A 57671-nucleotide genomic window follows, 5' to 3' on the forward strand; every position below is an offset into this window, starting at 1 on the left:
GTCGACCTCCTGGAACTGGAAGGACACGTCGAAGCCGGCGGCGACCGATGGCGGCGGCAGTTCCTCGACGTGCAGGCCGGGAAGGTTCAGGCCGTCGTCGGGGGTGTTCTGGAGGACGACCATCGCCTGGAACAGCGGTGTGCGACTGGGATCGCGCTCGGGGTGCGCCGCGTCCACGACCCGTTCGAACGGCACGTCCTGGTGGGCGAACGCGTCCAGCACCGTCTCCCGCACCTGGTCCAGCAGATCGCCGAAGCCGTGGTGCGGATCGACGTCCGAACGCAACACCACCGTGTTGACGAAGAACCCGACCAGACCTTCCAGTTCCGGCCGGTCGCGCCCCGAGACGGCCGTGCCGACGGCGACGTCGCGCTGCCCGGACCACCGGGCGAACAGCACCTGGCACGCCGCCACCAGAGCCATGAACAAGGTGCCGTCGTGCGAGCGGGTCAGCGCCTTCAACCGGCGAGTGACCTCGGCGGGCACCTGGAAGTGCACGAGCGCGCCCTGCTTCGCCCTGACTGCCGGGCGGGGACGATCGGTCGGCAGTTCCAGCGGCCGCAGGCCGTCGAGCGCGTGCCGCCAGTGCGCCAGATGCGGCTCCAGCGCCTCCTCGGTCGAGGTCTCTCGTTGCCACAACGCGAAGTCCGCGTACTGCACGGGCAGTGCGGGTAGCGAGGCGCTGGTGCCGGACCTGGCGGCCTCGTAGCAGGCTCCCAGCTCGGCGAGCAGCAGACCGTTGGACCACCCGTCGGTGACGATGTGGTGCAGGACGAGGGAAAGCACGTGGTCGTCCTCGCCGAGCCTGGCGAGCAGCACCCGCAGCAGCGGGCCTCGGCCCAGGTCGAACGGCGTGGAGGTCTCGCGGGTCAGGACCTTTCGGAGCTGCTCGTCGGTCACGTCGAGCACCGGCAGATCGACCTCGTAAGGCGGGTGCACGACCTGCACACCTCGCCCGTCGACGGTGTCGAACGTGGTGCGCAACGACTCGTGCCGGGCCACCAGGGCGGTCAGGGCGCTCCTCAGGGCGTTGACGTCGAGGGGCCCGCGCAACCGCAGGATCGACGGGGTCAGGTACTCGACTCCGCCCGGTTCGAGCTCGTCCAGGAACCACAGGCGTTGCTGCGCGAAGGACAACGGCAGCGCGCCGTCACGGGCCACCACGGGAATGCCGGTCGGCGCTGTGCCAACGGATTCCGCGACCAGCGACGCGATCCCCTCGACGGTGGGATGGGCGAAGAGTGCGCGCGGCGACATCTCGACGTCGAAGGCGGCGCGCAACCGGGAGATCACGCGGATGCTCAGGATCGAGTCGCCACCGAGGTCGAAGAAGTCATCCAGCACCCCGATGTCCGCGACGCCCAGGACCTCCGACCAGATGCCGGCCACGGTCCGCTCCGCGTCGGTGCGCGGCGCGACGTGATCGGCGCGGTCGCCTCCGAAGTCGGGTGCAGGCAGCGCGCGGCGGTCGACCTTTCCGTTGGTGTTCAGGGGAATCGCGTCCAGCGTGACGAACGCGGACGGCACGAGGTAGTCGGGCAGGCGTTCGGCGAGCCACGCCCGCAGGTCCGGTACCCCGCCGGTCGTGACGTAGGCGACGAGTCGTGGGTGACCGCCGTCCCGGCGGGCGACCACCACGGCCTCGCGGACCTCGGGATGGCGAATCAAGGTCGCCTCGATCTCACCCGGCTCGACGCGGAAACCGCGGATCTTGACCTGGTCGTCGGTGCGGCCGAGGTAGTCCAGCGTGCCGTCGGCCGTCCAGCGGGCACGGTCCCCCGTGCGGTACATCCGCTCGCCCGGCGCACCGAACGGGTCGGCCAGGAACCGGTCCGCGGTCAGACCTGGACGCCCGAGGTAGCCACGCGCCACCTGGGCACCGGCCAGGTACAGCTCTCCCGGCACCCCGGCGGGAACCGGGCGCAGGCGTTCGTCCAGCACGTAGGCCCGCACGTTGCGCAACGGCCGCCCCACGACCGGTCGTCCCTCGCCGGAGACCCGGCAGGACAGCGCGTCCACAGTGGACTCGGTCGGTCCGTAGAAGTTGTAGCTCCTGGTGCCGGACGTACAGGCCAGCCGTCGCCACAGGTCCGCACCGATCGCTTCTCCGCCCAGCATCAGCACCTTCGGCCGGTGCTCACCGTCGAGCAACCCGGCTTCCAGGAGCTGTCGCGCGTAGGACGGGGTCAGGTCGAGGAAGTCGATCCGGTGGTCGGCCACGTACCGCACGAGCGCGGGCGGATCGAGTCGCACCTCGTCGTCGAGGACGTGCAGCTCGTGCCCGTCGGCCATCAGCACGATGCCTTCGAGCGAGGTGTCGAACGAGAACACCGCGGACAGGGCGGCCCTGAGCCGGTCGCCGGCGACGAAGTCCTCGCGGTGGTTCACCAGCAGGTTGAGCAGGCTGCGTTGTTCGACCACCACGCCTTTGGGCTTGCCGGTGGAACCGGACGTGTAGATCACGTACGCGGCGTGGCCGGGGTGGACCGGTGCCAGGTCACCCGCCGGGAAGTCCCCGGCGTCCGGCAGCTCGTCGCGGACCACCAGCACCGGGTTCGCGTCCTCCAGCAGGAACTCCACGCGATCGGCCGGCAGGGCGGGATCGACCGGCAGGTACACCCCACCCGCCTTCCAGATCGCGAGCAGGGCCACCACGAACTCCACCGAGCGCGGCAACGACAGCGCCACCAGCCGTTCCGGACCGACGCCCGACGCGGCGAACGCTCGCGCCAGCCTGTTCGACCACGCGTCCAACTCCGCGAACGACAGCGACCGGTCGTTCACGACGATCGCGGTGGCCTCCGGAGTCGAACGCGCACGTTCCTGGAACAGGTCGACGACCGTCGCGTGCGGCACCTCGGCGGCCGTGTCGTTCCACTCCACGAGCACCTGGCGGCGCTCGTCGTCCGTCAGCAGCGACGGTTCGGTCTCCTCGGCGATCGCGTTGATCACCAGCACGAGACGATCGGCGAGGCGGCGGGCCGTCGCACCGTCGAAGAGGTGCGGGTCGTAGGCGAGGTCCAGGCGCAGCCGGTCGTCGAGCACGGCGCTGAGGGTGAGCGCGAACGTGGTCGTGTCGCGTGCCCGCACCTCGGTCGCCCGGATGCCGCCGACCTCGGTGACGTCGTTGAGCGGGTAGTTCTCGAACACCACCGCGCTGTCGAACAGCGGCGACCCGGCGGGCACGTCGCTGAACGACCGGAGCTCGGCGAGCGAGACGAAGTCGAACCGCCGCGCCTCCAGCTGGGCCGCCTGGACTTCCCGCAGCCAGGCCACGACGTCGAGGTTCCCGGGCACGGTGACCCTGGTCGGCACGGTGTTGATGAACAGGCCGACCATCTGCTCCACGCCGGGAAGTTCGGCGGGACGTCCGGAGACCGTCGTGCCGAACACGAGGTCGGACTCGCCGCTGTGGCGGGCGAGCAGCAACGCCCACGCCCCCTGCACCACGGTGTTGACCGTCAGACCGTGGCGGCGGGCGGTGCCGCGGAGCCGTTCGGTCTGCCCGGCCGTGAGCGCCACGGGTGCCACCGCGGAGGACTCCGTCGCGTGACCTTCCGCGGGTGAACGGTCGTAGGGCAACGTCGTGGGAGCCGAAAAACCGGCGAGCACCCCTCGCCAGTGCCGCTCGGCCTCGGACCGGTCCTGCGTTCCCAGCCAGCGCAGGTAGTCGCGGAACGGCCGCCGGGTGACGACCGCCGCCGGGCGTCCGTCCGCGATCGCCCGGTACTGCTCGCACACCTCGGTGAAGACCTGCGCGAGACTCCACCCGTCCAGCAGTACGTGGTGGAACGTCCAGACGAGCAGCACCTCGTCCTCGTCCATCCTCGCCAGGTCGATCCGCATCAGCGGCGCCTGGCGCAGGTCGAGGGTCATCGCGCCCAGTTCGCGATCAAGGTCCTCTTCGGACAGTCCACTCCAGTCGTGGTGCTCGACGGGCACCCGCACGTGGGTGCGGACGACCTGCACCGGTCGCTCGACGCCTTCCCACACGAGCGCGCCGCGCAGTGCCGGCGTGCGGTCGACGACGCGCTGCCAGGCGGTGGCAAGCGCCTGCTCGTCCTCCACTCCCGTCAGGCGAAGCCGGACCTGGTCGAAGTAGGCCGTGGACGACAGGTCGGCCAGGCCGTGGAACAGCATCCCCTCCTGCAGAGGGGTCAACGGGTAGACGTCCTCGACCTCTCGGCCGTCGCTGGCCAGGAGGTCCACCGAGGCCTGGCTCAGCGCGGCCAGCGGGAAGTCCGAAGGCGTGCGTCCGCCCGCTCCCGGCGCGGCGCAGTGCGCCACGATCCCGGCCAGGTGGCCCAGCACCGCGTCGGCCACGGTCCGCACGGTCGACTCGTCGTGCACGCGCCCGGAGTACAGCCAGGTGAGCTCGAGCTGTCCGTCCTGCACCAGACCCACCACGTCGATCAGGTACGGGCGGGTGTTGCCGGGAGCCGTGTCCCGGCCGAGGGGCGCACACCGCGCCCGGTAGAGCCCGCCGTCCTCCGGCGCCACGTCCCACTGGCCGTGGTAGTTGAAGCTGATCGCCGGGTGCGGGTCGTCGCGCAGGGCTGCCGAGGAGCCCAGGTAGCGCAACGCCGCATAGCTCTGGCCCCGGCGCGGCAACGCCCGCAGCTGCTCCTTCACCGACTTGAGCACGTCGCCCCAGCCCCCGGCCGGTACGTGCAGGGCGAGCGGGAACTGACTGGTGAACCAGCCGACGGTGCGTGAGATGTCGAGGTCGTCGGGCACGTCCTCGCGCCCGTGGCCCTCCAGGCCGACGAGCACGCGGTCACGTCCCGTCCAGGCTGCCAACGCCCGGCCGAGCGCGCTGAGCAGGACGTCGTTGACCTGCGTCCGGTAGACGCCCGGAACGTGGTGCAGCAGCGCGTCGGTGTCGGCGCGCCCGAGCCGGACGGTGACCGATCGGACGTCCTCGCCCGGGTCACCGTCACCGTGGTCGACGGGGATGTCCGCGGAGGCAGACCCGGCGAACCCGGTCCAGTGCGCGAGGTCGGCGTCCAGCTCGCCCGCGCGCACCCGGTCGGTGAGGCGGTGCGCCCAGGTGGCGAACGCGGTGGCCACGGGTTCCAGCTCGACCGGCTCGCCTCGCGTCAGCTTCTGGTAGGCCGTGCCGAGGTCGCCGAGCAGCACGCGCCAGGACACCCCGTCCACGACGAGGTGGTGCACGGCCAGGAACAGCCGCGAGCGTCCCTCACCGAGACGGAACAACACCGCTCGCACGAGCCGGCCGGCGCCGAGGTCGAGACTCGACTGGGCGGCGAGAGCCTCGGCGTGTGCGGATTCTTCGCGTTCCCGTTCCTCGAGCCCGGACAGGTCGCACACCCGCAGGATGCCACTCGGTGGAGCGGCCGCCGGTTCCTGCCTCCACCGCTCACCGTCCTGCGTGAAACGGGAGCGCAGCGCGTCGTGGTGCGCGACGACGGCGTCAACTGCCTTGGCCAGCGCCTGCTCGTCCAGGTCCGGCGCCAGCTCCACGTGCGTGGACATCGTGAAGTGGTGCGGACTCGCGAGCGCGGTGTCGAAGAACCACTCCTGGATCGGAGTCAGCGGGGCGGGGCCCGCCGCGGGCGCCGCCGGTGCCTCGCTGCCGGTGACCTCCGTGACGGCCCTGGCCAACTCGGCGACGGTGGGGTGCAGGAACACGTCCTTCGACGACAGCCTCAGCCCGGCGCGCCGGGCCCTGGCGACGAGCTGGATGCTGAGGATCGAGTCGCCGCCGAGTTCGAAGAAGTTGTCCTCGATCCCCACTCGGTCGACGCGCAGCACCTCGGCCCAGACGCGGGCCAGTTCCCGTTCGACGGCCGTGGTGGGCTCGACGTGACGACTCGTGCTCACCTGAGGTGCGGGCAGCGCGCGCCGGTCGACCTTTCCGTTGCCGCTCAACGGAAGCGTCTCCAACCGCACGAACGCCGACGGCACCATGTAGTCGGGGAGTTCGCGCTTGAGCCACGTCCGCAAGTCGGCGTGGGACAGCTCCGCGGTCGACACCAGGTAGGCCACCAGCTGTTTGCGGCCGTTCTCGGCACGGGCCACGGTGATCGACTCGGCGACCGCGGGGTGACGCACGAGCAGAGCGTCGATCTCGCCGGTCTCGACGCGGAAACCGCGGATCTTGACCTGGTCGTCCGTGCGGCCGACGAACTCCACGGTCCCGTCCGCGCGCCAGCGGGCGACGTCACCGGTGCGGTACATCCGCGAACCGGGCGTACCGAAGGGGCTGGGGAGGAACCGCTCGGCGGTCAGGCCTGGCGCACCGAGGTAGCCGCGCGCGACTCCGGCACCCGCGAGGAACAGCTCGCCCGGCACGCCCACGGGCACCGGCCGCAACCCCGCGTCGAGCACGTACGCCGCCATCCCGTCCAGCGGACGTCCGATGGGGATCACGTCGGGCACCGAGCCCGTCATCGGGAACGAGGTGGCGAACGTCGTCGTCTCGGTCGGACCGTAGCCGTCGACCACCGTCAGACCGGGGCACGCCTCCAACGCCCGGCGTACCGCGGCGGCGGGCACGACGTCACCACCGGTCCACACCTGCCACAGACCGGCGAAGGCCTCCGGCGCCTCCTGCGCGATCAGCCGGAAGAGCCCGGCGGTCAACCAGATCGCAGTCACCCCGTGCGCGGTGACGGCGTGACGAACCGCTTCGGCATCGACGTCACCCGGCGGTGCGATGACGACCTGGCGGCCGCGCAGCAGTGGCACCCACATCTCGTAGGTGGAGGCGTCGAACGCGGACGGGGAGTGCAGCAGCACCCGTTCGTGTGCTCCTCCGTCGAAGCGGGAGTCCAGTGCCAACGCCACCACGTCGCCGTGCTGCACGGCGACGCCTTTGGGCTCGCCCGTGGAGCCCGAGGTGTACATGACGTAGGCCAACTGGCCGGGGCGCACGACCACATCGGGATTCGCGGCGTCCGGCACGGAGCCGTCGAGCACCACCGTTCGTCCGTTGTGGACGGATCGTGCGAGGGTCTCGTTGACGAGGTCGGTGATCACGACTGCCACCCCGGACCTGCCGAGCACACGCCGGAGACGTTCCACCGGTGCTCGACCGTCCAGGGGCAGGTACGCCGCCCCTGCCTTGACCACGGCCAGTTCGGCCACGACGAGATCGGCGGAGCGCTCCACCAGCAGACCGACCGGGTCCTCCGGCCGGACACCGAGCTCGATCAGCCGGTGCGCGAGACCGTTGGCGCGCGCGTCGAGTTCGGCGTAGGTGAGCACCGCGCTGTCGGTGATGACCGCCGGCTCGTCCGGTGTCAGGCTCGCCTGGGCCGCGAACAGACCCGTGATCGTTCCCTCGACCAGTGCGCCACCGGAGTCGTTCCAGGTGTTCAGCACGTCGTCTCGTTCGGCGTCCGACATCCACGGCAGCTCGCCCACCGGTCGCTGCGGGTCGGTCGCCACACCTCCGAGCAACCGCACGAGGTGATCGGTGAACCGGGCGACCGTGGTGGCGTCGAAGAGGCCGGTGTTGTACTCCACCAGCCCTTCCAGGAGGTCGCCGCGCTCCTGGAACTCGATGGTCAGGTCGAAGATCGCGTCCCGCCGGGACAGGCCGACCCGCTCGACCTCCAGCCCCGGCAGGCTCGGCGGCGTGCGTTCCGCGTTCTGCAGCAGCACCATGACGTCGAACAACGGGTTGCGGCTGACGTCGCGGTTCTCGCTGACGGCGTCCACCAGGTGTTCCAGGGGAACCTCGTCGTGGGCGAACGCCTCCTTGACGTTCTCCTTGACCTGGTCCAGGAACGCGGTGAAGCCGGTGGCGCTGTCCACAGTGGAGCGCACCACGACGGTGTTGACGAAGAACCCGACCAGTCGCTCCAGACCGGGCTGGTTGCGCCCGGTCGTGACGGTGCCCACGGCCACGTCCTCCTGGCCGGCGTACCGGGCGAGCAACGCCTGGCACCCCGCCATCAGCACCGAGAACAGGATCGTGCCGCGGTCGCGTGCCAGCTCGCGCAGGGCGGCGGTGACCGGGGCGGGCACGGTGAAGGCGTGCACGGCACCGCCGGTGGTGCGCACCGGCGGCCGAGGCCGGTCGGTGGGCAGCTCCAGCGGGGCGATGCCGGTGAGTCGCCGGGTCCAGTGGTCGAGCTGGCCGCGCAACGCGTCACCGGACAGCCGCTTCCGCTGCCAGCTCGCGAAGTCGGCGTACTGGAACGGCAGTGCGGGCAGCGACGCCTCGCGCCCCTGCACCGCCGCGCCGTACAACTCCCCCAGCTCCTCGGTGAGCACGCCCATGGACCAGCCGTCGGTGACGACGTGGTGCGCGGTGACGAGCAGCACGTGCTCTTCCTCGGTCAGCCGCACGAGGAGCGCCCGCACCAGCGGCCCGCGCCGCAGGTCGAAGGGGCGGCAGTACTCCTCAGCCAGCAGGTCGTCCAGCCTGTGGCGCTCCCTCGCTTCGGCCACGGGCAAAGCGAGTTCGAACGGCGGGTGCACGATCTGCACACCCACGCCGTCGACCTCGTCGAGCGTGGTGCGCAACGACTCGTGCCGGGCCACCAGCCCGGTGAGCGCGGTGCCCAGCGCGGTGACGTCCAGCTTCCCGTTGAGACGCAACGGGATCGCGCTGTTGTAGCCCGAGCCGCCGGGCTGGAACCGGTCGAGGAACCACAGGCGCTGCTGCGGGAACGACAACGGCAACGACCCGTTCCGGTCCACCGGCGCAATCGCGTCGGTCCGCGTGGACCGGCCCGACAGGCGGCGGCGCATCTGCTCCCGGAGGTGCGGGGGCAGTGCGGCGATCCGGTCCTCCATCGACGACGACATGGTGTGGTGTCTCCTCACAGGTCGGGGTGGGCGCCGTCGAGGGCGACTCGTTCGAGTTCGAGCAGGACCTTCTCCTCGACCAGCCCCGCCAGTGCGGCGACCGTGCGGGCGGTGAGGACGTCGTGCGGGGTCAGCGAGACGTCGAAGGCGGACCGGCAGCGGGACGCGACCAGCAGGCTGCGCATCGAGTCACCGCCGAGTGCGGCGAAGTCGTCCTCGACGCCGACGCGGTCCAGCCCCAGGACGTCCGCCCAGATCCCGGCCATGACCTCTTCTGTGTCAGTCGCGGGCGGCACGTACCGGGCGGCGGGCACGGGAGCGGACGGGACCGGCAGCGCGGCCCGATCGACCTTTCCGTTGGTGCTCAAGGGCAACGCGTCGAGCACGACGACCACCGCGGGCACCATGTAGTCGGGCAGGCTCCGCGCGGCGAACGCGGAAACCTCGACGGGATCCGGGGCGCGACCGGTCTCGGCGGGAACCAGGTAGGCGACGAGTTGTTTGCCGCCCAGCTGGTCTTCCCGGACCACCACGACGACACCGCCCACGTCGGGGTGACGGCCGAAGACCGCCTCCACCTCGCCGAGCTCGATCCGGAACCCGCGCAGCTTCACCTGGTCGTCGGCTCGCCCGGCGAACTCCAGCACGCCCGTCGGCAGCCACCGCACGACGTCGCCGGTGCGGTACATCCGCTCCCCCGGTGTCCCGAAAGGACAGGCGGTGAACCGGGACGCGGTCAGACCGGGACGGTCGAGGTAGCCGCGGGCCAGGCCGGCGCCCGCGAGGTACAGCTCGCCGGGCACGCCGACCGGGACCGGCCGCAACCTGGTGTCCAGCACGTAGGCCGACATCCCGTCCAGCGGTGTGCCGATCGGCACGGTGTCGGGTACGTGCTCCAGTCCGGTCATCCGATAGGTGCTCGCGAACGTCGTGGTCTCGGTCGGTCCATACCCGTCGACCACGACCAGTCCTGGACACGCCTCCAGCACGCGCCGGACCGCAGCGGCGGGCACGACGTCACCGCCGGTCCACACCTCCGCCACGCCCGCGAAGCACTCCGGGGAGTCCTGGGCCAGCACGCGGAACAGCCCCGCGGTGAGCCACAGCGCGCTCACGCCGTGGTCCGCGACGAGCTCCTGGAGCTTGGCGGCGTCGAGGTCCTCGGGAGGGGCGACGACCACTCGGCCACCGCGCAGCAACGGCACCCACAGCTCGTAGGTGGAGGCGTCGAACGCCAGCGGGGAGTGCACGAGCACGGCGTGGTGAGCCGGGCCGTCGAACCGCGAGTCCAACGCCAGTGCCGCCACGTCGCGATGCCGGACGGCCACCCCCTTGGGCGTGCCGGTGGACCCGGAGGTGAACTCGACGTAGGCGAGCCCGTCCGCGTGCGTGGTCACAGCAGGCCGGTCCGCCCGGCCGTCACCGGGATCGCACCCGAGCACGACGATCTGATCGCCCGCGGCGACATCGCGATCCGTGATCAGGATCCGGCATCCGGCCTGGTCCAGGACCTGACGGCGGCGCTCCTCGGGAGCCCGCTCGTCCAGGGGCAGGTAGGCACCGCCCGCCTTGAGCACCGCGAGCACCGCCACCACCACGTCGGCGGACCGGCGCACCAGCAGCCCCACCCGGTCTTCCGGGCGCACGCCGAGCGCGATCAGCCGGTGAGCCAGGCGGTTCGCGCGAGCATCCAGCTCCGCGTAGGTGAGCGAGACGCCGGCAGCGACGACGGCCGTCGCGTCAGGCACCCGGTCGGCCTGTGCCGCGAACAGCTCGGTGATCGTGGCCTCGCGAACGCCGGAGCTGAAGCGTTCGGGGAGGACGAGCCGGCGTTCGGCGTCGGTCAGGACGTCGATCTCCCCCACCGCACGGCCGGGGTCGGCGGCCAGACCGGCCAGCGCGGCGGTCAGGTGTCCGGCGATGCGCTCGACCGTGGAGAGGTCGAACAGCGCCGGGTCGTAGCTCACCCGGATCTCCAGCTCGTCGCCGGGACGGACGCCGACGCTGAGCGGGTAGTTCGTCGTCTCCACGGCGTCGAGGTCGCGCACGGTGACGCCGTGCGCCGCGGCCTCGTCGACCGGGTAGTTCTCGAACACCAGGATGCTGGTGAACAGTTCTGTCCCGCTCCACGCGTGCAGATCAGCGAGTGAGACGTGTTCGAACCGCCGGGCGTCGGCCTGGTCCGCCTGCAGCCGCCGCAGCCACACCGCGACGGGCTCGTCCTCCGCGACCTCGGTGCGCACGGGCACCGTGTTGATGAACATGCCCGTGATGGCGTCCGCGCCGGGCAGGTCGGCGGGGCGGCCGGACACCGTGGAACCGAAGCACACGTCGGTCTGCCCGCTGTAGCGCGACAACAGCAGCGCCCACGCGCCCTGGACCAGGGCGTTGAGCGTCAAGCCGTTGCGCTGGGCGAAGTCGCGCAGTGCAGCGCCGGGCAGTGTCACGGTCGTCCACGCCGCGGAACGGGTGGCGTGGCCGGGTTCGGTGGGACGGTCCACCGGCAACGGCGTAGGTGCCTCGAACCCGCGGAGCACCTGTCGCCAATGGGCTTCCGCCTCGCCGGGGTCCTGAGTGGACAGCCAGCGCAGGTGGTCGCCGAAGGGGCGCCGGACGGGCAGTGCGGGTTCGTGGCCGGCGCGGAAAGCGGCGTAGCAGGTGAGGACGTCGGTCAGCACCTGGAACGTGCTCCACCCGTCGAGCAGCACGTGGTGGAACGTCCAGCCGACCCGGACCGCCGTGCCCGACTCGGCGGTCAGCACCAGCCGCATCAACGGCGCGGTCCCGAGATCCAGGTCGGCGGAGTCGGGCGGCTCGGCCTCGGCGATCGGCAGGTCGACCTCGCGGCGCACCACCTGCACCGGCCGGTCGACGCCGTCCCACACGACGTGGCTGCGCAGGACCGGCGTCCGGGCGACCACCTCCCGCCACGCGCGGGCCAGCAGACCGACGTCGGTGACGCCGTCGAGGACGAACGAGATCCGTTCGGTGTAGAGGCCTTCGTGGCCGTGGGAGAGGCTGTGGAAGAGCATGCCCGCCTGCATCGGCGTCAACGGGTAGACGTCCTCGACGTCCCGGCCGTCGCCGACGAGGCGGTCCACCGTCGCCTGGTCCAGGCCCGCAGACGGGAAGTCGGACGGCGTGCGACCACCGGCGTCCGGCAGCGCGCAGTGCTCGACGATCTCCCTCAGCGCCGTCGTCATGGCGTCGGCCAGGAGCCGCACCGTCGACTCGTCGTGCGTGTCCTCGCTGAAGTACCACGTCAGCCGGAGCCGCTTGTCCTCCACCGCGCCGACGACGTCGAGGAGGTGCGGCCGGGGCGTGCCGGGGTCGGCGTCGGCGGTCAGCCCACCGACGGTCCGGAACACGGACCCGCTCGTCATCCCGTCGAACTGCCCGAGGTAGTTGAACGCCACCGCCGGGCCGGGGGTGCGGTGGGCCGCGCCGTGACCGATGCCGCGCCGGGGCACCGCGCGCAGCCGTTCCTTGGTCGTCTTCAACGCCGTGCCCCAGTCGACAGCCGGTACCTCCAGCGCCACCGGGAACACCGAGGTGAACCAGCCGACCGTGCGGGAGAGGTCGACGCCGTCGAGGAAGTCGCCGTCACGGCCGTGCCCCTCCAGGTCGACCAGGACGCGACTCCTGCCCGTCCAGACGGCCAGGACGCGGCCGAGTGCGCTCAGCAGGACGTCGTTGATCTGCGTGCGGTACACGGCGGGCACGTCCTGGAGCAACGCGCGGGTCTCGTCCACGTCCAGCTCGGCCACGACGCCGCGCACGGAACCGGTCGTGCCGGTCCCGTGGCGGTCGGCGGGCACACCGGGATCACCGGTGACGCCCGCCCAGTGGTCGGCCTCGTCGTCGAAGCCGCCGCCGGCGACGTGGCCGGCCAGCCGCGACGACCACTCCCGGAACGACGTGGTCTTCGCCCCGAGAACGACTTCCTCGCCGCGCACGGCTTGCAGGTAGGCGGTTTCCAGGTCCTCCAGCAACACCCGCCACGACACACCGTCCACCACGAGGTGGTGCGCGGTGATCCGCACTTGGCGAGACCCGGTCACCGCGGCGCGCAGGAGCACTCCCCCGGCGAAGTCGAACACTCCGTCCACTTCGGACAGGACGTCCGCCGGGCCGACGGGCGCGTTGTGCTGCCGCCAGCCGGATTCCGTGCGCTCGAACCGCATGCGCAACGCGTCGTGGTGCTCCACCAGAGCCCTCAACGCCCCCCGCAGCGCCTCCTCGTCGATCTCGTCGGCGAACTCGACCTGGACCGACTGGTCGAAGTGCTCCGGGCGTGGCGGTTCCGTGTCCAGGAACCAGCGCTGGATCGGCGTCAGCGGGACCTCCCCGACCACCGGCCCCTGCGGCACGCTCTCACCGGGTGCGTCGGTGGACGCGGCCGCGGCGAGCGCCGCCACCGTCCTGCAGGAGAACAGATCACGGGGCACCAGGCGGTAGCCGGCCTGCCGCGCGCGGGACACGACCTGGATGCTGATGATCGAGTCGCCGCCGAGCTCGAAGAAGTCGTCCTCGACGCCGACCCGGTCGAGCCCCAGCACCTGCGCCCAGACGTCCGCGAGCACGCGCTCGGCTTCCGTACGCGGCTCCACGTGCCGAGCGCCGGTGCTCTCCCACTCGGGTGCGGGCAGTGCCTTCCGGTCGAGCTTGCCGTTGCCGGTCAGGGGAAGCCGGTCCAGGCGCACGAACGCCGAGGGCACCATGTGGTCGGGTAGCGTCCGGGCCAGGTGGTCCCGCAGATCGGTGGCCGGACCGCCGACGACGTAGCCGACGATGACCTTGCGCCCGGCGTGTTCCCGGACGTCCGCCGCGGCCGCCCGCACGTCGGCGTGTGCTTCGAGCGCCGCCTCGATCTCGCCGAGCTCGATCCGGAAGCCGCGGATCTTGACCTGGTGGTCGGCCCGGCCGAGGTAGTCGAGCCTGCCGTTCTTCCAGCGGGCGAGGTCGCCGGTGCGGTACATGCGGGTGCCGGGCTCGCCGAACGGGTCGGCGACGAACCGGGACGCGGTGAGCCCCGGCCGGTTGAGGTATCCACGCGCCAGGCTCGCTCCGGCCACGTGCATCTCGCCGACGACACCGGGCGGCACGGGCCGCAGGTCGTCGTCGAGGACGTACACGCGCAGGTCCGGGATGGGTTCGCCGACCGTGCCGTCGGCCGGCGTCCACGTGACGTGCACGGTGGTCTCGGTGATGCCGTACATGTTGACCAGCTCGCCGGGACCGTCCCAGGAGGCGAGCTTGCGCACGTCCAGCGCCTCTCCCCCGAACACGACGTACCGCAGGCACAGCCCGCTCGGCTGCTCGGCGATGAGCTGGTAGAACGCCGACGGCGTCTGGTTGAGCACGGTCACCCGTTCCCGCGCCAGCAGCGCCGCGAACTCTGCGGGAGATCGGGAGACGTCGTGCGGCACGACCACGAGCCTGCCGCCGTGCAGCAACGGTCCCCACAGCTCCCACACCGAGAAGTCGAAGGCGTAGCTGTGGAACAGCGTCCACACGTCGTCGGAGCCGAACCCGAACCACGCGTCGGTGGCGGTGAACAACCGGGCGACGTTGGCGTGCGGCACGACCACGCCCTTGGGCCTGCCCGTGGAGCCGGAGGTGTAGATGACGTAGGCCGGGTTCTCCGGGCACAGCGAGGTTTCCGGTGCCGTGGCGGGCCACCCGGACAGGTCCGGCAGCTCCGTCAGCACGACGACCGGCCCGGTGTCCTCGACCATGCCCGCGATCCGCTCCGCCGGGTACGACGGATCGATCGGCAGGTAGGCCGCGCCGGACTTCAGCACGCCCAGCACCGCCACCACCAGGTCGGCGGATCGCGGCAACCGCAGTGCCACGTACTTCTCGGGACCCGCTCCTCGCGCGACCAGCAGGTGCGCCAACCGGTTGGCGCGAGCGTCGAGTTCGGCGTAGGTCAGGTGCTCGCCCTCGCAGGTGACCGCGACGGCGTCGGGCGTGCGGGCGGCCTGCGCGGCGAACAACCGGGGCAGCGTGTCCACCGGGAAGTCCCGTCCGGTGGGGTTCCACTCGACCAGGACCTGCTCGCGTTCGGTCTCGTCGAGCGTGCGCAGCTCGTTCAGGGGCAGCTCCGGGTCGGCCAGCACGTCGTCCAGCAGCATCACCAGATGGCGTCCCAGCCGTGCCACGGTCGGCTCGTCGAACAAGCTCGGGTCGTGATCGAGCTCGACGACGAGCTGAGAGCCGGGTGACACGACGACCGTGAGCGCGTAGTTCGTCGGCTCGTCCGCTCGCAGGTCGTGCAGCCTCAGGCCGTGGACGGCCAGGGCGTCCTCGTCGAACGGGTAGTTCTCGAACACCACGATGCTGTCGAACAGGCCGGCACCACCGGGCAGAGCGCTCCAGGCGCGCAGCTGGGCAAGCGGGACGTGGTCGAAGCGACGTGCCTCGGCCTGGTCGGCCTGCAGGTCGCGCAGCCACGACAACTGGTCACGACCGCGGTCGACAGCGACCCTCGTGGGCACGGTGTTGATGAACATCCCCACCGTCGACTCGACACCGGCGAGGTCGGCGGGCCTGCCCGAGACGGTCGTGCCGAAGACGACGTCGGAAGTGCCGCTGCAGCGGGAAAGCAACAGCGCCCAGGCTCCCTGCACGACGGTGTTCATCGTCAGGCCGTGCCGCTGGGCCGCCGCCCGCAGCCGTGCGGTGCTCTCAACCGTCAGCTCGAACCGGGCCGTGGCACCGGACTCGGCGCGGTGAGCCTCGACGGGCTGATTGTCGTAGGGCAGCGGGGTCGTCTCGCCGAACCCGTCGAGCACACCCCGCCAGTACCGTTCGGCCGCACCGCGATCCTGCCTGTCGAGCCAGTGCAGGTACTGGTGGAACGGCGTCCGGTCATTCCGCGGACCGGTCGCACCGCGCGTGATCTCCGCATGGTGCTCGCACACCTCGGTGAACAGCTGCGCCGCGCTCCACCCGTCCAGCAGCACGTGGTGGAACGTCCACAGCACCAGCACCTCGTCGTCCGCCAACCGGGCGATGGTCACGCGCATCAACGGCGCGGTGGCGAGGTCCACACCGACGGCGCGGTCGCGGGCCAGCAGGTCCGGCAGTTCCTCCTCGGCGTCGAGGCCTCGCCAGTCGAGGTGGGTGACGGGCAGCGAGACCCGCTGACGCACGAGCAGCAACGGCTCGGGCAGCCCCTCCCACACCACCTCGCCGCGCAGCACGGCGTTGCGGTCCACCACCCGTTGCCAGGCCTCACCGAGCGCCCTCGCGTCGGTGACGCCGCTGAGCCGGAACCGCACCTGGTTGAAGTACGCACCGGAGGTCGCGCCGTCGACCAGGCTGTGGAAGACCATGCCCGCCTGCATCGGCGTCAGGGGGTGGAGGTCCTCGACGTCGTCGCCGGCCAGCCGGTCGACCGCGTCCTGGTCCAGTCGTGCCAGGGGGAAGTCCGACGGGGTGCGGCCACCGGCTCCCGGCCGCGCGCAGTGCGCCACGATCTCGCGCAACGCCTCCCCCGCCGCCTCGGCCAGCCCCCGGACGGTCGACTCGTCGTGGACCTGGTCGCTGAAGTACCAGGTGAGGTCGAGGCAGCCGTGCTCGACCGCGCCGACGACGTCCAGCAGATGGGGCCGCGGGGCCTCCGGCGCGCTGTCCAGTTCCAGACCACCGCGCACACCGCGCAGCAGGCCGCCTTCCCCCGCCTGCCAGTCCATCCGGCCGAGGTAGTTGACGCTGACAGACGGACCGCCGGGGCCGGGCTCGTGCAGGGCGCCATGCCCGATTCCCTTGCGCGGCACCGCACGCAGCTGCTCCTTGACCGACTTGAGGACCACGTCCCAGTCGCCCTCGGGGACGTCCAGCGCGACGGGGAAGATCGTCGTGAACCACCCGACCGTGCGCGAGAGGTCGACGCCGTCGAGCAGGTCCTCGCGGCCGTGCCCCTCCAGGTCCACCGCTACCCGGCGCCGTCCGGTCCACCCGGCGAGCACGCGGCCGATCGCGCTCAGCAGCACGTCGTTGATCTGCGTGCGGTACACGCCGGGCACGTCCTGCAGCAACGCCCTGGTGGTCTGCTCGTCGAGCCGGACCGACACGGAGCGGGTCGACCCGGCGGTGTTGGGACCGTCGTGATCGACCGGCAGCGCGGAATCCGCTTCCGCGACGGAGTCCCAGTGCTCGCGCTCGTCCTCGAACCCGCCCTCGGCCGTGTACCGGGACAACCGGTGCGACCAGTCCTTGAACGAGGTGGTCTTCGGCCCCAGCCGGACGGGTTCGCCTCGTGCCGCCTGGTCGTAGGCGGTGACGAGGTCCTCCATCAGAACGCGCCACGAGACGCCGTCCACGACGAGGTGGTGCACGGACAGGCGCAGCAGATGCCCGTCGAGCACCGCTTCGAGCAGCGGCCCGGCGGCGAGGTCGAAGGCCTTCGCGGAACGTGCGACCAGAACGTCGGCGTGTTCCACCGCCGCGTTGTGCTGCCGCCACCCGGAATCCGTGCGCTCGAACCGCATTCTCAACGCGTCGTGGTGTTCCACCAGCGCGGCCAGCGCAGACCGCAACGCGTCGACGTCCACGTCGTCGGCCAACTCGACGAGCAGCGACTGGGCGAAGTGCTCGGGGTGGTCCGGGTTGGTGGCGAACAGCCACCGCTGCACCGGGGTGAGCGGCACGTCGCCGGACACCCTGCCCTGGTCCGCCTCCTCGGTGGTGACGACGTCGGCCACCGCCGCGAGGGCGGCCACGGTGGGGTGCCGGAACACGTCGCCCGCGGCGAGCGCGAGTCCTGCCCGGCGAGCCCGGGACACCACCTGGATGCTGAGGATGGAGTCGCCGCCCAGCTCGAAGAAGTCGTCCCGCGCTCCGACGCGGTCCACGCCGAGCAGCTCGGACCAGATCCCGGCCAGCACCGTCTCCGGTCCATCTGCGGGCACGACGTGGCCGGAGGACTCGACGGACCACGGCAGGTCCGCGAGGGCGGCGCGGTCGACCTTGCCGCTGGCGTTGAGCGGCAGCGCGTCCACGACGACGAGCGCGTGCGGCACGAGGTAGTCCGGCAGCCGGCGCCCGAGGAACTCCTTCAGCGCGGCCACCTCGACCGGTTCGTCCACGAAGGACAGATAGGTCACCAGGTGTTTGCGGCCGTGGTCGTCGACGCGCACGGCCGTGACCGACTGGCCGACGCCGTCGTGCGCGGACAACGCCGTGTCGACCTCGCCGGGTTCGACGCGGAACCCGCGGATCTTGACCTGGTCGTCGGTCCGGCCGACGAACTCCAGCGAGCCGTCACCCCGCCAGCGGACCAGGTCACCCGTCCGGTACATCCGCTCCCCCGGCTCCCCGAAGGGATCGGGGACGAACCGCGACGCGGTCAGTCCAGGCCGGCGGGCGTAGCCACGCGCCAGACCGTCACCCGCGATGAACAGCTCGCCGGGAACTCCGATCGGCACAGGAGAAACGGACTCGTCGAGCACGCGGACGCGCATGCCGTCCAACGGCCGGCCGATCGGCACCACGTCCCCGACGGCATCGGCGTCGGGCATGCGGTGGGAGGTGGCGAACGTGGTGGTCTCGGTGGGGCCGTACCCGTCGACCACGACGATCCCGGGGCACGCGGCCAGCACGCGGCGCACCGCCGACGCGGGCACGACGTCGCCGCCGGTCCACACCTCGCGCAGGCCGGACAGGCAGCCCGGATCGTCCTGCGCGATCACGCGGAACAGCCCCGCGGTCAGCCACAAGGCCGTGAGACGGTGCCGCACGACCAGATCACGCAGCCGGTCAGGGCCGAGTTCGCCCGCGGGAGCGACCACCACCGTGCCGCCACGCAGCAGTGGCACCCACAGCTCGTACGTGGTGGCGTCGAACGCCGGGGCAGAGTGCAACAGGACCCGGTCGTGCGCCCCGCCGGAAAACCTCGGATCCCGGACGAGATCGGTCACGTCGCGGTGCCGCACGGCCACGCCCTTAGGCACACCGGTGGATCCCGACGTGTACATAACGTACGCGAGGTGATCCGGACTCAACGCGACGCCTGGTTCGGTGCTCGACCTCGCGGCCGAACTCGCGTCGACCACCTCCACCAGGCCCTCGTGGACCTGCTCCGCGGTGCCTCGCCAGGTGTGATCGGTGAGGACGACCCTGGCGCCGTTCTCCTGGAGCAGCAACGCGAGCCGCTCGGCAGGTGCCCTGGTGTCCAGGGGCACGTACACCCCGCCCGCCTTGAGCACGGCCAGTTCGGCGAGCACGATCTCGGTCGACCGGCTCAGCAGCAGGGCCACCGGCTCCTCCACGCCCACCCCGAACTCCAGCAGGCGGTGGGCGAGCTGGTTCGCCCGTGCGTCGAGTTCCGCGTAGGTGATCGCGGTGTCGTCGGCGATCACGGCGGCGGCGTCCGGCGTGCGGCGGACCTGCTCGGTGAAGAGGTCGGTGATCGCGACCGGTGGCCTGTCGTGTGCGGTGCCGTTGAAGGTGTCGAGGACCTGGTGCCGTTCCTCCGGCCCGAGCAGCGCGAGCGTGCCGATCGGTGCACACGGGTCAGCCGCGACGGCCGCGAGCAGCACCTGGAGATGACCGGCCATCCGCCGGATCGTGGCGGCGTCCCAGAGGTCGGTGTTGTACTCGAGGGTGAGGTCCAGCGAGCCGTCCCGCGGCCAGAACTCCACCAGCAGTTCGAACCGCGCCCGCGGTCGCGGCAAGTGGTGTTCGCCGATCTGCAGGTCGTCGATCGAGGCCGATCGCACCATCTCCTGTTGCAGCACCACGAGTGCCTGGACGAGCGGGGTGCTGCTGGGGTCACGGCCGGGTCGGACCGCGTCCACGACCCGGTCGAAGGGCAGTTCGTCGTGGGCGAACGCGTCGAGCACGGTCTCCCGGACCTCGGCGAGGAACCGGTCGAACGTCAGGTCCGGATCCACTGTGGACCGGATCACCAGGGTGTTGACGAAGAAGCCCACCAGGTCGTCCAGTTCCGGCCTGCCCCGGCCGGAGGAGGCGGTGCCCACCGCCACGTCGCGCCGGCCGGTGTAGCGCGCGAGCAGCACCTGCACGGCGGCCGCCAGCGTGGTGAACAGGGTGGTGCCGCCGTCGCGTCCGATCTCGGTCAGGCGGTGCACCAGGTCGCCGGGGAGCGGTTCGCGGTGCACCGCGCCCGCGGTCGTGCGCCGGGAGGGCCGCGGTCGATCGGTGGGCAGGTCGAGCGGTTCCAGGCCGGCGAGCGCTCGTCGCCAGTGGTCCAGGTCGTCGCTCGGGCCGGAGTCGAGGCGGCGGTGCTGCCACACGGCGAAGTCCGCGTACCGGGTGGAGGTCGGCGTGAGGTCGGCTGGGGTTCTTCGGACAGCGGACCGGTACAACTCGACCAGGTCGTCGACCTGGATGCGCACGGACCAGCCGTCGGTGACGATGTGGTGCTGGTTGAGCAGGAGAACGTGGTCGTCGACGGCCACCTCGGCGAGCACGGCGCGCACGAGAGGTCCGACCCGGAGGTCGAACGGCGTGGTCAACTCTTCGGTGAACAACCGGTCGAGCGCGTCGCTCGGGGCTCCGGACAGGTCCTCCACGCGGAGCGGAACCGTCCCGTGTGGAGGGACGACCTGCACGCCCTGCCCGTCGACCTCGTCGAACGTGGTCCGCATGGTCTCGTGCCGCTGGGCCAGACCGTCCAGCGCGGTGCGCAGAGCGGCGAGGTCGAGCGGGCCCCGCAGTCGCAGGCCGACACCCGTGTTGTAGTCGGTGGCCTCGGGATCGAGGCGGTGCAGGAGCCACAACCGTTGCTGGGCGGGCGACAACGGAACGGGCTCGCCGTCCGCGGCCGGGACGATCCGCTCGTCGTCGGCGATCGGAGACCTTCCGTCGATCAGCTCCGCGAGCGCGGTCACCGTTCGCGTGTCCAGCAGGTCCTTCGTGGACAGTGGCACGTCCAGAGCCGTGCGCAGCCGGGAGACCACCCTGAGCGCCTGGATGGAGTCCCCGCCCAGCAACAGGAAGTCGTCCAGCGCACCGATCTGACCGGGGTCCGCACCGAGCACCTCGGCCCACACCGCCGCGACCGTGTGCTCGACAGGTGTCGCCAGGGCGATCCTCTCGCTCCGCCGGGTGGCCTCCCACTCGGGCTCGGGCAGAGCCTTGCGGTCGACCTTCCCGTTGGCGTTCAACGGAAGGCGGTCCAGCATCACGAACGTCGACGGGACCATGTAGTCGGGCAGCGAACGCAGAACGACGGCGCGGAGGTCGTCGTCCGACGGCGTGCCCGTACCGACGATGTAGGCGACCAACCGCTTGTTCCCGGTGTTGTCCTCCCGCGCCAGGACCGCGGCCTGCCCGACCTGCGGGTGCCGGCCCAGCACGGCCTCGATCTCGGCGGTCTCGATCCGGAATCCCCGGACCTTCACCTGGTCGTCGGCGCGGCCGATGAAGTCGATCGTCCCGTCCGCCGCCCGCCGCACCAGGTCGCCGGTGCGGTACATCCGCTGTCCCCGAGGCCCGAAGGGATCCGCCAGGAACCGGTCAGCGGTCAGCGCGGGCCGGTGGAGGTAGCCGCGCGCGAGACCCGTGCCCGCGATGAAGAGCTCCCCGGTCTCCCCTTCCGGCACCGGGATGAGGTCGTCGTCCAGGACGTGCAGCCGAACGCCGTCCAACGCCGTGCCGATCGGGAGAACCTCAGGTACCGCGTGAACGTCCGGGAGCGGGTGCGAGGTGGCGAAGGTGGTGGTCTCGGTCGGGCCGTAGACGTCGACCACGGTGGTGCCGGGGCACGCGTCCAGCACCCGCCGCACCGCCGCAGCGGGCACCACGTCCCCGCCCGCCCAGACTTCCCGTGCCCCGGCCAGACACGCGGGATCGTCCTGCGCCAGCACCCGGAACAGCCCGGACGTCAGGAACAGTCCGGTCACGCCCTGCCGGCCGATCATGTCCCGCAGCACGGGCCCGTCCACGTCACCGGGAGGCGCGACCACGACACTGCCGCCGGTGAGCAGCGGGACCCACACCTCGTAGGTGGACGCGTCGAACGCCACCGGCGAGTGCGCCAGAACGCGGTCGTGCGCACCTCCGGCGAAGCGCGCGTCGAGCGCGAGGTCCACCACGTCGCGGTGGCGTGCGGCCACGCCCTTCGGCACTCCCGTCGATCCGGAGGTGAACACGACGTAGGCGAGGTTCTCCGGGTGAACGGTCGCGTCGAGCACCGCTGCGGCGTCATCCGGCCCGTCGCCCACTACCAGCACGTGGCCGTCGTGGACACGGCTTCCTGTGGACCGCCAGGCGTCATCGGTCACCAGCACCGCCACACCTGCCTCGGCGAGGACGGTCCTCAGTCGTTCGTCCGGCGCGCGAGTGTCGAGCGGGACGTAGGCGCCACCGGCCTTCAGCACGCCGAGCAGGGTGACGACCAGCTCCGCGGAGCGTTCCGCCAGCACGCCGACAAGCCGTTCCGGCCCGATCCCCAGCTCCACCAGGCGCCGTGCGACCACGTCCGACTCGGCGTCCAACTCGGCGTAGCTGAGTTCGCGGTCCCGGTCGACCAGCGCGGTGGCGGCCGGGGCACGACGGACCTGCGCGGCGAACAGGCCGACCACGGTGTCGTGTCGCGCGGACAGGAGCGGGCCGGGTGCTGGGGTCGTGCCGGGCACGGTGCCGGGGAACGTCATCGCCGTCCAACCTTTTTCGGGCGCGGTGCAGCGCCACAGGTGTGCAGGGGAAGAGGTGTGTGAAGTCGCGCGGGGTGTCAGGCCACGTCGCGTTGCCGGCCCGCGACCCGCCCGCCGATCTGGATCCGGTCGATCCGGCCGCTGCGGGGATCGCGCAGGAACCGGCCTGGGCGACCTGCCGTGCCGCTGCTCAGGTCCGTCACGGAGAACACGAACCCGTCGCGGACGGCGAGCCGCGCGGCGGGCTCGTCATCGACCACGAGGTGCAGTTCGTCGTCCTGGACCACCACGGAGTAGGCGATGTCGCCGTTGACGTACGTGCCGGTGCAGTCCTTCGGAATCGGCTTCTGTGGCCCCGATTCCACGGCCGGAGCGTCCTCGGCGATGTCGATGCCGGCGGCCCGCAGTTCGGGCAGCAGGTCGTTCCAGAGAGCGGACCCCGTTGCGGAGTTCGCGGTGAGGGCGACGGCGGTGCCGGACTCCGGGTCCAGCCGCAGGTGGCAGGAGGTGCCGTCGGCCGTCCCGTCGTGACCGAGCCAGCCCGCGCCGTCGCCGTGGAACAACGCGAGGCCGAGCCCCCAGCCGTCGGCCAGTCCGAACGGGACCGCACCCGGAACCGGGCGGCGCATCTCGGCGAGGTGGTCGGGGTCCACGAGTCCGGGATCGATGCCGCCGTGCGTCGGGGCGAGGTGCATCTTCGCCAGCTCGACCAGATCGGCCGCGCTGGCGGCGAGGCCACCGGCCGGAGCCTCGACCGACGTCAGATCCTGTTCGACGGGACGAACGAGACTGAGCGCCCGGTTGACGGTGTGCCCACTCGCGGTGGACGAGGAGGCCTCCTCGGACCCAGCGACGAAGGCCAGGTCGATGCCGAGCGGCTTGACGAGAATCGCCCGGACCGCCTCCGCCCAGGTCATCCCGGTCACCACCTCGATGAGGCGGCCGATGAGGGCGTATCCGGCGTTGGAGTACGAGAATCCCGCGCCGGGCGCCTGCACGAGGTCCGTCACCGACGTGGCGAGTGCCGCGCTGCCACCGGCCGGCGGCGCGACGACCTCCGCGTGAAGGCCGCCTGTGTGGCTGAGCAGGTGCCGGGCGGTGAGCACGTCCGCGGTCGGGCCGAGAGCGCGGCGAAGTTCAGGCAGGTACTCGACGACCGGCTCGTCCAGACCAACGTCGCCGTCGGACACCAGGACCATCAGCAGCGTCGCGGTGAAGGTCTTGGTGATGGACCCGATGGGCACCTTGCTGTCGCGCCTCACCGCACGTCCCGAGCCGTGCCGCTCCTCTCCGACCTCGAACTCCGCGGCCTCGCCCGAGCACCAGACGGCGAGCTGCGCGCCCGGCACGTCGTTGCGGAAGGCCGCTCTCCTCAGCGCCCCGTGCAAATGATCCATGTTCCCTCCTCGCCGGTCGAACTCCGAGAAGTTCGCCGGCCTTTTCTTCACGTTCACACCACTTCACAGAATGTCCGGCGCAAGCATTCAGGAGCGCAGGCCCGAGATAACTTCTACCCGCTGCGCGCGCCGTTGACACCGGCAATATCGGAGCATCACGAATTCCAGCCGGCGACGAAATGCCGAACATTGCTCTCACAGGTCCCAACGACCGAACAACTCGATGGTGACGGGTACCGGTACGTGGATTTGAAATGAATTACAACTCGATCCAACTGGACGGAGCGTGACAGCGCCGCAATGCATTTTCACCCGAACGCCAGGTTTGGACGCCGCAGTGCAGCGCCGTCACACGAGAGAGCCTGGTGCGACGCGTCGCACCAGGCTCTCCAGCACCGAGACACTCAGGCCGATCGACCCGCCTCCATGCGTTCGCGCAGGCTGATGGGCCTCATGTCGGTCCACACCTCGTCGACGTGATCCATGCACTCCTGCTTCGTCCCCTCTTTACCCGCCTGACGCCACCCGTCGGGGACCTCCTTCACCAGAGGCCACAGCGAGTACTGCCCCTCCTCGTTGACCAGCACCTGATACTGCACGTCGTCGTTCACAAAACTTCCCCTTCCATCGTTGATCGCGATGCACAAAGCCGGACGCGCAGGAGCATCAGGAGCTTCAGCGAAAGCGACGAGCCCACGGCCGACTTGGCCACCCACGCGACCCAGAACAACGTTCGCGGGTCAATACCGCCACAGACACCGCCAAAGGGAGCATCAGCCACCCGCGCGAAATTCCTATCAGAAAATCAGATGTTTAGCGTTTATCCCAGCGGGCAGGACGGATTACGCGAGAGTAACTCGTCTTTCGCCTTGGACAAAACTTCCCGAATGGAATGAAACCTCCGCGCACGACCGAACTCGACCACGGCGTCGCACGCTGGGCCGAGCTCGACCGCGGCGGTGACCATGACGTCGAGCATCCGGCTCACCGCCCGGCTCGACGCCACCACGACCGGCCTCACCTGGTTCGCCGCCGGTTCCTCCAGCAACGTCGCGCGGACCTGACCGACGGTCACCAGTCCATTGTGGATGAACAGCGAGGCCCGGAGCCGGAACAGGCCCATCCGGTCCCGCCTCGGTGCGGGTCATCGTCATCTGTTCGGGTTCCACCAAGATCTGGCGCGTGTAGCCAGGCGGTGAGATGGGAAGTCGAGACAGGTGAACGAACAACGCCCTGGACCTGCCGGCTCACGCGGTTCCGCCGAGGCGGACCGAGCCGAGCCGTACACCTCCGTGATCGCGGAGGCGAACCGCAAGTACCAGGCGGTGACCTCACCGGTGGGTGCTCGGGGAGAAGACGATCACGTAGAGCCTGGGCGAACCATCGGCGAGGTGGACATCGACGCATCGCTGAACTGCGAGAACCTCGGCGCTGTGCGACAACGGATCGCCGAGGCACTGGTGCGGCACGACGAGGACTTCGTCATCGACGTCCAACTCGTGGCCACCGAGCTCGCCGCCAACGCCTGCGACCACGCGGAAGCTCCCCGGAGTCTCAAACTACGCCGGGAGTTCCACGCCGAGCGCGGTGCCGAACTCGTCATCGAGGCCTGTGACGCCACGGTCGGCCGCACCCCGGTGGTCGGCACCTCCAGCATCGGACCGTACCGGGGCAACGGCATGCACCTCGTCGAGAGTCTCTGCACCGACTGGGGTGTGCGCGTCGACGAGGACACCAAGATCGTCTGGGCGCGGCTCGCCATACCGGCAGACGCGCGAACGGACTGAAGCAGTCACCGGTCGTGGTCCGTCAGCCGCGGCTCCAGTTCCCACAGTTCCAGCTCGGCCAGAGCCGCGGCCATGTCAGGCACCACCGTCATCGCGTCCAGGAGCCCGAGCAGGTCGAGCGGCCTGAGGAGCGCGCGGGCGTTCGTGACCAGCACGAAGCGCGTTCCCGACTTCGTCGCACGGACGTGCGTCGCGTAGAAGACACCCAAGACCGCGGAACTGCTGAACGTCACAGCGGCGCAGTCGGCGATCACCGGCGAGCCACTGTCCACAGCAGACCTCAGCACCTCGGTCACCCGGTCCGCGGCGATCACGTCCAGCTCGCCGAGGAATCTCACGACCCTCAGGTCGGGCACGTCACGTGTCACGATCGCGAACGGCGCGGGGTGCCCGTCCGGCATTCCATTCGAGCTGGAGATATCCACCGAGGCTTCTCCCGACAGAGCAGGTGGGACAGCGCTGAGACGTGACGTGCTACCTCCTGAACACGATCACGCCGTTCAACCCTACCGGGGCCGCGATCACGCCGTCACGCCCGAGCAGTCCCTGAGACTGATCAGGCCTTCACGCATCCGGGTCCTCACCGTCTCCAGCGGGACGCCGAGCCGTCCCGCCACCTCCAGACAGCTGCAGCCCTGGTAGTAGGCCATCATCAAGGACTCGCGCTGCAGCCCGGTCAAGAAACGCAACGGTGTCGGCGCGCCCACCATCGCGACCAGTTCGTCCCGGTGCGCTGCGGCCTGTGCGGACCGCACCCGGTCGACCGCACGCCGGTGAGTCATGGTCAAGATCCAGGTCATGGCCTGGCCCCGCTCCGGGTCGAACCGGCTCGCGGTGCGCCACACCTCGAGCATGACCTCCTGGAACACCTCTTCCGACTGCGCCTGATCACACAGCACCTGGCGCACGAGCCCGAACACCGCGGCGGACACCAGGTCGTACAACGGACCGAAGGCCGTTTCATCGCCACGTGCCACGCGCATCAGCAGGCTCGCCGTGCCGTCGGGCTCTGCGAGATCTTCGCAACCACGCGAGGTGGTCGACTCGGCTTGCTCTGGGTCCCTCACAGTCACCAACCATCGCAGACGCGGAATCGGTTCCACTTCCGGGTGATCGACAGCCGACGGCTCAACTCGCCCCCGGTGACGGGAGTGAGATCCACATCGGTGGGGTAATGAGAGTTACCGCGTACGCGCGGTCGATCACCTCCGGGTGTTCCGCCGGTGCCGGCGGAGGACGGTTGAACATCCAGCCGACCTCCGCCGGCACCGGTCGCGCCCGTTCGATCGCGTGTCATGGTCAAGCCTCTTGATCATCGTCGTAGGATGCGCGGGTGCGTCAAGCAGTCGGCGCCGTGGATTCCACCGACGAACACGGAGTACCGCGGCATGGCCGATCGATGGGACGCCTCTGAGCTGCCGACTTCCTCTGCCGAGGACGACCGGCCGGATCAGCTGAGCAGACTCGAGGAGACGACCGACGCACTCGTGCTGCTGCGCGACGCCGTCACCGGAGAAGAGTCTCTCGACGAGGCGTTGACGAAGCTGGCCGAGACCGCGAGGAACGCCATCGCCGACGCGGATGCCGTGACGGTGTCCGTGATCGACGGTCTGAGACCCCGCACCGCCGCGACCACGGACGAGCGGCTCGCCCAGGTGGACGAGAAGCAGTACAGCTCCGGCCGCGGGCCCTGTCTGGAGTCGGCGCGCACGCTCACGGCGGTCCGCTCCACCGTCCGTGAACACAGCGATCTGTGGCCGGAGTTCGTGGACGCGGCTACCGCGCACGGGGTCCGTGCCTACCTGTCCATTCCGGTGGTCCTCACCTCGGCGGATCAGCGCGACGACGCCGAACACGTGGGTTCGCTCAACCTGTACAGCCTGACGCCGGATGCGTTCGATCCGTTCGACGAAGGCCTCATGCGCCTGTTCAGCACCGCGGCCTGCGCCATCATCGCGGATGCGCGCAAGCGGCAGCACTCGCAGGAACAGGTGCATCACCTGGAGCAGGCACTCGTGTCACGGGCGGTCATCGAGCAGGCCAAAGGTGTCCTGATGGCCGTCCACGGCTGCACCGAGCAAGAAGCGTTCACGATGCTGGTCGAACGATCCCAGCACGAGAACGTCAAGCTGCGCGACGTGGCGAGGACCCTGCTCTCGTCGATCAAGTCGTGAAGCGCTCATCGGATGCCGGTCCGGTTCTGCAACGCGCCGACCTTGGTCCCGTACAGGAAGAACACCGCCATGAACACCTCGATTCGCTGCTGAGACGTGGTTCCGCCGAGGTCCACCGCGACCTCGGTGCTCCGCACGTCCGCGTGCTGCGCGAGCCGGTGGTTGAACACCGCACGCGCGATGCTCAGGCTGCGTTCGTCTATGTCCACTTGGAACAGTCGGCGGAGATCGCAGTCAAGCGGTAACGGGCGATGAACGAGCTCCGCGGGATAACGGGCGTTCATGACGCGCGCGGCGGTGTTGAGGGTGTGGGCGATGAGCGTCGGCCCCTGGTCGAAGTGGTCGACCAGAGCGATCAGCTCTTCGAGGGTCGCGACATCTTCCTCGATGCTGACCGGAGTGCTGGTGTCGAGGTCGAGCCGCTCCATCGCCATGGCGACGTTCGCGAGGACCTGATCCGGATCGACGATCAGGCGGTCGCCGAGGTGAACGCTCGCGCGGTGGTGATGCGGGTCCAGCAACTCCTGGGTGTCGCGGTCGAGATGCGTGTGCTGCGGTCCATCGTGCTCGATCGTCACCCGCATCACGTTCCCACTCACGAGCGAGCACAACCGTCATTTCACGAACGAACGACATCGTGATCAGATGCGGGCGGTGCTCGACTGGACCTGGCCGATCAGCACGTCCAGGTCCCGCAGCGAAGGGATGTCGGCCGCGAGGCGCTCCACCAGGCGATCGGTCTTCCTCGTCTCGCGCCGGCTTCGCGGCGGGGACGGCACAGCGCTGATGATCGGCGTGCCCTTCTCGGTGCGGCTCACGGCCAAAACGCTGACCCGGTGCCGCACGACGGCGCGGACGGGGTCGAGGAAGAACTGGGCGAACACGACCGGCGTCGGCCTCCCGTCCCGCCCCGCCGCCTCGAACTCCCCGCGGTCGAACCTCAGCACCGAACGCAGCTCGGCCCCTTTCCCGGCGCGGCCGTTGACCAGCATGATCGCGACGCCCTCGTCGACGTTGTCGAGGACGACACCGGCACCCTCCCGGAACAGTCCGGACAGGTCGTCGTACCTGGCTCTCATCTCCGGGGTGGCGTGCCGATCGACCCGCAGTTCCCTGCGCGCCGAGGAGATCAGGTACACAAGCGCCGGCACGCCGGCTGCCAGGGCCGCGATGCGGAACAACGCCGGCAAGGCGACGAACACCGCCGCGACGGTCACCGGCAGGACGACCACGGGCCCGAAGATCATCGCGCGACGCAACCAGCGAGGCGGCGGTGAGGACGAACGGTTCAACTGTGCCCTCCCACGACGACGGTGTGCTGGCCAGATCGGAAGTGCGGGGCGCCGCGTTACCTAGGTCGAGGTTCGCGGGCAGGGCGTTCAGCGGTGAGCCTCGCAACTCGTCCGATCCAGGTGCGGAACGCTCCCTGCTTGCCGCGACCCTCGCCGGGTGGCACTCGCACGGCCATGAGCTCGTCGACGACGTCCGCGACGTCCCGGCCGTCTCCCGGGTCGATGGCACCGGCGATCAGGATCAGGGAGGCCTTGCCCAGCACGGAGCACCGGTCGTGGTGGTCGATCACCTTGCCGCCGGCGGCCCCGATGTGGCGCAGGCTCAGCCCCTGGGCCATCCCGGTCAGCATCATCGTCAGCTCGTCGAGGGAGATCCCCGGACGCAGTGAGACGCCGCGCGCTTCGAGGATCTCCGCGTACACGCCGCGCCAGTAGCGGAAGGAGTGCTCGTAGACGCCGCCGAGCGCCTCTCTGACCTGGTCGTGGAAGTCGGCCAGGCCGGTGGCGAGGTACTGGAACCGCGCCGAGGTCTCGTCGGCGTACACGATCTTCATGTCCTGGTAGGCGACCTTGTCCACCACGGCGCTGAAGGCCGGGGCCTCGCGCAGCTGCGCCCGTGTCGCGTCGTCGAGCATCCCTTCGGTGAGCGAGTAGCGATCCAGGAGCGCGTACCTGACCAGGTCACCCATGTAGAGGGCGAGCGTGGGCCAGGGATCCTTCATGGAGCCGCCGGACGGCCTCGTCTTGGCCTTCTTCCAGTCAGGCGGCGTTCCGAAGAGAGCACGCGCGATCTGCCCGTCGCGCCGCTTCTCCGCCTCCTGGAAGACGCGCTCCGCCTCGGCGGCGATGTTCTCCCGCGTCAGCGTGCGCAACGGGCGGTGCAGGTGCTCGTCCCCCACCTGTCCCAGCAGCTCCCGCTCGGCCAGTCGCCGGCCGCCCTCCAGGCACGCCCGGACGACCGGGCTGTTGGCCAGCTTGCGGCCGGTCAGCAACCGGCCGCTCTTCGTTCGCACGTTGATCGCCACGTCGTCGAGGGGACCGTCATACATGGTGCCGAGTATCGCGGGCTTGGGCCAAAAACGGTTCCTCCGCTCCAGAGGAACCGTGCGGAGTACCTGGTCAGCGCATGTCCGGGCTTTCCTGTGAGCACCGAATCCAGCAGAGAGGTGACCACGGTGAGCACGAACTCCCGCAAGCCCCGCCGGCCGTCGCGAATCGCCCTCGTCCTGCAGGGCGGCATCGTCGCGGTGCAGCTCTGCATCCTCGTGGCCGAACTCGTGGACGCGATCACCAGGCTACTGGACGGCCTGTGGTGAAGAGCCTCGTGCGCACGGGCTAGAAGACGTCGTGCAGGGTCTCCAGAAGGCGGGCGATGTTCTCCTCGTCGCGGCGGTAGTAGGTCCACTTGCCGCGGCGGGTGGCGACCGCCAGCCCCGCCTCCCGCAGCATCGTGAGGTACTGCGAGGTGGTCGGCTGGCTCAGCCCGGTACGCCGCTGGATGTCGGTCACGCAGACGCCGATCTCGACGTCCTCCTCCTTCTGGCCGGGGAAGCTCATCGGCTCCTTGAGCCACACCAGGATCTGACGGCGGGCCGGATTCGACAGGGCCCGGAACACAGCCAGCAGCTCAGCCTCCGAGAACACCCGATCATCCTAACGCAACCTCACATTGACGATTTGCAATGTATCAATTTATGGTGGCCGCATGCCTACTTCCATGCGTGCGGTGGAACTCGTTCGCTTCGGTGGCGCGGACGCCGCGTTCTCCACCCGAGAGCTGCCGCAACCGGTTCCAGGGCCCGGCGAGGTGCTGGTACGGGTGATGGCCACGTCCGTGAACCCGCTCGACCTGCAGACCCGGCGCGGCGACTACCGCGACCAGGTCGTCCTGCCCGCCGTGATCGGCAGCGACGTGTCCGGAGTCGTGGTTGCGACAGGCCCCGGGGCGGACGACTTCCAGCCGGGTGACGAGGTCTGGTACCTGGCGCCGACGTTCACCGGGCGGGGAACCTACGCCGAGTTCCACGTCGTCGACCAGGCACTGGTCGCCCGCAAACCCGCGCGCCTGTCGCACGTCGAGGCCGCGGGTCTCGCGCTCGTGGGCGTGACGGTGTGGGAAGCGCTGGTCGAACGCGCCGGGGTGCGCCCTGGGGAGCGCGTCCTGGTGCACGGCGGAGCGGGCGGCGTCGGTTCGGTGGCCGTGCAGATCGCCAAGTCGCTCGGAGCCGAGGTGATCACCACCGCACGGGACAGGGATCACGAGTTCGTCACCGGGCTGGGCGCCGACACGGCGATCGACTTCTCCGCCGGTGACTACGCGCCGCAGGTCCGCGCGATGGGCGGAGTGGACGTCGTGCTGGACACCGTCGGCGGCGACACCCTCAGCCGCAGCCCGGAGATCCTCGCCGACCGGGGCCGGGTGGTGTCCATCGTGGACATCGCCGAACCCCAGAACCTGCTCGCCGCCTGGGGTGTGAACGCGACCTACCACTTCGTGTTCGTCAGCCCTGGCCGGGCGAAGCTCGAGGCTCTCGGCCGACTGGTCGACCAGGGCGAACTCCGACCGGTGATCGGTGCCGTGCTGCCGCTGACCGACATCGCGCAGGCGCACACGCTGCTGGAAGGCGGCTCCACCGGCGAGGGCCGCGGACGACCCCGCGGCAAGATCGCCATCGCCGTGCAGTAGCAGCCACCCGAGTCGATCTTCCCCGACCGGCTTGACTGTGCCGCTGCGGCACGGTTTTTCCTGGACGGACTCGGCCCATCCAGGAGGAGACATGAGCACGACCGACCGGAACCTCATTCCCGGAGGAAAGGAGCCGGCCGTTCGGACGTCCGTCCCGAAGCGAGGACCGACGCCACTCGAGCAGATGGGCGGACCGGCCGGGTTCGCCTACTCGGCGGCCCCGGTCGTCGTGTTCGTCCTGGCCAACACGTTCCTGCCGCTGACCGCGACGATCGTCGTGTCGGTCGCCGCAGGACTGGCCATCGCGGGCTACCGGTTGCTGCGCGGGGAACGGTTCAGCCTGGCCGCGGGCGGGCTGCTCGGGCTCGCCGTCGCCATCGGCATCGTCAGCCTGACCGGATCGGCGCGGGACTTCTTCGTCGTCGGCATCTGGATCTACCTGGCGGCGTTCGTCGTCACGTTCGGGTCGGTGCTGCTTCGCCGGCCGCTGACCGGCGTCGCCTGGAACCTCGTGCACGGCCGCAAGCACGCCTGGCGTTCCGACCGCCGTGTGCTGCGAGCCCACGACGTCGCCACGCTCGCCGCCGCCGCGGTGTCCGGCGCCCGGTTCGCCGTGCAGCAGTGGCTCTACGTCAGCGACGAGACCGGCTGGCTGGGCATCGCCAGGATCTCGATGGGCTGGCCGCTCACCATCCTGGCCGCGCTGGTCGTGGTCTGGGCCTGGCGGCGCAGCAACCGCCTGCTGCCGACCGCCTGACGGCCGGACGACCTCGAACCGCACCGCGGCTCGAGGTCGTCCCCTCGTCACACCGAACGCGGCTAACGCACCGGAATCGGCTGCCCGGTCACGGTCTCGGCGATCGCGGACAGCGGGATGACCGTCCACTCCGGCCGGAACCGGTGCTCGTGCCGCACCTCCAGCACGGCCCGGTCCAGCTCGACGGCGGTCAGCAGCGCGCCGCCGGGCGTGCGGTCCGGCGTCACCTCCGCGTACCCGGCGCAGAACGCGTCACGGTTGTGCGCCAGCCACTTCGCCGCCCTGGGACGCAACTCCGCGTCGTCCGCGCCCACCAGCAGCTGGGCCGCCGCGTAGTGCAGCGACCTCAGAGCGGTGGCCACGTCGTGCTCGGCCGGGCGCGGCCGGGCACGGTCCGCGGCGTCGCGGTACGGCTCGCCCTCGAAGTCGACGAGCACCCACGTGAGCGGTGAGCGCAGCACCTGGCCGAGGTGCAGGTCGCCGTGCACCCGTTGCAGGCGGAGCGGTGCGCCGGTCACGAGAACGGCGTCGTAGCGGGCTCGCACGCCCGTCTCGAACTCCGCGAGCGCGGGGACCTCGGCCAGTGCGGCGTCCAGGCGGCTGTGCAGGGCCGCGACGAACTCCACCTCCTCACCGGGACCGGCGATCTGCTCACCCAGCGTCTCGCGCAGGTCCGCGTGCACGCGGGCCACGGCGCGGCCGAGCCGGTGCGCCTCGGCGGCGAAGTCACCGCCCACCGCCTGCGGGTCGTCGCCGGGACTCGCGAGGAAGTCCCGCACGCTGGCCGTCGCCATCGGCCAGCCCAGCGCGCCGAGCGGCACGAACTCGTGCAGCACGGCCAGCGTCGTGCGCTCACCGTCCAGTTCGGACTCCAGCGCACCCTGCGGCGGTGCGATGTGCGGGTCGTCGACCGAGTGCAGTGCCTCGTGCAGCACCAGTTCCGGGTTGTCGCCGGGCGTCAGCTCGCGGAAGAACTTCAGCACGTGCCGCCGGCCGTAGACGATCGAGGAGTTGCGCTGCGGGCCGGAGAACGGCCGGCCGACCGGCGCGGCGGTGTACCTCGGCGGCAGCGCGCCCTGGAACCGCAGGCCCTCGACCTCGGCGGAGTCCTCGAAGTGGCTGAGCAGCACGGCGGTGAGCTCCGGGTCGTACACCGCCTCGTACGCCACCCGCTCCCCCGCCACGCCGATCCTCGCGTGCGCCAGGCGTTCCGGCAGTTCGTCCCGCACGCCGAGGAGCAGCTGGTACCGCCGGTCGTCGCACGCCAGCACCAGGTGGACCAACGACGGATCGCCGTGGTGCAGCACGGTCGCGCGCTCGCACGTCACCGGGCCGCGGCCGCGGAACCAGGGCTGCGCCTCCACCCAGCGGTCGAACTGCTCGGGCAGGACCTGGACGGCCTCGCTCGTCGTCACTTCTTGTCGCCGCCTTCCACGTCGGAGTTCAGCTGGAACCAGTAGAAGCCGTGACCGGGCAGGGTCAGCTGGTACGGCAGCTCGCCGACGGCGGGGAACCGGACCCCACCGGTGAGCTCCAGCGGCACGGCGCCCGCGTGCTCGGCCAGGTCGAGCTCGACCGGCTGCGGGAAGCGGGACAGGTTGTTCACGCACAGCACCACGTCGGTGCCGAGCGTGCGCAGGTAGGCGAGCACGGTCGGGTTCGAGCCGCCCAGCTCGGTGAAGTCGCCGTGCCCGAACGCGCGGTGCTGCTTGCGCACCTCGATCATGTGCCGGGTCCAGTTGAGCAGCGAGGACTGACTGCGGGTCTGCGCCTCGACGTTCAGGCCCTGGTAGCCGTAGACCGGGTCCATGATCACCGGCAGGTAGATCCGGCCGGGGTCGCAGCTCGAGAAGCCCGCGTTGCGGTCCGGGGTCCACTGCATCGGCGTGCGCACCGCGTCGCGGTCCTGCAGCCAGATGTTGTCGCCCATGCCGATCTCGTCGCCGTAGTACAGAACGGGCGAGCCCGGCAGCGACAGCAGCATCGCGGTGAACAGCTCGTGCTGGTTGCGGTCGTTCTCCAGCAGCGGGGCGAGCCGTCGGCGGATGCCGATGTTCGCCTTCATCCGCGGGTCCTTGGCGTACTCCGAGTACATGTAGTCACGTTCTTCGTCCGTGACCATCTCCAGCGTGAGCTCGTCGTGGTTGCGCAGGAAGATGCCCCACTGCGCGTTCTCCGGGATCGCCGGCGTCTGGGCCAGGATCTCCGAGATCGGGAACCGCGACTCCCGCCGCACGGCCATGAAGATGCGCGGCATCAACGGGAAGTGGAACGCCATGTGGCACTCGTCGCCACCGACCGCCGCGTCACCGAAGTACTCGACGACGTCGGACGGCCACTGGTTCGCCTCCGCGAGCAGCACGCGGCCGGGGAACTCGTCGTCGACGACCTTGCGGCACTTGCGCAGGAAGTCGTGCGTCTCCGGCAGGTTCTCGCAGTTGGTGCCCTCGCGCTCGAACAGGTACGGCACGGCGTCGAGGCGGAACCCGTCGATGCCGACCTCGAGCCAGAACCGCAGCACGTCCAGCATCGCGTCCTGGACGGCCGGGTTGTCGTAGTTGAGGTCCGGCTGGTGGCTGAAGAAGCGGTGCCAGTAGAACTGCCCGCGCACCGGGTCGTAGGTCCAGTTCGACGTCTCCGTGTCGACGAAGATGATCCGCGCGTCGGAGTACGCCGAATCGTCGTCGCTCCACACGTAGAAGTCGCCGTACGGACCCTCGGGGTCCTCTCGCGACTGCTGGAACCACGGGTGCGCGTCACTCGTGTGGTTGAGCACCAGGTCGGTGATCACCCGGATCCCGCGCCGATGCGCCTCGTCCAGCAGGTGCTGGAAGTCCTCGACGGTGCCGAACTCCGGCAGCACCGCGCGGAAGTCGCTGATGTCGTACCCGCCGTCGCGCAACGGAGACGCGTAGAACGGCGGCAGCCAGAGGCAGTCGACGCCCAGCCACTCCAGGTAGTCCAGTTTGGACGCCAGGCCGCGCAGATCGCCTGTGCCGTCACCGTTCGAGTCGCAGAAGGCGCGAACCAGCACCTCGTAGAAGACCGCGCCCTTGAACCAGTTCGCCTCGTGCTCCATGGCACCTCTCGCTCGCACCTCGTCGGTTTTGCGGCAGAGTGAGGCACGGCGGGCACCAAGATCAAATCGTTCACCGGATCAGGTGAAGTGCGCCCTATGCCACTCCGGGTGTCCCTGATGCCTGGCCGCAACGGAAAGTCGAGTGCACGTGGACTATGCCGCCAAACGTTTACACCTCAAGGATTCCGGCTCAAATGCGGTAACGGCCCCTCCGACCGCGGAGATCTTGTCGATGGTCATCCGACGGGCAGGAGTTGGTTCATGAAGATCGAACGGCGCAAGTGGGTCCGTGCTGTGGGCGAGGAAGCCGCTCCCACGTTGCTCAAGTTGCTCGAAGCGGGAGGCGTCGCCTTCGACCCGACGGAGAACAGGGTCAACCCCGTCTACCGCGAGTACACCGACGAACTGCCAGAGGAGGACTTCAGCAAGGTCCTCGCCCTGTTGAGCAAGGCTGAACCGCACCTGCTGCCCAAGGCCGACTACGAGAAGGTCGAGTTCGACTTCAAGCAGCGCACCGACAAGACGTGGCAGGTCGAGCAGGCCCGGCTGGCCGACGAGCGCAGACAGGCGCAGGCCGCGACCGAGCAGCGGCTGCTGGCGGCAGGGCTGCACTCACTGGGCGGCGCCGGGGCGACGTGGAGCGCGCGGGCGACGCAGATCGGTGAGTGGTGGACCGCGGTCAAGCAGCGGGAGGCCGCGGAGGACTGGCAGAGCGTGTTCACCGCCAACCGGATGACCGCCCGCCAGGTCAACGCCAAAGGCCGCGGCGGGAAGTTCAACATCGTCAACCGCTACGACCGCAAGGACGCGGCGAAGGAACGGGAGATCTACCTCGAACGCAGCCTGGACGGAATCCTCGCCCGCACCACCCCTGCCCACTTCTTCTCCGGCACGGGCAGCACCAACCGCAAGGACGAACTGGGGTTGCACGACCTCAGCGGCACCCTGCTCACCTCGGCCCGCCCGGTCTTCAAGCAGCTGAAGCCTTACGACGAGGCCGTGGTCGTGTTCATGCCCGCGCCCACCGAGACCGACGCCCAGGTCTTCGCCGCCATCTCGTCCCTGGAGAAGCCAGACGCCGACAAGCTGCGCGAGTACCGCAGCAAGTTCACCCGCCTGCGCCTCGCGCAGAGCAGCGACATGGGCGCCGTGTTCGTGGACGACAACAAAGACCCGAAGGCCGCGCTGCGCGCCCGCTACGGCATCAACGGCCGCGTCCTGCTGCCGGGCGGCGCCATCATCCCCGTCGACGAGACGATGCTGGCGAAGCGCGGCACGGACGCACTCGAGCGCAGCGCGATCCTCAGCAGCGACCCCAAAGCACTCGTCAACGAGGTCGTGATCGTCTACCGGCAGCACGCGGCGACCGACCTGTTCCCGTTGTTCGCCCGCTGGGACAGGGACACCACGAGCTACCGCGTCCTCAACCGGTCGACGCTGGTGCCGACCGGCGCGTGGATCTCCGACGCCGGAGCCTGGAACCCGGCGCCGAAGTAGCCGCCCAGGTCCGCACCCCGTACCTGGGGCATCCCGGGGTTGCCGGACCGCTTTGAGGTCTCCGTCGGCGAACTCGTCGGCGGAGACCCCATCCGATTCTGGTGTGCGGGCTGACCAGCAGCCGTGCGCGCTGATCGCCGAACTGTCTGCTCAAGACCACGAGCCGATGGCGCAGAGCGAGAATCCCGACGTCCTTCTCACAATTGCTCGTGCGCACCAGCCATAGTGCGCGGGGACCACTTCTGGGCACGCACAAAGGCCCCGTTGCGACATCATTCGCGATGCCATGCGAGGTGGACAGAAGCCGGCAGGGCGGCTCCAAAAGCCGGATGCGTGAACACCGCATGGAATTCCGACTTTCCTGGAATATCCACAGTGGACTTGCCCTCGGTAACGTTTGGGGCGCGACGTTCGAAGACGTTGGGTGAGTCGCCGCCGCCGACAGGCGCGAGAACGACTCCTCTGATTCCGGAAAACGTGGGAGAGCTCGAGTTGCCGAACCGCCGGACCGTGGCCCGAGTCGCGTTCGCCGCGGCCGTGGCGTCATTGATCGTGTTTCTGACGTTCCAGACGTTGGACACCGCTGACAAATGGGGCAGCGTCATCAGCGCGCTCGCCGCGCTGACCAGTCTTTGGTTCTTGTTGCCCAAACCCGGCCAGGACGCGGAGAAACTGCTCGACGCGCTGAAGCTGGAGCCGTTGCAGGACGGCGACCCGCGGGAGATCGGCGAGTACGCGCTGCTCGGCCGGGTGGGTGCGGGCGCCACGGGCACCGTCTACCTGGGTTCGGACGGGCCGGGCGGCCGGCTGGTCGTCGTCAAGGTGATGGGTGCCGATCTCGCCGGGAATCCCGTGAGCCGCGAACGGTTCCGGCGGGAGATCCGGTCTGTAGACAGCCTCGGCGCTGCCGCCGACGGGGAGTTCCCGACCCTGCTCGACGCCGACGCCGACGCCGAACAGCCGTGGTTCGCCACCGAGTACCTGCCGAGCACACCGCTGCAGGAACTGGTCTTCGCGAACAACCCGTGGCGGCCGTCGTCCGTCGCGTGGCTCGCGGGCGCGCTCGCGCGGAAGTTGCTGCTCGTCCACGCCAAGGGCCTGGTGCACCGCGACCTCAAGCCCGCCAACGTGTTGCTGGGCGCCGAGGACCTGTGGATCATCGACCTCGGCATCGCGAAGAACCGGGAGGACGTCGGCATCACGCGGCACGGCGCCATCGGCACCGTCGCCTTCATGTCACCCGAACAGGCCCGCGGCACCGAGGAGATCACCGCAGCCAGCGACGTGTTCTCGCTCGGGGCGTTGCTCGTGTACGCGGCGACCGGCGCGCCCCCGTTCGGCAACGACCCCGACGACACGATGCGCCGGATCCTCGAGGACGAACCGGACCTGAGCGGCCTCACGGGCTGGAACAGCGCCCTCACCGGCCTCGTCCAGCGCTGCCTCGACAAGGACCCGCTGCGGCGGCCGTCGTTGCAGGAGGTCATCGACGTGTGCGCGCCGTTCGCCGACGCCGTTCCGAAGTGGGTGCACGCCCAGGCCAGAGCTCATGCGGAGACTCTGGCGGCCGCGCAGGAGCGCGCGTCCGCCAGGCCCGCACCGTTCTGGCGTCAGGCCAGGACGCGGTGGACCGCCCTCGCGGCCGTCGTCGCACTGCTGGCGTACACCGTCACGCCCGTGATCATGCACCTGGTCAGCGGCCCGAATCCGGTGGCCGAACTGCTGCGGTGCTCGACGACGCCGGACACGTTCGTGCACGTGGGCGTGTCGGCGGACAAGAGCGAGCTGGTCAAGGAGATCGCGGACGGGTACGGCACGCGCACTGCGGACGGGCACTGCGCCCAGATCGTGGTCACCGAACTCAACTCCGGGAGCGCCGCGAACGCGTTGGCTCGCGGGTGGACCCCTGCGGACGGCCAGCGGCCTGACGTGTGGTCGCCCGCCTCCAGTGAGTGGCTCGACATCGCGCGCGACCGTGCCGACAGCGAGAGGGCCGCGACGCTGCCGGCCAAGAGCAGCGGGTCGGTGGTCACCACCCCGATGGTGATCGCGATGCCGAAACCCATGGCGGAGGTGCTCGGCTGGCCGGAGACCAAGGAGGTCAGCTGGCGCACCCTCGCCGAGCTGGCGAAGGACCCGCGGGGCTGGGGCAGGTTCGACAAGAACTGGGGCCCGTTCCGGCTCGGCAAGACCAACCCCAACTACTCGACCTCCGGCCTCAACGCGACCATCGGAGCGCTCCACGCGTTTCGCGCCGACGCGGACTCGGACGGACGACTCGACGACAGCGTCGTGGACGACCCGGAGGCCCGCAAGTTCGTCGGTGGTATCGAGCAGGCGATCGTGCACTACGGCGAGACGAGCCTGCACTTCCTGCGGAACCTGCGCAACGCCGAGCGCAACGGTCAGGCCCTCTCCTACGTCTCCGCGATCACGGTGGACGAGAGTTCGATGCTGGCCTACAACGCCGGTTATCCCAGTGGCGCGCTCTCCCCCGCGGCTCCCTGGGAGGCACCGCCGGCCACCAAACTCGTCGCGATGTACCCGAAGGAAGGCACGATCTTCCACGACCACCCCTACGTCGAACTCGCCTGGCCCGACATGTCCGAGGCGAAGCGGGACCTGAGCCAGGACTTCCTCCGCCACCTGCGTTCTCCCGAGGCGCAGAAGCGCTTCGGGCAACTGGGCTTCCGCGATCCCGCACACGTGTCAGGTGAGCTCGCCACCGAAAGCAACGGTGTCTCCCCCTCGTTCGAGTTCAAGGAGATGGAGACACCGTCCGCGCGCACGCTCGGCAAGGTGCTGTCGGCGTGGAGTTCCGTGCGCAAGCCCGCCAACGTCCTGTTCGTCGTCGACACCTCCGGCTCGATGAACGACAGCGTGAACGGCACGAGCGGGACAGAGAGCCAGAACAAGCACTGCGTGCGGGAATCCGCCCCACAGGACCCGTCCGCCGTCCGCTGCGAGTCCAAACTGGACCTCGTGAAGCGGTACCGCGCCGCGATCATCGACAAGTTCACCGACTCCGACCGGCTGGGCGTGTGGAACTTCTCCAGCGCCGACGTCGTGGGCAAGGGGCCTGGCTGTCGTGACGACCACTGCGAACTGTCGGCGATCGGCCCGCTGACCGACGCGAAGCGCCAGGAGATCGCGGACAGGATCAACTCCCTGCAGGCGGGCGGCGACACCGGGATGATCGACACCGTCGACCAGGCCGTCACCCACATGCGCCAGCAACTCGACAAGAAGGCCATCAACGCGGTTGTCCTGCTCAGCGACGGAAAGGACAACAAACCCTCCGGCGGTCTCAAGCTCGACCAGCTGATCAACCGCATCGCCTTCAACCCGGACGTCGAGCCGGTCCGGGTCTTCACCATCGCCTACGGTGTATCGGGCAATGACGTCGACGCACGCGGGCAGCTGCAGGGGATCGCCGACGCCACCGCGGCCGGCTCGTACACGGCCGGCGATTCCAAGTCGGTCGCCGACCAGCTGGTCGCCGCCATCACGTCGAACTTCTGACCACACATGTCCGCCTGCGCAAGGACTTCTCACCGATCGGCGGTCTTCGCACCCGCGCGGGCCGTGGTAATACTCCGTACCCACGAGGCGACATGAGGGGTGAACCGAGAGGCGGTGGTCACCGGGCGATGGCACAGGACAGCACACAGCCGCCGGCGATCAACCCCTTCCTCATCCCCGGCTGGGAGGAGTCGCCGCTGCGCCCGCTCTGCCCCTGGCGGTACCAGGCGCACGACGAGCTGTACGTCGACGTCAACCACACGCTCGCGGCGTTCCAGGAGTACACGCGCCGGATGGCCGCCTCGGAGAACCTCCGCGAGGACGGCAGGCTCGTGCTCGTCACCGGTGAGTCCGGGTGCGGGAAGACGGCCCTGATCAACCGGTGCGCGCACTGGACGCGGGACCGGCTCGCCGAAGGCGGGCTGCGCGGGGTGGTCGTCGACCTCACCCGGGACGGGTCACGGCAGTCCGTCGAGGAACGCATGGCCCTCGTCGCGGCACGGTTGCTGGACGAACTGACGCACACCGGGCTGATCCCCCGCGACGATCTGGCGCTGCTGGACTCGGCACGCCCCAGCCGGTTGTACGCCGGGCTGGGCAATGCGCTGCCGGGCGACGTGGTGCTGATCGTGCTGCTGCCCCCGGCGGAGGAGGTCGAGCAAGAGGTCGTGGCGTACGCGGGACTGGCGCGGCGGAAGCTGTTGTTCTTCGCGGAGTCGTCCTACCTCGGGCACGCGCAGGTGCTGCGGGTGCGAGACTCCTCGCCGGTGCCGCCGATCACGCTGACCGTGGGGCCGCTGAACCAGGGTGACGTGCGCCGGTTCATCGAGGACAGGCTGGCACGGCACCAGGGCCGGGGTCACTACCCCCGGATCAGCACCGACACGATGGACAGGGCCGCCGGGCCGCTCAAGTCCATCGCGATGCTGCAACGGATCCTCTCGGAGGTGTACGACGAACGCGGCAGGCAGAACAGCGGGTACACCGATCGCGACTGGGTGACCTACGAGGACATCACCCGGCTGTTCTACGAGAGGTTCTTCGACGACTTCAGGATCCGCCGATGACCGCGAACCCGTTCAGCTCCATGGCGGTCACCCACGCGCCCGAGGTCGACGGGCCGCGTGTCGAGACCGATCCGATTCGCGTGGCGAAGGCGCACCTCGACGCCTACCTCGCCGCTCCGCGCACGGGCAACGTGATCGTGGTCGTCGGCGACTACGGCACCGGCAAGTCCCGTCTGGCCGCAGAACTGCTCCAGCACGTGGACGCGCGGTGCCGCCGCTTCTACCTCGAGGCGAACCCGAACGGGCTCGCCGGCCTGTACCGCGCGTTCACCGACGCGTTGCGGCAGGAGGACGTGCTCGAACCGGTCAACGAGGTCTACGCGGAAATCGTCGCCGAGGAGCTGCACGCCACCGGAATCCTCTCGCCACAGCAGATCCAGCTGCTGCGCGAGGGAGCGCTCGATCCCCAGCACGGAGCCAGGAACGTGTCGCTCCCGCTGTCCAGCCTGCACGGGCGGACGGAGGCACGACTCACCGAAATCACGCGGCACCCCATGCTCAGCAAGGCGCTGGCCCTGCTGCTGCGGGAAGACGACGAGAAGAACCGCCTCAAGAACGCGGTGTGGAGCTGGTTGCGCGGCGGGCCCCCCGACCAGATGCTGGTGGAACGCGGCATCCATCAGCGGCTCGACTCCAACGACGCCGCGCTGGCGGCGATGAGCGGGTTCGTCCGGCTCCACGCCCGCGACGACCGTCAGTTGCTGATGGTCGTCGACGAGTTGCACAAACTGGTGGCGGCCGGGCCGGACGACGCCGGTATGACAGCCTTCAAGTCGTTGCTGCAGCAGGCCGGTTCCGCCGGCGCGTTTCTCGTGCTGGCAGGCCTGCCGGAACTCGAGAGCGAGTTGCGCCCGGACGTGCGGCAGCGCATCACGCACCGGATCAGGATGTCCGGGTTCGGCACGGACCAGGTGTGCGAGTACATCGAGGAGGCGCTCGGTGACGCGCGGGACAACCCGTTCCCGAGAGACGTCGTCGGTTATCTCGTCGGCATCGCGGACGGCGTGCCACGCAAGATCATCCAGCTCTGCAGCGAGCTCTACCGGAGGTGGTCCACCGACGGCACGCCGATCACCGACGACCTGGTCAGGGAGGCGGCCAAGAGCGCGCGACTGTCCAGCGTGGACGACGTGGAGGCGGCGACGGCGCGGCTGCTGGACGCCGAGGGCCTCACCTACCTGAAGCAGTACTTCGTCGGGCGAACCGTCGACACCCGCGTGGACTTCTGGGTGTCGTTCCCGGACGGCTCCGCTGGATGCGCCGTGGTGCTGACGGAGTCGGTGCTCAACTTCCGCGACGCCGAACGCCTGACGTCGAAGGTGCTCGCGCTGCGCCAGATCGAGCTCGGTTGCCGGGTGCTGCTCGTGGTGAACGGCGGCCTGGCCGCGGAGCCCGCTGACCGGCTCGTCGGCGTGCTGAGCCGGCCCCCGCTCGTCTACCAGCGGCTGGCCTACGCCGACCACATGACCGCGTTGCTGCGCGCCATCAGGAGCGAGGTCAGCGCGGAGACCGGGCACGAGCCGATCGAGAAGATCTACCAGGCGCTGGAGCAGATCACCCGGCAGCAGGCCAGCATCCACGGTTTCGTCGAACGGGTGGCGGAACGGCTGGACCAGGTGCGGTCCACGTCCGACGCCAGCCTCGAGACGATGGCGGCCCGACTGGACGAGATCGCCGGCGAACTGCATCGGATGCGCGACGGCGAACCGGCCTTGGGCGAACCCGCCCTCCGGTTGCCCCCGCACGTCGACCAGGAATTCGTCAAGGCGATCGACCAGCTGACGGAGGTGCTGGACATCCGGGCCGTGCTGGCCGACGAGTTCACCGGCGACCGCCCGTCCCGGCTGCTCCTGCACCTGCGGAAGGGACTCGAGCCCGCCGCGGTCGCAATCCTGCTGCACGAGATCGTGACGCGGTTCCGCGCCGAGGTCGGTGCCTGGTACCGGGAGGCCTCGGCCGTCTCCCCCGTGCCGGTGGCCGCCTACGACCGGCTCGACGAGATCTGCCACGCGTTCGACCGGGTCACCGAACAGGTGCCGATCGCCAGGCTGGAAGAACTGGCGGGCGGCAGGAAGCCGGAACTGGTGCGGACCTTCTACACCCTCGGCGTCAACGTCCGCCACGGGTTCCACTGACGACCCGAACCCACTCCCCGTCGTGTCCGGAAGGTGCTGGGCAGGTACCGCCGAGCGCGAATCCCGATGGCCACGCACGTGTCGCCGACCCCGGCAGATCCGCCCTCGCGGTGATCTCGTCAAACCGCAGGTCGGTGCACCGGATTCCGTCGAACGCCACTTCGCCCGCGAAGCAGGCCCCGGTGAACCGCGCCTGCCGCGCGAAGCCCGCGCCGTCGAAGGAGGCCATCCGCAGGAAGACCGCGCGCTGGAAACGGGTGTCGCCGTGGAACACCGCGCCGTCGAACGACACGTCGCCGCCGAACTCGGTGCCGGCGAACACGGACTGCCCGCTCAGCACCGCCCGGTCGAACCTCGCGCGGCCGCGCAACCGTGCTCCGTCGAACCGGGTGTCACCGCGGAACTCCGTGCTGCGCCAGGAGGATTCCCCGGTGACGACGAGCTCGTCGCACAAGGCCTCGCCGTCGAACGCCGCGCCGTCGAACGACAGCTGGGCGAACTCCGCGCGGCGCAGGGAGGTCGTCCCACCGAGGTGAGCGCCACCGAACCTGCCGGCGCGGATCCGGCAGCCGCTCAGGTCCAGTTCGGACAGACGCGCGCCGCTCAGGTCGAGATCCGTGTCCTCCCAGAACCGGTCGCCCGCGGCCGGACGCAGGTGCGCGACGAGGATCGCCTGGGCCCTCGCGCGCACCTGCGGCTCCTGCTCGTCGTCCTCCGGCAGGCTCATCTGCAGGTACGCGCACAGAACGTTCACGATCATCTGCCGTTGGCCGGGGATGTTCTGCGCGAGCCGCTCCAGCGCGAACATGCCGCCCATCCGGACCGGGACCTTGTCGGACCCCAGCTGTTCGACGGCTTTGCCGTACAGCTCAGTCGTCAGCCGCTCCACCGTGTCGGCCCGCGTGTTCGCCGCGGTCTGCTCGGTGAGCACGTGCGCCATCTCCACCTGGCGCTGGTCGTGTTCCTTCTGCTGCAAGGAGATCTCGGCCGAGCGCTGTCTGCGAGCAGCCAGCCACAACGCGCCGGCACCTCCCGCGCCCACCACGATGGTGCCCGCCGTCCTGATCGCGTCGAGCTTGTTGCGCTCGGCATCGGTGCCACCGCCGTACGCCCAGACCAGCGCCATCGCGAGGCCCACGCCGAGCACCACCAGGGCGAGGCCGGCCAGCGTGATGGCGCGGTGCGACAACGCTTTGTGCTGCACCCGCTCAGCCATCGCGCAGGACCTGTTCGGCGAGGCGTGCCATGGAGTCGTCGCCGTGGAAGACAGCGCTCTGGTCCAGGGTCACGCCGACGAGATACCGCCCGGGACCGAGGCGGTAGTAGTAGACGGCGCCCTGCTCGACGTCCAGGACGAACCTGAGCAGCCTGCCGCCCGGGACCGAGGAGAGCATGCGGTTCAGCGCCGCCACGGACTCGGGCAACTGCCTGCTCAGCGCGATGTAGAACCGGCGACGCAGGTCGACGTCGATCTGGGTGAAGAACGAGCTCAGCTCCGGCTCGCCGAGCGAGTCCGCGGTGACCGCCAGTTCACCGTCCACGACGTACGCGACGAAGTGGAGGTGCTTGTCCAGCAACGCCCGCGTCGCCATCTCGGTCACCCGGTCCACACCCGGCGCGCCGGGCACGCGCACCGTCACCCTGGGGTCGGTCACCTCGCCGATGAGCGGAACGAAGTCGTCGACGGTGGCCCATCCGCCGGGGTTCTGCGACCGCAGCCGGGTCATTGCCCGGAGATCGTCGGCCAGAATCGAGACGAGCGCGTCCGTCTCGCGGACCTGCGGTGTGGACGGCAGCGCCCGGGTGCCCGCCGGTGCCACGACGACACCGACGAGCTGGTCACCCGGCTGGGTGGCCACGCAGATCACGGCACCCTCGGTGGACTGAGCGACCATCCGGATCAACGCGCCGGTACGCGCGTCGAGCAGCGTGCGCTCGAGGCGGGTGAACTGGAACCACAACCGGCGGCCGAGCACGACCAGGTCGTCCCGCTGCCACTGCTGAGCTGCGCCCATCCGGTCGATCGAGAAGTCGTGGGAACCCAGGCTGTAGTGCGACAGGTGCGCGATCGAGGCTTCCCGGGCGACCGCGTCCCGGCATCGTTCGATCGCCTCGGTGAACGCGCCGCCGACGTGGCTCTCCGTGCTGACCGTGACCGGTTCCTCGTTGCTCACGTGGCACCGTCCTCAGGTCTGCGGAACGTCGACGTCGATGGGGCCCCAGTCACCGCTCCGCAGGTACTCACCGGTGACCAGGGTGTACGGATGCCGGTTGCCGAAGTAGTCGTCGCACGCGGCGTGGACGTCGGCCACCTGGCTCCAGGCCGCGCCGTGGTCACCTCCCGCGTGGAGGATCGCGGCGTGGTGGTACCTGGCCGCCTGCGTCCACGGGTGCGGCACGCCGAGGTGGGCGGTGAACTCGTTGCGGGCGAGGACGACCAGGTCCGCAGCCGCTTCGAGGTCGCCCGCGTCCAGCAGCACACTGGCCAGCCCCATGCGGCACACCGCGACGAACGGGTGGTGTTCGTCCAGTCCTACGTCCTCGACGAAGCCTGCCAGACAGGCGGACGCGTGCGCGGTGGCACCCTCGAGATCGCCCATCCGGCGCAGGTCGTGGGCAAGGCTCAACCGGCATCCCAGTGTCCACGGGTGTTTCTCGCCGAGCTCGTGGACGTAGTCGCGCAGGGTTCCCCGGTTGCGGACGGCCGCGGCGGACGCCCTGTTGTCGTGCCGTTCGGTGATGGCCTGGTTCCACCGGATCTTCAAGCTCAGCAGGTTCCTCTCCTGCCGCAGCTCCTGCACGTGCTCGAGCGCGGTGCGCAGGGCCGCGGTCGACGCCGTGAGCTGGCCGAGCTCGCGCAGGTAGACGCCGATTCCGCACATCGACCACCAGGTCTGCATGTCGTCCAGGCCGAACAGGCGGCTGCGGCGCCGGTAGTTGTCACGTTCCACGGCGAGAGCGGCGGACGCGTCACCGGACAGGAAGTGGGACAACGCGAGGTTGTTCGCGGCGATGCGGGTGTGCGGGTGGTCCTCGCCGAGTGACTGCCGGAACCCCTCCCAGGTCACCTGGTCCTCGAGCAGCGCGTCCGCGAACCTGCCGAGCCCGCGCAGGTCGCCTCCGAGGCCGCGAGCGGTGATCAACGTCTGCGGGTGGTTGCGCGGCAGCACCCTGCGCTGGTGCCCCAGCACCGCGGTGTCGAGCTCCCTGGCGGAGCGGTTGTCGCCGAGCCCCCGGTACAGGTTCGCCGCTTGGCCGCGCAGCCGGAGCAGCAGTCCGTCGGCGTCGCCGAACTCGGCCGACCAGCGTGCGATGAGCTCCTCGGACAGCGCGAGCAGAACCCGCCACCGGCCGGGGCCTCCGTCGAGGTAGCCGTGCCGCACCTGACTGACCAGCCAGCGGCGCACCGGTTCCGCGCTCGACTCCAGCGCACCGGAGAAGGCGACGTGCTTCTGCAGTTCCGCGTACCGCCGCGCACCCGAGGCGAAGTCGAGGTCCACGTCCGACGGCGCGTACGCGGCGAGGGCCGAGAGCAACTGTTCCCGGCGCACGGCATGGACTTCCGGCGGCATCAGCTCACGCAACACCGCCTGCACCACGCGGTGCATGCGCACCAGCGGACGACGACCCCAGTCCACCTCGAGGAGACCGGACCGCGTGCCCGCCCAGAGCACCAGGTCCAGTTCGTCCGCGCCGCCCTGCAGCAGTGCGGCGTCCTCACCCGCGGCCGCGACCAGCGCGTGCCACACCGCGCTGGCCCGCAACATCCTGATGTCCGCGCCCTCCGGTGACAGGAACGCACACATCTCGGCCAGCAGCACGGTCACCCTGCCGAGCGGGGTGGCCCGCGCGGTCTCCGTCAGCAGGTCGACGACTTGCGCGTCCACCGTCGTGTCGTCCTGTCCGTTCAGCCTGCCGAGCAACTCCGCCACGACCGGCGACAGGTCTGCCGAGGTGCCGGCGGCCTGAGCCATCTGACCGAGCCAGGCCGCGACCAGTTCGACGGCGAGCGGCTGGTGACGCACCGCGCCGGCGACCAGTTGCGCGTCCACACCGGACAGTCCGGGCACCTGTCTGGCCAGCAGGAGCGTGCTTTCCGCCGGCAACAACTCGGCGAGCGGCAGTTCCTCGCCGGTCAGCGGGTGCGGCCGGGTGGTGGTGACGACGACGTGACCCGCGCCGATCGCGGGAGCGAGGTCGTCCACCACCGCGGGATCGTCCGCGTTGTCGTAGACGATGAGCCAGCGTTTGGCCTGCTCCGCGAGGAAGACGCTCAGCACGTCACCGCCGCGCAGTTCGGTCGCGTCGCGAACGCTGGTCGCCATCGATCCGACGGCGTCCGACAGCGCCTGACGATCGTGGGCGGCCACCCAGTGGACGAGGTCGTAGTCGTGCGCGAAGCGGTGCGCGAACTCGCGGGCGAACTCGCTCTTGCCGACACCGGGCGGTCCCGTCACCTGAATCCGTGCGGGCGTGCCCGGCACCAGCCGATCCCTGAGGTGCTCCAGTTGACGATCGCGGCCGACGAAGTCCTGGTTGCGCGGTGGCAGCACGCGCACCAGAGGGCTGCTGCCGGGAAACCGGCTACCGTCCGCGCCACCCACCTCGAAGGGCCCGAGGAGGACGAAGTGCTGGTAGAGGCCCTGGCGCGCACGTTCCTCGGTCGTGTCCGCGAGCTCCACGGTGGTCACGGCCTCGCCTGCCTCGTACTCCCGGGCGCTCGCGACGAGCAGCCTGACGACCTCGACGCCGCGTTCGGTGAGAGGCGGTTCGAGGTGGTCGAGCACCGAACGGACGTGGTGGCCCGGCCCCTCCTCGGTCTCGACGAACGCGATCTGGGTCGGGCCGGTGACGCTCCCAGCGGCCGGCACCTCGCTCAGCACCGGCATGCCGGCCGCGCTGACCTGGTCGCGGATCCAGTCCGCCCACGGCCTGCCCCGTGCGTCGTGCAGCAGCACCAACGGCGGCAGGTCGTAGGTCTCCAAGCCGTAGCGGCGGCGGTAGCGAGAAGCGACGAGCGGCGACACCTCGGGGGTGGCCTCGACCGCGCCGTCGGTGACCGCCGCCGCCAGCTCTCCGTACGCCGCGAGCAACCGCGAACCGGCCTCCCGCTGCTCGACGAGAACGGCGAGCAGCGGTTCGTACGAGTCGTGCGGTCGGTACGGGATCTCGACGGCGACCCCCGGTACCAAGCGGCGCCGCTGGTTCTCCAGCAGTTCCGCGAACGCCGCGCGGATCGCCCCCAAGGCCCGTTCGGCTCTGGAGAGGTACTGCTCGTCGAACATCGTCGCCACCGGGATGAGGTCGATCTGCCCGCGGGCCCGCCTCCTCACCGCGACGCCCAGGTCGGCGGCCTTGCCGATCGCCCCCTCACGCGCGGTGAAGCACAACGCCACTGCGTCGCACAGTTCCGCCACCAACTCGAACACCCACTCCCGTCGTGTGGAGGCGGAGGCGTCCAGGAAGATCTCGTCGTATTCGGTGTCCAGCAGGAGGTCTCGCAGCCCACCCGGTGTGTTCGGGCCGGATGGCGATGTCGTGGTGCCGACGGCCACCACGTCGACGACGCCGGTCGACCGGGGCAACACGAACCGGGCGACCTCGGGTTCCGGCGCGTGGCCGAGGTTCGCCGAGAGAGCTGTCGTGAGGTCCGCGCCGAGCACGTCGTCGAGCTGCAGGCGGTCGACGAGGAACGGAGTCAGATATCGGGACGTGCGGGGAGGTTCGGTCACCCAGTCCACGATCAGGACCCGTCTGCCGGAACCGGCGAGCACCACGGCGAGGTTCGCGAGCGTGCTCGTCTGTCCCGCACCGGCACCAGGAGACAGAAAGGCGACGATCGTGCTCATCACGTCTCCCCGCGCGTACCGTGGTGGCATGAAGGGGTGCTCACGCTACTTGTAGTTCCAGCGGGGTGGATCAGCTGAACAGGTGAAGCGACGGCTACAAACGGTTCTGGAACGACGCGTACTGCCCCGGCGTCGACGGGTCCTCGGCGAGCATCCGCCGCAGCGAGTTCCGCAGGACCGACTCCGGCATCGCGTCGACCTGCTCCGGTGTGAGCCCGGAGACGTCGATGAGCTCGGACGTGAGTTCGGGATCGTCAGCCACGTCGTGCTCCTCGCCCGGCCAGTCGGCTAAAGCAGTGCCGCGCAATCATAGTCAGCGCAGGCAGGTGGCTCACTCCGAATCCCTCTACCGGTGGACATACCGCTGCGCGGCGAACGTGTCACCATGCCCGGAGCCGACCGGACTGGAGCACCGATGGAACAGGTACTGCGCCAGTTCGTGGTGAAGATCCACAGCCGGTGCAACCTCGCCTGCGACTACTGCTACGTCTACGAGATGGCCGACCAGCGGTGGCGGTCCAGACCGGTGCGGATGCCGGCCGAGATCCTCGAGCAGACCTCGTTCCGCATCGGGGAACACGTTCGCGCGCACGGATTGCCCACCGTGGACGTGGTGCTGCACGGCGGCGAACCGCTCCTCGCCGGCGTCCCCGCCATCCGGCGGTTCGTGGACTCCGTTCGTGTCTCGACCGGCGGCGTCGCCAGGTTCTCCTTGCAGACCAACGGCCTGCTGCTGTCGGAGGAGGTGCTGGAGGCGCTGGCGGATGTGGACGTCCGGGTGGGAGTCAGCATCGACGGTGCCGCAGCTGATCACGACCGGCACCGCGTGCACAGGTCCGGCGCCGGCAGTCACGCCGCGGTGGCGCGCGCACTGGAAACGTTGGCGCAGAGCCGTTTCCGATCGATCTACGGCGGCCTGCTGTGCACGATCGACCTCGCCGGCGATCCGGTCGAGACCTACGAGGCGCTCATCTCGTTCACTCCGCCCGTCATCGACTTCCTGCTGCCGCACGGAAACTGGAGCGCACCGCCGCCGGGGGTGGGTGCCTATGCCGACTGGTTGATCGCGGTGTTCGACCGCTGGTACCAGGCACCCGTTCCGGAGACGTCGGTACGGATGTTCAGTGAGATCGTGAACGTGCTGCTGGGCGGCAGGTCCGCGGTGGAAGGCATCGGTTCGAGCCCCACGATGATGGTGGTCGTGGAGACCGACGGCGCCATCGAGGGCCCCGACCAGCTCGCGTCGGCGTTCCACGGTGCGGCGGTGACGGGCCTGCACGTGTCGGACGCGTCGTTCGACGAGGCGGCGCGGCTGCTCGTGCCGGACGTGTTGCCGTTGCCCTGCAGCGACTGCGAGGTCCGGGCCGTGTGCGGCGGCGGGCTGCCCGCGCACCGGTACTGCGCCGGCTCCGGGTTCGAGCACCGCACGGTCTACTGCGCCGACATGTTCCGGTTGATCCAGCACGTGCGGCAGCGCCTGCACGCCGACATCGCCGCCCTCACCGGGAAGTCCTGATGTCGCACCGAGTTCCCTGGCCGCTCTTCCGCGCGCTGGCGCGGGGAGGCGGCGGTCCCGAGGCGATCGCCGTGTTGTCGTCCGCCCGCCGCAGCCGGACGCTGATGATGATCTCGCTGATCGCCCGGAACGCCGGCCCGGACGTCCGCATGGCCTACGAGGCCTGGAAGTCGGTGGCCCGCGCCGAGGAGGCCGTCGAGGTGCTGGCCCATCCTTTGACCGGGGCCGCCGTCAGCCGGGCGAGCAGGGCTCCGGGCACCGCCGCGCCCTCGTTGTTCGGCGGGTTGGCCGTCGCGACGGCCATGCGGGCGGGCGTCGACGTGGAGGTCGACGCACCGTGCGCGGCGTTGTTCCTCCCCACCGTCGGGCATGCCTGCGGCGGCAGACGCTATTCCGTCTCGGGAGGACTGTTGCGGGTGGATGGCGCACCCCACGTGCCGTCCCCGCCGGCCAGGCTGCCTCTCGGGCCGCGCTCGGTCGAGTTCGACTCCGATGTGGACCTGCCGCGCTGGCAGGAGGTGATGGCGGCGGGGTGGGACGAACTGAGCCGGCACCACCCCGAGGTCGCCCGCGAGTGCGCCGCCGCCGTCACCACGCTGTCGCCGATCCCTTCACCCGTCCACGACATGGCGAGCGCGACCGCCGCGGACGCGTTCGGGTGCGTCTACCTGTCGTTGCCGCCGGATCCGCGGGCGGCGGCACTGGCGCTCACCCACGAACTCCAGCACGGCAAGCTCTCCGTGCTGATGGACCTGTTCCCGCTCGCCGCCGCGGACTCCGGCGAACTGTTCTACGCCCCTTGGCGACCGGACCCCCGTCCATTGGTGGGCCTGCTCCACGGCATCTACGCCCACCTGGGCGTGGCGGGCTTCTGGCGCCGCTACGACGACGAACAGGCGGAGCGGGAACACGCCCGCTGGCGCACGGCGACCCGTCAGGCCGCAGCCACCGCGTTGACCTGCGGCAGGCTCACCGAAACAGGCACGGTGCTCGTGTCAGAGATCATCGACGTGCTGGACGGCTGGTCCGAGCCCGTGTCGCCGACGGCCCAGGCAGCCGCGGAAGCCACCCTGTCGCACCACCGAACCCTCTGGGACGCGGCCAACTCCTGATCCCAGGTCAAGCCGGACAGTCCTCGGCGGGCCCTCCGTGAGACGGATCCGCAGGCTCCTGAACGATCATCCGGGGCCTCCGTTGGAGGGCTGTGCGTGTCCGGAACCCGGCGCTGACGCTCGCCGTCACTCCCCCGCGGCCCTGGTCGCGGCGGCGAGCCACGCCGCGGGCACCGGTGCGACGGACCGGCCGTGGCCGATCGCGGGATCCACGCCCTCGTGGACGCTCGCCTCCCATCCGGCGGCGCCGAGCCAGTCCCCGATGTCGTCTCGCGCCGCCGTGAAGACCACCCCGTGCTTGCCCAGCCCCTCGCGCACCCGGGCGCCCTGCTCGTCGAGCATCGACACCTGCAGGTGTTCGAGGAGCAGGTGGCTGCCGGGCGCCGACAGCGCGGTCACCTCGGCCAGCAGTGCGTCGCCCTGCGCCGGCGTGAGGTACATCAGCACGCCCTCGACCAACCACGCGGTCGGCTGGTCGAACGCGAAACCGGCCTCGCGCAACGGTTTCGTCCAGTTCGCGGCGAGGTCGGCGGCCACGCCGATGCGTTCGCAGGCCGGGGTCAGACCTGAGCTGGCGACCACGGCGGTCTTGAACTCGGTCATGCCCGGCAGGTCGAGCTCGAACCAGCGGGTGCCCGGTGGGCACGGCAGGCGCGTCGTGCGTCCGTCGATTCCTGCGGCGAGGGTCACGACCTGGCGCACGCCGCTGTCCAGTGCGGCGGTGATCCGGTCGTCGAAGAACCGGGTGCGCACCACGTGGTACGAGGGGAAACCGCTCGACGTGATGCCCATCTGGGCGATGAACGCGTCCAGTGCCGGGTGACCCGCCAGTTCGGCGACGAGGTGGCTGGCCAGCGGGTCGGTGAAGAGCGGGTGCGGTTGGGAGGCTTCCACGTGCCGTACCCAGGCGGTGTAGAGGGCGGTGTGGCTCAGGCCGTCGGCGGGGATCTGCAGGTCCGGCATCGGGTTCTCCCTCGGTCAGGCCAGGTCGGCGCGGAACGTGGCGGCCAGCGCCATCGTCAGGTGGCCGAAGCGGTAGCCGCGGGAGCGCTGCTCGTCGGTCATGCGGCTGCGTTCGAGGTTGAGCGACCAGTCCGCCCGCCGTGCCAGCGCCGACCACTCGCGCACGTGCCGGCCCAGGTCGCTGTCCTGGGTGACGACCACGGGCGCGGCGGCCAGGGCCGCGGCGAGGCCTGGGGTGGCGGCCAGGTCCAGTTCGGCCACGAGCCGGGCCGCCTCGGCGGGGGCGTCCTCGACGTGCGCGGGCTTGGTGCGGCTGAACCAGCTGTCGACGTGCATGCTCGGCAGGGAGGCGCTGACCTGCTCGAACGTGGGCGGAGCGCCGACGATTCGACCGGCCAGCGCCATGCCCCGGGCCACGGCGCCCTCGTAGCGGTACCGCCAGCTCTCGTCGTCCTCGTCGTCGGAGTCGTCCTCGTCGTCCGGGTCGAAGCCCGCCTCGCGGATCAGCGGGAGCAGCCGGTCCGGGTCCGAGCCGCCGCGGCTCTCTGGGTAGTTGAGGTTGAAGTGCGTGGTGACGGTGCCGTCGATCGCGTGGTCGAAGCTCGGCGACGCGTAGTCGTGCCGCACGACGGCGAACGCCTCGGTGCCGCGTGAGAGCGCGTCCACCAGGTATCTCAGCGTGTAGCTGGTCGGCTGGACCAGGACCGTCCACTCGCCCAGCGCGAACGCCGAGGCCACCTCGGGGTAGCCGTCGTCGAACGTGTGGGCTGCCGCGATCTCCGCGGGCGTGCGGTGCGCCAGGGTGTCTTCCAGGCCACCGATGCGGCGCAACGCGTCGAGGGGTTCGACGCCGCGCACGAACGCGAGCGAGAAGATCTCGCCCAGAAACGCGGGATCGCCGTGACCGGCGTCAGCCCAGGACAGGTCGAGCTCTGACAAGACGTCCCCCAGAAAGATCGCGAACTCGTCGCCCGGACCGAAAGCTCAGGCGCGCTCGACGGCGTCGGCCTGCGGTCCCCGGTCGCTCTGCCGGATGCGGAAGCGCACCCGCTCGCCGGCCTCCAGGGGCTCGCCGGAAACCACCGAGACGTGCACGAACAGGTCGGGCCCGCCCGCGTCGGGGGTGATGAAGCCGAAGCCGCGGTCGCCGTCGTAGCGGGCCACCGTGCCGTCGCCGGCGCGGGCCGCGGGCCGGGGGCCCGAACGGGACGGGGCGGCGGGCGCGGTGGCCTCCACCGGCTCGCCCGCGGCCACGAAGCGCACGTCGCGCGCCTGACGACCCTGGTCCGCGGTGACCGCGGTGAACGAGACCCGGTCGCCCTCGACCGGCAGGTACCGGTCGTCGACCAGGGCGCGCACGTGCAGGAAGACGTCGCCCGCCCCGTCGTCGGCGGCCACGAAGCCGAACGCCTTCTCCTCGTCGAACCACAGGACGGAGCCGTCGGCGCCGTCGCCGGGCACGACCAGAGGGGCTCGCTGGACCCCGGCGTCGAAGCTCAGGGGCACCAGGTGCTGGGCCTGCGGGCCCTTCTCCCCCGCGACGACGACGAACGCGACCCGCTGCCCCGCCGCGAGGACGCCCCCGGTGACGATGGCGGACGAGTGCACGAACACCTCCGCGCCCCCGCCGTCCGGCGCGGCGAACCCGTAGCCCTTGGCCGGCTCGTACCAGGAGACGGTGGCGAGCACGCCCAGGGTCGCGGCGGGCGAGGCGTCCCCGGTGACGGCGACGTGCAGCGCCTGCGGACCGCGGGGGCCCTCACCGGTCTCGAACTCCACCGTCTGGCCCTCGCGCAGTGCCCGGGCCGCGCCTTCGCCCTGCACCTGCGAGACGTGCACGAAGATGTCGGCGCTGCCGTCGTCGGGGGCGAGGAAGCCGAAGCCGCGCTCTAGGTCGTACCAGCGGACGGTTCCCTGCTGCACGGTGCACTCCTGGTCTTGCGGTTGATCGGAGGTCCAGTGTCCCAGGTGCCACGGGCACGTCCTGATCCCGGCACGGCAGTGGCCGGTGAGCCGAGGTTCAGTTGGCGCTGGAGCAGGTCACGGCCGGGCGGGCGGGTTCGGGACCGGCGGCGACGAACCCGAACGAGGTGGTTCCACCCGCGGCGAGCACGGCGTTGTAGCCGGCGTTGGTGACGGTCACCGCGGTCGCGTCCTGGGTCAGGGTGCCGTTCCACAGGTTGCCGATGGTGTGGCCCGCGGCCGGCTGCCACGTGATGGTCCAGCCGGTCAGGCCGTCCGGGCTGGTGTTGCCCACGGTCACCTCGACCTGGTAGCCGCCCGGCCACGAGTTGGTCACCTCGTACCGGGCGACGCAGGCGGGCGCGGCCGTGGTCGTCGCCGTGGTGGAGCCGGTCTGGGCGCTGCTGCTGGGCCGGTCGCCCTGCACGACGGTGCCGATCACCACACCGGCGGCGACCAGGACGGCCGCACCGGCGACCAGCGCGATCACCCGGCGTGGCAGGTGGCGGCGGACGGGCAGCATCCGCGTCCCGCTCTTCGGGGGCCCGGCGGGCAGTGGCAGTCCCTCCGCGACCGCCGCGAGCAGCTTGTGGGCCTCGGCCATCGTCGGGCGGTGTGCCGCGTCCCGGTGCAGGAGGCGCACGAGCACCTCGCCGAGCGGGCCACCCGACCGCGGCGGCTCGAACTCCCCGCGGACCACGCGTTGCAGGAGCGCGTAGGGGTTGTCGTCCACACCGAACGGCGGCGTGCCCTCCAGTGCCGCGTAGAGGGTCGCGCCGAGGGAGAACACGTCCGAGGCGAACGTCGCCGCCTCACCCGCCGCCACCTCCGGCGCCAGGAAGGCCGGCGTGCCGACGATCACGCGGGCGTCGGTCACCGTGCCCTCGCCGACCGCGCGGGCGATGCCGAAGTCGGTGATCTTCGCGATGCCGTCCTCGGCCAGCAGGACGTTGAACGTCGAGACGTCCCGGTGGACGATGCCCTCCGCGTGTGCCGCCGCCAGCGCGGCGGCGACCTGCCTGCCCACGGCCGCGACCACGCCCGGCGGCAGCGCGCCCCGTTCGGCGATCAGCGCCGCGAGGCTGCGGGACGGCAGGTACTCCAGCACCAGACAGGGCTTGCCGTCGTGCTCGACGACCTCGTGCACGCTGATCGCGTGCGGGTGCCGCAGCCGGCCGGCGACCCGGCCCTCGCGCAGCATCTGCGCCACCGCGTCCGGGGATCTCCGATCCGTGTTGAGCAGTTTGACCGCGATCACGCGGTCGAGTTGCTCGTCGCGGGCCTGCCAGACCACCCCCATGGATCCTTGCCCGATCGGCGACACCAGCCGGTACCGCCCGGCGATGACCTCACCCTCTTCTGGCACATGCCGACGCTACTTGGCCGAGTCGGCCGTCGGCCACCTTCGGCTTCACGTCAGCCGGTCGCCGCCGGTCGAGCAGCCTAAACTCGCGGTGGTTCGAGACGTTGGGGGATCCGATGAACACACCGATCACACCAGAAGGAAGGCGCAGGCTCCGCGAAGCGCTGCTGGAGCTGCCCGACCAGGACTCGGGTGGCGAGCCCGCGGCCAGGAGCGAGGTCGACATCCTCAGCGAGGTGATGGTGATGCTCGCGTTCCACGGGATGAACGTCGCCAGGCGAGCCCGGACGGCGCCCGGCGTGAGTGCCGACCCGCACGCGGCGCGCCTGCTCGACGAGTACGAGGAGCTGCTGACCCGCGCGGGCACGTTGTCGCAGCAGTTCGCGGCCGCTGTCCCTCGGTGAGCAGGTCCCCCAGCGGTCAGAACTGCTGGTACAGCTCAAGCCTGCGGTCGTCCATCACGTCGTTGTGAGGACCTGCCGACTTGTCCCGTGCCGTGGCCGGGTCCAGGTGGCACGTCAGCACGGCGGGGGCGGCGACGCCCGTCGCCGGACCGGCGAGCAGGTGGCCCGTGTCCGCGGCGATCAGGCTGCCGCCGATCCAGTCCACTCCGCGTGCCCGGCCGCAGCGGTCCGCCACGACGACGTACGTCCTGTTCGTGGCGGCCGCCGCCTGGGCCTTGACGACCTCGATCGCCCGATCCGGAACGGGGTGGTGGTCCAGCGGCCAGTTGGCGGGGACGGCGATGAGATCCGCTCCCGCGCAGGCGGTCAGCCGGACCCATTCCGGGAACTCGAGGTCGTAGCAGATCATGACCGCGATCCGGCCGATCGCCGTCTCCACGACGGCGGGAGGCTGGTCACCGGCGCGGAAGAACTCGGGTTCACGGCCCCACAGGTGCGCTTTGCGGTAGCGCGTCCTCACGCTGCCGTCCTCCACCAGCACGGCGGCGTTGTAGACCTCGCCGTCCTCGCCCAGTTCCGCGAAGCCGCACACCAGCACGACGCCGAGGTCTCGGGACAGGGATTTCAGGAGCGTGACGGTGGGGCCGTCCAGGTCCTGCGCGGCGGCACGGGCCTCGGCGGCGGTGTGGAACACGTAGCC

At 70.4% G+C, this 57671-nt stretch carries 33 protein-coding genes and 1 pseudogene (2 of these 34 cut by a window edge); 12 read left to right on the forward strand and 22 right to left on the reverse strand.

The features are described 5' to 3' along the window. The 4 genes from ACFWNN_RS02930 to ACFWNN_RS02945 all read right to left on the reverse strand — a co-directional run. Positions 1-8781: the 5' end (the start) of a non-ribosomal peptide synthase/polyketide synthase gene (locus ACFWNN_RS02930; RefSeq protein WP_382438123.1), read on the reverse strand. 10698 nt of this gene lie to the left of the window's left edge; the window shows 8781 of its 19479 coding nt (coding positions 1-8781); it begins with the start codon at positions 8779-8781; the stop codon falls past the left edge of the window. Positions 8782-8795: 14 nt separating this feature from the next. Beyond that, entirely contained in the window at positions 8796-22409 is a 13614-nt protein-coding gene (locus ACFWNN_RS02935; protein WP_382438124.1) for an amino acid adenylation domain-containing protein, read from the reverse strand. A gap of 77 nt (positions 22410-22486) precedes the next feature. Further along, positions 22487-23806 carry a serine hydrolase domain-containing protein gene (locus ACFWNN_RS02940; RefSeq protein WP_382438125.1) on the reverse strand — a complete coding sequence of 440 codons (1320 nt, stop codon included), beginning with the start codon at positions 23804-23806 and terminating at the stop codon, positions 22487-22489. Between the two features lie 404 nt (positions 23807-24210). Continuing rightward, entirely contained in the window at positions 24211-24417 is a 207-nt protein-coding gene (locus ACFWNN_RS02945) for an MbtH family protein (RefSeq protein ID WP_382438126.1), read from the reverse strand. A 780-nt stretch (positions 24418-25197) separates the two neighbouring features. Here ACFWNN_RS02945 and ACFWNN_RS02950 point away from each other — a divergent pair. Next, positions 25198-25593 carry an ATP-binding protein gene (locus ACFWNN_RS02950; RefSeq protein ID WP_382438127.1) on the forward strand — a complete coding sequence of 132 codons (396 nt, stop codon included), beginning with the start codon at positions 25198-25200 and terminating at the stop codon, positions 25591-25593. Positions 25594-25598: 5 nt separating this feature from the next. On the opposite strand, the gene ACFWNN_RS02955 is transcribed toward ACFWNN_RS02950, so the two are convergent. Further along, positions 25599-26018, reverse strand: a complete 420-nt coding sequence (locus tag ACFWNN_RS02955) for an STAS domain-containing protein (RefSeq protein WP_382438128.1) — start codon at positions 26016-26018, stop codon at positions 25599-25601. Positions 26019-26114: 96 nt separating this feature from the next. Then, a complete protein-coding gene (locus ACFWNN_RS02960) occupies positions 26115-26576 on the reverse strand; it encodes a sigma factor (RefSeq protein WP_382438129.1) in 462 nt (153 codons plus the stop codon). 342 nt (positions 26577-26918) lie between these two features. Here ACFWNN_RS02960 and ACFWNN_RS02965 point away from each other — a divergent pair, with 342 nt between their 5' ends. Then, on the forward strand, positions 26919-27767 hold the full coding sequence (locus ACFWNN_RS02965; RefSeq protein WP_382438130.1) for an ANTAR domain-containing protein: 849 nt from the start codon (positions 26919-26921) through the stop codon (positions 27765-27767). A gap of 5 nt (positions 27768-27772) precedes the next feature. On the opposite strand, the gene ACFWNN_RS02970 is transcribed toward ACFWNN_RS02965, so the two are convergent. The 3 genes from ACFWNN_RS02970 to ACFWNN_RS02980 all read right to left on the reverse strand — a co-directional run bounded on the left by ACFWNN_RS02970 (position 27773) and on the right by ACFWNN_RS02980 (position 30108). Beyond that, positions 27773-28345 carry a hypothetical protein gene (locus ACFWNN_RS02970; protein WP_382438131.1) on the reverse strand — a complete coding sequence of 191 codons (573 nt, stop codon included), beginning with the start codon at positions 28343-28345 and terminating at the stop codon, positions 27773-27775. A gap of 63 nt (positions 28346-28408) precedes the next feature. Then, positions 28409-29014: a hypothetical protein gene (locus ACFWNN_RS02975; RefSeq protein ID WP_382438132.1), complete on the reverse strand. Its 606-nt coding sequence runs from the start codon at positions 29012-29014 to the stop codon at positions 28409-28411. A gap of 101 nt (positions 29015-29115) precedes the next feature. Beyond that, positions 29116-30108, reverse strand: a complete 993-nt coding sequence (locus tag ACFWNN_RS02980) for a hypothetical protein (protein WP_382438133.1) — start codon at positions 30106-30108, stop codon at positions 29116-29118. Between the two features lie 126 nt (positions 30109-30234). Here ACFWNN_RS02980 and ACFWNN_RS02985 point away from each other — a divergent pair, with 126 nt between their 5' ends. Continuing rightward, positions 30235-30375, forward strand: a complete 141-nt coding sequence (locus ACFWNN_RS02985; RefSeq protein WP_382438134.1) for a hypothetical protein — start codon at positions 30235-30237, stop codon at positions 30373-30375. Between the two features lie 19 nt (positions 30376-30394). On the opposite strand, the gene ACFWNN_RS02990 is transcribed toward ACFWNN_RS02985, so the two are convergent. Next, positions 30395-30703, reverse strand: coding sequence for an ArsR/SmtB family transcription factor (locus ACFWNN_RS02990; RefSeq protein ID WP_382438135.1), 309 nt, complete (start codon positions 30701-30703; stop codon positions 30395-30397). A gap of 82 nt (positions 30704-30785) precedes the next feature. On the opposite strand from ACFWNN_RS02990, the gene ACFWNN_RS02995 reads away from it, so the two are divergent. Then, on the forward strand, positions 30786-31745 hold the full coding sequence (locus tag ACFWNN_RS02995) for a zinc-binding dehydrogenase (protein WP_382438136.1): 960 nt from the start codon (positions 30786-30788) through the stop codon (positions 31743-31745). Between the two features lie 91 nt (positions 31746-31836). Further along, positions 31837-32502: a DUF3159 domain-containing protein gene (locus ACFWNN_RS03000; protein WP_382438137.1), complete on the forward strand. Its 666-nt coding sequence runs from the start codon at positions 31837-31839 to the stop codon at positions 32500-32502. Positions 32503-32564: 62 nt separating this feature from the next. On the opposite strand, the gene ACFWNN_RS03005 is transcribed toward ACFWNN_RS03000, so the two are convergent. Then, entirely contained in the window at positions 32565-33917 is a 1353-nt protein-coding gene (locus ACFWNN_RS03005) for an aminoglycoside phosphotransferase (RefSeq protein ID WP_382438138.1), read from the reverse strand. Further along, positions 33914-35581 (reverse strand): maltose alpha-D-glucosyltransferase, encoded by a 1668-nt coding sequence (gene treS, locus ACFWNN_RS03010; RefSeq protein WP_382438139.1) that lies wholly within the window; start codon positions 35579-35581, stop codon positions 33914-33916. Before treS ends, ACFWNN_RS03005 begins: the two co-directional genes overlap by 4 nt. Positions 35582-35842: 261 nt before the next feature. Between treS and ACFWNN_RS03015 the strand changes: the two genes are divergently transcribed. From ACFWNN_RS03015 to ACFWNN_RS03030, 4 genes are all read left to right on the forward strand, one after another. Continuing rightward, positions 35843-37078: a hypothetical protein gene (locus tag ACFWNN_RS03015; RefSeq protein ID WP_382438140.1), complete on the forward strand. Its 1236-nt coding sequence runs from the start codon at positions 35843-35845 to the stop codon at positions 37076-37078. Between the two features lie 477 nt (positions 37079-37555). Next, positions 37556-40600: a substrate-binding domain-containing protein gene (locus tag ACFWNN_RS03020; RefSeq protein WP_382438141.1), complete on the forward strand. Its 3045-nt coding sequence runs from the start codon at positions 37556-37558 to the stop codon at positions 40598-40600. A 128-nt stretch (positions 40601-40728) separates the two neighbouring features. Beyond that, positions 40729-41667, forward strand: a complete 939-nt coding sequence (locus ACFWNN_RS03025; protein WP_382438142.1) for a hypothetical protein — start codon at positions 40729-40731, stop codon at positions 41665-41667. Next, the gene (locus tag ACFWNN_RS03030) at positions 41664-43802 is read left to right on the forward strand and encodes an AAA family ATPase (protein WP_382438143.1); all 2139 of its coding nucleotides are present in this window, start codon (positions 41664-41666) and stop codon (positions 43800-43802) included. The genes ACFWNN_RS03025 and ACFWNN_RS03030 overlap by 4 nt, the downstream gene beginning before the upstream one ends. Here the strand turns inward: ACFWNN_RS03030 and ACFWNN_RS03035 are convergent. The 4 genes from ACFWNN_RS03035 to fxsA all read right to left on the reverse strand — a co-directional run bounded on the left by ACFWNN_RS03035 (position 43777) and on the right by fxsA (position 49913). Beyond that, positions 43777-45018, reverse strand: coding sequence for a pentapeptide repeat-containing protein (locus tag ACFWNN_RS03035; protein ID WP_382438144.1), 1242 nt, complete (start codon positions 45016-45018; stop codon positions 43777-43779). The two genes, ACFWNN_RS03030 and ACFWNN_RS03035, sit on opposite strands and share 26 nt — an antisense overlap. Further along, positions 45011-45976, reverse strand: a complete 966-nt coding sequence (locus ACFWNN_RS03040; RefSeq protein WP_382438145.1) for a hypothetical protein — start codon at positions 45974-45976, stop codon at positions 45011-45013. The genes ACFWNN_RS03035 and ACFWNN_RS03040 overlap by 8 nt, the downstream gene beginning before the upstream one ends. Positions 45977-45988: 12 nt before the next feature. Then, positions 45989-49651 carry an FxSxx-COOH system tetratricopeptide repeat protein gene (gene fxsT, locus ACFWNN_RS03045; RefSeq protein ID WP_382438146.1) on the reverse strand — a complete coding sequence of 1221 codons (3663 nt, stop codon included), beginning with the start codon at positions 49649-49651 and terminating at the stop codon, positions 45989-45991. Between the two features lie 94 nt (positions 49652-49745). After that, complete coding sequence (gene fxsA / locus ACFWNN_RS03050; protein WP_382438147.1) at positions 49746-49913, reverse strand: FxSxx-COOH cyclophane-containing RiPP peptide; 168 nt, start codon at positions 49911-49913, stop codon at positions 49746-49748. A gap of 153 nt (positions 49914-50066) precedes the next feature. Between fxsA and ACFWNN_RS03055 the strand changes: the two genes are divergently transcribed. Both ACFWNN_RS03055 and ACFWNN_RS03060 read left to right on the forward strand, forming a co-directional pair. Next, a complete protein-coding gene (locus ACFWNN_RS03055; protein ID WP_382438148.1) occupies positions 50067-51167 on the forward strand; it encodes an FxsB family cyclophane-forming radical SAM/SPASM peptide maturase in 1101 nt (366 codons plus the stop codon). Further along, complete coding sequence (locus ACFWNN_RS03060) at positions 51167-52279, forward strand: aKG-HExxH-type peptide beta-hydroxylase (protein ID WP_382438149.1); 1113 nt, start codon at positions 51167-51169, stop codon at positions 52277-52279. The genes ACFWNN_RS03055 and ACFWNN_RS03060 overlap by 1 nt, the downstream gene beginning before the upstream one ends. Before the next feature lie 126 nt (positions 52280-52405). On the opposite strand, the gene ACFWNN_RS03065 is transcribed toward ACFWNN_RS03060, so the two are convergent. From ACFWNN_RS03065 to ACFWNN_RS03085, 5 genes and pseudogenes are all read right to left on the reverse strand, one after another. Continuing rightward, complete coding sequence (locus ACFWNN_RS03065; RefSeq protein ID WP_382438150.1) at positions 52406-53242, reverse strand: SAM-dependent methyltransferase; 837 nt, start codon at positions 53240-53242, stop codon at positions 52406-52408. A 15-nt stretch (positions 53243-53257) separates the two neighbouring features. Beyond that, complete coding sequence (locus tag ACFWNN_RS03070; RefSeq protein ID WP_382438151.1) at positions 53258-54181, reverse strand: DUF6461 domain-containing protein; 924 nt, start codon at positions 54179-54181, stop codon at positions 53258-53260. Positions 54182-54226: 45 nt separating this feature from the next. After that, positions 54227-54931: a cold shock domain-containing protein gene (locus tag ACFWNN_RS03075; RefSeq protein ID WP_382438401.1), complete on the reverse strand. Its 705-nt coding sequence runs from the start codon at positions 54929-54931 to the stop codon at positions 54227-54229. Positions 54932-54961: 30 nt separating this feature from the next. Continuing rightward, positions 54962-55165: pseudogene (locus ACFWNN_RS03080) on the reverse strand (cold-shock protein); the annotation flags it as partial. A gap of 97 nt (positions 55166-55262) precedes the next feature. Beyond that, positions 55263-56570: a protein kinase gene (locus ACFWNN_RS03085; protein ID WP_382438152.1), complete on the reverse strand. Its 1308-nt coding sequence runs from the start codon at positions 56568-56570 to the stop codon at positions 55263-55265. Positions 56571-56683: 113 nt separating this feature from the next. On the opposite strand from ACFWNN_RS03085, the gene ACFWNN_RS03090 reads away from it, so the two are divergent. Continuing rightward, positions 56684-56971, forward strand: coding sequence for a hypothetical protein (locus ACFWNN_RS03090; protein WP_382438153.1), 288 nt, complete (start codon positions 56684-56686; stop codon positions 56969-56971). A gap of 16 nt (positions 56972-56987) precedes the next feature. Here the strand turns inward: ACFWNN_RS03090 and ACFWNN_RS03095 are convergent, their stop codons facing one another. After that, positions 56988-57671, reverse strand: the 3' portion of a protein-coding gene (locus ACFWNN_RS03095; RefSeq protein WP_382438154.1) for a nitrilase-related carbon-nitrogen hydrolase. The gene runs 132 nt beyond the window's last position; only the last 684 of its 816 coding nucleotides appear in the window; the start codon falls outside the window, past its right edge — the gene reads right to left on this strand; it ends in the stop codon at positions 56988-56990.

This window comes from Lentzea sp. NPDC058450 (genome assembly GCF_042721395.1).
In the GTDB taxonomy this organism is placed as follows: domain Bacteria; phylum Actinomycetota; class Actinomycetes; order Mycobacteriales; family Pseudonocardiaceae; genus Lentzea.

What these genes read in the sequence shown, in the direction of transcription:
- ACFWNN_RS02935 (WP_382438124.1), bottom strand. Translation starts at nt 22,409, where the DNA reads ATGACGTTCCCCGGCACCGTGCCCGGCACGACCCCAGCACCCGGCCCG.
- ACFWNN_RS02940 (WP_382438125.1), bottom strand. Translation starts at nt 23,806, where the DNA reads ATGGATCATTTGCACGGGGCGCTGAGGAGAGCGGCCTTCCGCAACGAC.
- ACFWNN_RS02960 (WP_382438129.1), bottom strand. Translation starts at nt 26,576, where the DNA reads ATGCGCGTGGCACGTGGCGATGAAACGGCCTTCGGTCCGTTGTACGAC.
- ACFWNN_RS02965 (WP_382438130.1), top strand. Translation starts at nt 26,919, where the DNA reads ATGCGCGGGTGCGTCAAGCAGTCGGCGCCGTGGATTCCACCGACGAAC.
- ACFWNN_RS02975 (WP_382438132.1), bottom strand. Translation starts at nt 29,014, where the DNA reads ATGATCTTCGGGCCCGTGGTCGTCCTGCCGGTGACCGTCGCGGCGGTG.
- ACFWNN_RS02980 (WP_382438133.1), bottom strand. Translation starts at nt 30,108, where the DNA reads ATGTATGACGGTCCCCTCGACGACGTGGCGATCAACGTGCGAACGAAG.
- ACFWNN_RS03000 (WP_382438137.1), top strand. Translation starts at nt 31,837, where the DNA reads ATGAGCACGACCGACCGGAACCTCATTCCCGGAGGAAAGGAGCCGGCC.
- treS (WP_382438139.1), bottom strand. Translation starts at nt 35,581, where the DNA reads ATGGAGCACGAGGCGAACTGGTTCAAGGGCGCGGTCTTCTACGAGGTG.
- ACFWNN_RS03015 (WP_382438140.1), top strand. Translation starts at nt 35,843, where the DNA reads ATGAAGATCGAACGGCGCAAGTGGGTCCGTGCTGTGGGCGAGGAAGCC.
- ACFWNN_RS03025 (WP_382438142.1), top strand. Translation starts at nt 40,729, where the DNA reads ATGGCACAGGACAGCACACAGCCGCCGGCGATCAACCCCTTCCTCATC.
- ACFWNN_RS03030 (WP_382438143.1), top strand. Translation starts at nt 41,664, where the DNA reads ATGACCGCGAACCCGTTCAGCTCCATGGCGGTCACCCACGCGCCCGAG.
- ACFWNN_RS03035 (WP_382438144.1), bottom strand. Translation starts at nt 45,018, where the DNA reads ATGGCTGAGCGGGTGCAGCACAAAGCGTTGTCGCACCGCGCCATCACG.
- fxsT (WP_382438146.1), bottom strand. Translation starts at nt 49,651, where the DNA reads ATGAGCACGATCGTCGCCTTTCTGTCTCCTGGTGCCGGTGCGGGACAG.
- ACFWNN_RS03055 (WP_382438148.1), top strand. Translation starts at nt 50,067, where the DNA reads ATGGAACAGGTACTGCGCCAGTTCGTGGTGAAGATCCACAGCCGGTGC.
- ACFWNN_RS03060 (WP_382438149.1), top strand. Translation starts at nt 51,167, where the DNA reads ATGTCGCACCGAGTTCCCTGGCCGCTCTTCCGCGCGCTGGCGCGGGGA.
- ACFWNN_RS03065 (WP_382438150.1), bottom strand. Translation starts at nt 53,242, where the DNA reads ATGCCGGACCTGCAGATCCCCGCCGACGGCCTGAGCCACACCGCCCTC.
- ACFWNN_RS03090 (WP_382438153.1), top strand. Translation starts at nt 56,684, where the DNA reads ATGAACACACCGATCACACCAGAAGGAAGGCGCAGGCTCCGCGAAGCG.